Below are 57671 nucleotides of genomic sequence, written 5' to 3'. Positions count from 1 at the left end.
CGACCACAATTATCTGCCGCGCGCCGAGGCGACCGGCAACGTCACCGTGGTGCCGCTGCACGAGGCGGTCCGCATCCGGGAACGGGGCGACCGCAAGGGCTTCGAGGTCACCGCCCGTGAGATCGACGTCGACGGCAACGAACTCGCCACCCACACCTTCACCGCGGACGTCCTGTTCCTAGCCGCCGGCTCGTACCACACCACGGAACTGCTGGTCACCGCCCGCGCGACCGGGACGCTGCCGCGACTGAGTCCCGAGGTCGGGCAGGGCTTCGGCAACAACGGCGACTTCCTCACCACCCGCGTGCTCAACCGCCACGACTACGGCCCGGTGCAGGCCGGTCCCGGTATCGCGCTGATGTACGACGACGAGGATCCCGCGGGCTCGGTGTCGATGTCGTGGCAGGCGGCGCCGCTTCCGGCGCTCGCGAGCGGCAGCACCACCACGCACCTCATCCAGGCGTTCACGAATGAGCGTGGCTCGATCGACTGGAACCCGGCGACCGGGCGGGTGGAGTTGAACTACCCGCACCCGGAGGGCGGCGAGCTCGACCAGCAGGGCATGCGCTTCGCCGGGAAGTTCCACGACCGGGCGAGCGTCCGGCACGGGTTTCCGGCCAACGGCACCCCGGTCTACTCGCGGGCCATCGGGTTCGGCAGTGCGTCGACGTACCACGGTCTGGGCGGCGTCGTCATGGGCAAGGCGGCCACCGACGACGGCCGCGTGCACGGCTACGACAACTTGTACGTCGTCGACGGTGCGCTGATCCCGGGCGCGGTCGGTCTGGTCAATCCGTCGCTGACCATCACCGCCGTCGCGGAACGCTGCATGGACCGCTTCCTCGCGCGAAACTAGCCCGTCCCGCCCACCGGCTGAACGTGGCGTTCGTGCGGACCAGCGAGATGAATGTGGCTTTCAGCCGATACGGGCCGTGGCTGAAAGTGGCTTTCACGCGGATCAGCGAGATGAAGGTGGCGTTCAGCCATTGGGTTGGGTGACCCGAGAGCTGGTATCCGACAGGACCCCGTGACCCGGACTCGGGTCACGGGGTCCTGTCGGCTGTCCGTCAGTGCGCGGCGACGAGCACTTCGCCCTCGGACTCGGGCAGCTTTCCGGCGGGGAGCAGGAACACCGAGACGATCGCGCCGCCGACGAAGATGGCGGCCGCCCACCAGAAGGTGGTGGTGTAGCTCGCGACCGCGGCCAGTGCCGGGGTCTGCGGTCCCGCCGCGTGGCCCGCGACGTAGTCCGCGGCGGCGGTCGCGGCGACGGTGCTGAGCAGTGCGGTGCCGATGGATCCGCCGACCTGCTGCATCGTGTTCACCGTGGCGGAGGCGACGCCGGCGTCGTCGGGGTCGACTCCGGTGATCGCACCCTGCATGCCGGGTGCGAACACCATCCCCATGCCGAGGCCGAGCAGGACCAGTCCGGGGAGGATGTGCGGTGCGTAGCTGCTGTCGATCTCCAACTGTGCCAGGACGGCGAGACCGGCCGCGCCGAGCAGCAGACCACCGGTGATCAGCGGACGCGGACCGAACCGCGGCAGCAGCACCCCCGTCGAGGTGGTCGCCGAGATCACCATGCCCGCGACCATCGGCAGGAACGCGACGCCCGTGACGATCGGGGAGTACATCAGGATCGTCTGCAGGTAGAAGGTCAGGAACAGGAACACCGCGAACATGCCGGACCCGGTGAGGAACATCGCCAGGTACGAGCCGCCGCGGATGCGGTCGAGGACGATGCGCAGCGGCAGCAGCGGGTGTGCGACGCGGGTCTCGATCACGACGAACACCGCGAGCAGCACGCCGCCGGCGACGAGCCAGGCGATGGTGGCGGGGTTCGACCAGCCGTGCGACTCGGCGTGCGAGAACCCGTAGACGATGCTGAACAGCGCCGCGGAGACGCTGACGGTGCCGGGGATGTCGAGCTTCGGCCGATGCTCGGCGCGGTGCGCGGCCATCAAGGTCAGGGCGCCGACGAGCGCAACTGCCGCGAAGGCCAGGTTCACGAAGAACGTCCAGCGCCACGACGTCCACTCGGTGAGCGCGCCGCCGAGCAGTAGGCCGATCGCGCCGCCGGCGCCTGCGACGGCACCGAAGATGCCGAACGCCCGGGCTCGTTCCTCGGGTCGCGTGAAGGTGGTCGCGAGCAGCGACAGTGCCGCGGGTGCGAGCAGCGCGGCGAAAACGCCCTGGCCGGCGCGAGCGGCGACCAGCATCGGGAAGTTGACGGCGGCGCCGCCGATCGCGGACATCGCGGCGAAGCCGACGAGGCCGATGACGAAGGTGTTGCGACGGCCGAAGAGGTCGCTGAGCCGGCCGCCGAGCAGCAGCAGACTGCCGAACGCGAGCGCGTAGGCGGTGACCACCCACTGCCGGTCGGCGTCGGAGAACTCGAGCGCGCGCTGTGCGGCGGGGAGCGCGATGTTCACGATGGTCGCGTCGAGGACGACCATGAGCTGCGCCAGGGCGATGACCGCGAGGACGAGCCAGCGCAGCCGGTGCTCCCTCTCGGACGAGTCGTGACCGGCGTCGGGCCGGTCGAGTGTGGTGGTTGTCATGGAAGTGCCCCCTCGATGTGGCATGACGTGACGGGCTTCGAAAGAACTGGAGGAGTAAGCTCCACTTAGGTAACCGTACGCCTATGTGGAGGAGTTGTCTCCGCTTAGTTTTCAGCGTCGTGTCGGATCCATCCGGATTTGTCCGTTTTCCGGTCCGGATTCGCCGCGAAACGGGAGATGCGAGAATGAGTTTCGTGAGCACTGTCACAGGGGGACGCCCGCTGCGCGCCGACGCCGAGCGCAACCGGCGCAAGATCCTCGCCGCCGCCGCCGAGCTGTTCGCCCTGCGGGGCATCGACATCACCCTCGACGACGTCGCCAAGCAGGCGAAGGTCGGTGTCGGCACCGTCTACCGGCGGTTCTCCTGCAAGCAGGAACTCGTCGACGGCGTCTTCGAGCAGCACATGGCCGACATGGAGGCCGGTGCAGCTGACGCACTCGAGGTCGACGATCCGTGGCAGGGCCTCGCGAACTTCATCGCATTCACCTGCGAGGAGATGGCCAAGAACCGCGGGCTCGGTGAGGTGTTCTTCGGCTGCGACGAGGGCCGCGAGCAGATCGCCTGCGTCCGCGAACGCGTCGAACCGCTCGTCGGCAAGCTCCTCGCCCGCGCCCAGGACGCCGGGGTGGTGCGTCCCGACGTCGACGCGAACGACCTGCTCGCCGTCGGCAAGATGGTCGAGGCGTTCGCCGAGTTCGCCGCCCCTGTCGCGCAGGACGCGTGGCGCCGCTACCTCGAACTGGTCCTCGACGGACTACGGGCCGAAGGCACGGCGCGCACGCCGCTCACCGTGCCGCCGCTGACGGCCGAGCAGATCGCGGCCGCGAAGATCGCCGCCCGCGGCTGAGTCGCAGACCGGCAGCTGCCGTCGGCGGTGCCGGCCGTCAGCTGTCGTCGCGCTGACGCAGCACCCCGGCCGCGGCGATCGTGACCAGGCCCACCGCGGTCATCGCGACGGTCAGCCACTGCGGGTCCGGCGGAAGCGACGCCGTCATCCCCCGGGACAGCGATCGAAACGGCGACGGCCACAGGTCGGCGAACACCCCGGGTGCCGCCTGCCCCGCGACGGTCAGCGCGCTCGGCACGAACAGCACCGACAGCCCGGCAACCAGTGAGCCCGAGCGCACCGGGTCGCACGAGCCCACCGCATAACCGGCGATGGGGGCGAGGATCAGCCAACGCGCGGCGTCGTTCATCCCGTCGGTGAGATCGGGCAGGAACCCGGCGACCGACACGGTGGCGAGCAGCGTCAGTCCGACGACGACGCTCGGCCACCGGGCCCCGACCGCCACGCCGACCGCCAGCCCGGCGGCAAGGATGGCGACGCCGATCCAGCTGGTGTCCGACCAACCGGACAGCGGCGCCGCGGCCGCGACAACGGCCGTCGTCGTCAGGAGCAGTGTGCCGTCCTGCCCGTCGAGCGCGAACGCCGAGGCTATCGTGACCGCGACGAACACTGCCAGCAGGACCGCGGCAAGCGGCCGATTGTCCAGGGTCGCACCGATTGCCGCGTTCGTCGCCAGCGCCGTCGCCACCACCGCCGCGGTGACCGCGAGACCGCGGGTGGATCGGCCCGCCGTCCGGGTGCCGCCGAGCGCGACCGCGAACGCAGTCGCGACGACGGCGGGCAGCAGCAGCCACCAGATCGGTGCCGCGGCGACGGTGACGACATCGGTCAGTGGGTTGTAGGCGGTCCATCCCCGCTCCGGTGACGTGCCGAGAAGTTCGGTGGCGAGGGGGACCACCACGAAGGCGGCGACCGCGGAACCGGTGAGGAGGACGGTGCCGATCCTGTCGGAGGCGGCTGCAGCCGCGCCGCCGAGGGCGACACCGGCGGCGATGCCCCACACCCACGTCGCGGCAAGCAGCCATTCGAACTGCAGCGCACCGTCGTTCGCGTACTGCACCGCGACGAGCAGGCCCAACCCCACCAGCGTCGTCAGTCCGGCGCCGCGAGCGGACCTGCGACCCGACAACCGGCCGGCGACCGCGGCGGCGGCCAGCACCCCGACCGCCGCCGCTACCTGGCCGCTCGTGACGAGCGCCTTCATCTGCCCTTCCGAACCGGCGATCCCGGACGCGGGTGGGGTGACGAGCGCCCAGCCTGCGACCGTGCCGACGAGCAGCGCGGTCAGCAGTTCGACGGTCCGGCGCACGGTGCTCATCGGGACGCCCGCAGTCCGCGCACACCCCACGCGCAGAACACGACGGCCAGCGCGAGCGCGATGCCCGCGACGCGGTCGTCGTAGATCGGGATTCCGAGGAACGAATCGAGGTACTCGTCGAGTTGGTTCGAGTACTCGCGCGACATCTCGACGCCCTCCAGAGGCTCGTACGCACCGTTGTAGATCACCTGCGCGGCGGGCATGACCACCGTCGCCGCAGCGTGGAAGACCGTCGAGACAAAAGGGATCACCAACGCGGCCGCGGCGACGGCCGCGAGCGAGGAGAGGGTGCCGCCGATCGCCAAGCCGGCCCCGACCCCGACGACGGCGAGCCTCGCCAGCAGCCACGCGCCGTCCGATCCGAAGTCCGGCCAGATCGCGCCTACGACCGGGACCAGTGCCGCGACACCGAGACCCACCAAGGGAAGCGGCCGCCGCGCTGCGATCGCCAACCCGGCGGCGACCGCAACGCCGGCAACCGCGACCGCCGACCAGGCGGGGAAGTCCCGGAGCGGGCTGCGCAGGTCGACGAGCACCGGCATGGCTGCGGCCGCGATGCCGGTGACCGCCAGCAGGATCGCGCCGTCCCCGACACGGGTGTCCACGAGGCGCGCGCACACCTCCGTCGCCACCAGAACCACGACGATCGACACCGCGATCGCGATCCACTGCCTGGTTCGGCCTTCCGTGTCGCCGCTCGAGATCCAGGCGGTGAGAAGACGATTCGCGACGGCGACAACAACGACGGTCAGCAGCGCGACTCGTGCCTGCTCGCCCGTGACTGGCTGTGGCGCGGGACCGGGCGCGGCCACCGCAACCAGGGCGAGAACGACGGTCGCAGCGAGCAGCCACACCGCGGGTTCGCCGAGCGACGACGTGCTCCTCTGGGTCTCGACCGACGCCCACGCGGACACCGACAGGAAGCCACCGACGGCACCGAGCGCCACCGCGAGCCGGGCGAGCCGGTGCTCCCATGCGGCGGCGACGGCGGCGCCGAGCAGGACGCCCGCCGCGACGGCCTTGAGGACGTGCAGGGCGATGAGACCGTCGATTCCGGCGACCTCCGGCACCCAGGATCGCACCGCCCACACGATCACCGTCGCGACCGCAGCCGCGCCCCACGCCGCCCGGGCGGAACCCGCCCGTTGCAGGAGCACACACGCGGCAACCGCGACCACCGCACCGACCGCGATGCCGGTGGGCTGGGCGCTCAGCCAGCGGTCGAGCTCGCGTTCAGACGTGTACACCGCCCAGGTGCCGCCAGGCGGATCGGTCAGCGTGAACGCCGCGAGAACGGCAGCGGCGAGGGCGGCGAGCACCGTCGGGGAGTCGCGAAACGAAACGGGCATTGCCCGAAACTAGTGGACATCACATGCCGAACCGCCGAGCCACGGCGGCCCGGCGGTTCGGTGGGGAGTGGGCTCAGGAGTTGGCGGCCTCGACGATCACGGCGGTCACCTCGTCGGGGCGGGACACCAGGGAGGCGTGCGAGGCGTCGATCTCCGTGGTGTGTGCGAGTGCCCGCTTCGCCATCATGCGCTGCGCGTCCGGCGGGATCACCTGGTCCTGCGACGACACCAGGTACCAGTTGGGGCGCGTCGTCCACGTCGGCGTCGCGCTCGGCTCCAGGTTCGCCACCAGCGCCGCCGACTTCTGGTGCGCGAACATGTCCGCGGCGACGGCCGGGGTCACGTCCTGCGCGAAGATGTCGTGGAAGTACTCCTCGGCGATGAATCCGTCGAGGTTCTTGCCACCGATACCCTGCGGGTCGTCCACGATCTTCAGTTGCAGTGCCGGCGGGAGCAGCTTGCTGCCGGGGAACACCAGGGGATTCAGGATGCCCTGCACGAACTCTCCGCGGTCGGGGGCGAACGCCGCGATGTAGACGTTGGCCTTGACGTTCGGGTTGTCGGCGTTGGTGATGACCACGCCGCCGTACGAGTGGCCGACGAGGACGATCGGGCCGTCGATCGTGGCGAGTTGCTGTTCGAGCAGTCCGGAGTCGTACGCCGGGCCTCGCAGCGGATTGTCGAAAGTCTGTACGGGGTATCCCTGCGCGGTGAGGTTCGCGGCGACGTCCTTCCATCCGGAGGAGTCCGCGAACGCGCCGTGCACCAGGACGACGGTTGGCTTGGTCTGCGCCGATGCCGGCGCCGCCGTCAGCCCGAGCGCGCTCAACGCGAGCAGAGCCACTGCGAACAACCGGGAGGCTCGGGACAGGATGGGTTTCGGGAAGGGCATGGCTGGCTCCCGTTCTGTGGTGGGCACAGGACTGTCGGTGGCGCCCGGGGGCCGCTGTCGGGGGACGCCCCCGGGCTGGGTTGACGGTAGGTCGGTTGAGTGCGTGGAGAATCGGCCGGCTGCGCGCGGTGTTGTCCTCAGGGTGCACGTTGTGACGGGGCGCGGCGCAGGCGCCCCGGCGTGACGCCGTAGGCCTCGCGGAAGCGGCGGGTGAAGTGCGTGGGGTCGACGAATCCGTGGCGCTGCGCGATGGTCAGGATCGTCAGGTGTCGACTCCTGCTGTCCAGCAGCATCTTCCGTGCCTCCTGCAGGCGACGTGCCGCGATGTGGTCGCCGAGGGTGGTGCCCGTCGTCGACCACACGGAATGCAGGTGTCGAACGGAGATGTGGTGCGCCGCAGCGATGGTGGAGGGTCGTAGGTCCGGGTCGCCGAGGTTGGCGTCCACGTGTCGCCGGATGCGGGTGAGCAGCTCGGCGCGCGGGTCCTCGGGTCGAGTGCGGGCCGCTCCCAGGATCAGGGCTCGCACCAGATCGACCGTGGGATCGACCAGTTCGGCGAGCACGGACGGTGTCCGGGTGGCGACGTCGACGAGGTCGTCGAGGCTGCGCCGGATCAGGTCGTGCAGCGCGGGGTCGTCGCGCAGATGCAGTGCGGCGTCGGTCAGGCAGTCGGGTGGTACCCCGACCGCGGCGTGGTCGAGCGTGATGCTGACGGCGGTCCCCGCGTCGCGCCGCCGGAAGTCGTGCGGTGCGGTGTGGTCGATCAGGATCAGGGTGGGTCCCGGACGGACCGCGGTAACGGTGTGCCCGTACTGGGTGAACGTCCAGTCGCCGGGGCTGACCGCAGCGACAGTCAATCGGTGTACGGCACCGCCGCGGCCACGTCCGACGGAGACACCGGTTCCGGCCCCGTCGACGAGCACCACGGCGCACCCCAGGTCCCACGTCCGGACCCGCGCCCACCGCTCGGCGGTGGGCAGCGGCCGGATCGACACCGGGACACCGTCCGGAGGCAGCGACGTGCGCTGCGGGTTCGGGGTCGGCTCACGAGGCACTTCGATGTCACATCCGCTCGATCGAGTGCGCCCATGGTATCGCCGCGTCCCGGGGCGCGCCGGGCGAGCGATCCGGCTGTCAAGCGGTGGGTTCACCGGCAGGTTCGCCCGCGTGCGCGAGGGCCCATTCCAGTGCCATGTCCGCGACGGCCTCCCAACCGGGTTCCGCGCACGTCCAGTGCGACCGGCCCTCGAACACGTGGAACTCCGTGAGCGCCGGGGACTTCCGGTAGTGATGGGCATTCGACTTGTTCACAGACGCGGGCATGATGTGGTCCTCCCCGCCCGCGATGAACAGCAGGGGTGCCCGGTCCGCGGCGTAGTCCACCCACGTCTCCTGATGCCCGGGCTTGAAGTTGGCGATCAGCCCGTACGCCCAGATCCAGTTACCCGGAGCCGGGATGTGGTACCGCTCCCACACGGCGTCGGAGTCCTCGCGGCTGAGGGTGTTCGCGAAGGCGTAGTGGAACTCCTCGGGCGTGAACCCGACCGCGCGGTGCAGGTTCGCCGGGTTCTTCAGCGCCGGAAACAGCGACTTGACCTGAGAGAGCGGCGTGACGTGGACGCCCTCCGTCGGGGCCGAGTCGATCACGACGCCGGACGCACCGAGCCCGCGGGCGAGCAGCAACTGCGTCAGGGTGCCGCCGAACGAGTGGCCCATGATGATCGGCGGGTGATCGAGACCCTCGATCACCCCGGCCAGATGGTCCACGGTCTCCGGAACCGTCAACTGCGCAATGACGTCGGGATTCTCCCGCAGCGCCTCGACCTCGATGTCGAAGCCCGGATACCCGGGAGTGATCACGCGGAGGCCCTTGGCCTCGTAGTACGCGACCCAGCCCTCCCAGCTGCGTGGCGTCATCCACAGGCCGTGGACGAGAACGACGGTGTCCGGGGACGTGGGAGAGGGCATGGCGGGGGCCTTTCGTGTGGGTACCACTGCCTGGTTCGGCTGGACGGTAGTGCGATCACCCGGTCCGGAACCGGCTGCGACGGCACGGCGCTGTTCTCACAGCGAAGCGATCAGTCGTCCGGCGCCCGTGCCGCGGTGGTGTCGTCGTGCCGCTGCGCGGCGGCCGCGTCGCGCCACTGTGAGGGGGTCACCCCGTACGCGGCCCGGAACCGGCGGGTGAAGTGGGCGTGTCCGGAGAACCCGAACCGCCGGGCGATCACCGCGATCGGGACCGCGGCGGCGCGGGCGGTCCCCAGTTCCTCGTACGCGCGTCGCAGTCGTTGCTCGATGATCCACTGCTCGAGGCTGAAACCCGCAGCCGCGCACAGGGTGTACAGGTGTCGCGTCGAGATCCCGTGTGCTGCGGCGATCGACTCCGCCGACAGCGACGGGTCGAACAGGTGGGCTCGCACGTGACTGCGGATCCGGGTGGTCAGGGTGTCGTTCATCGCGGTGCGGACGTACGCGCCGCCGTGCGCCGTCGCGAACAGCGCCCGGGCGAGGTCGATCGCGGCCTCGCCCAGTGCGGTAGCGCCCGGGGTAGCGCTCAGGGCGTCGCCCTCGACGGTCAGGGTGGAGATGTGGTTGGAGATCATCCGGGCGATCGGACTGCGCTCCGGATGGGCCGCGCCGCCGAGGATCACGTCGGACGGCAGGTCGAGCCGGTCCAGGGGCACGTGCAGGCACCGCGAACTGCCGAAGGTGTCCCAGGCGTAGTCGTAGCGCGCGTTCAGGTCCACCACCATCAGTTCACCGGGTGCGACGAGTCGCTGGACCCCGCCCTGTTCGTAGCGGGCGGTGGCGACCTCCTGCACCGCGATGGAGATCAAGGGCGACGGTGTCCGGACGGCCTGCTTGCCGGTGCGCAGCAGCGTCATCCCCGACATCCGGGACCGGAAGATGCTGGCGTCCCCGTAGGACCAGACCTCCATCAGTGAGGAGACCACCGACGGGTCCTCGAGCGTCACGTTCGAGGGCGCAGAGTTCTCCTGCATGGCGGTACACGTCGCGTCGGCGCGGTCCCCGGCCTCGAACTCGGCGGTGTCGAAGACAACGGTCATCCTGTGTCGGGCTCCTCGCTCGCACTGTGACGAGCGCGCCGGGGCCAACTTGCCGGGACCCGGTGCGCTGCAGGACAATCTCTGTCGACGCTAGTGCGATCGTCCGCGTCGTGCACGGTCGAGCGACGACTGTTCACACATCCGTGACATCGTGCGCCGCGGATCGGCCGAGACACGGGCGTCGCAGCACCGGATCGCACGTCCAGGCATGCCACGATTGCCGCACCACCACACGAGGCGAGGACACCCGACAATGGTTTCGATCACCGAGAAGGCCACGACGCTGCTCGCTCTGCACCGGCCCGGCGATCCCGTGATCCTGCCGACCGTGTGGGACGCCTGGTCCGCGAACCTTGCGGCACAGGCCGGTTTCGCCGCGCTGACGGTTGGTTCGCATCCCGTCGCCGACTCGATCGGCCGCCCGGACAACGAGGGCATGACCTTCGGAGAGCTGCTCACCCGCGTCACCCAGATCACCGCGGCCGTCGACCTCCCGGTCTCGGTCGACATCGAGTCCGGGTACGGCCAGACCCCGCAGGCCCTCATCGACGGGCTGGTCGAGGTCGGAGCGGTCGGGCTCAACATCGAGGACACCGTGCACGGCGAGGGCGGTCGGCTCCGCGAAGCCCAGGAGCACGCGGACTTCGTCGGTGCCCTGCGCCGCGCCGCCGACGCGGTCGGCGTGCACGTCGTCATCAACGCCCGCACCGACATCTTCCTGCGGCAGATCGGGGACGAGTCGGACCGCTCCGCCCGTGCCGTCGCCCGCCTCGCCCTCTGCGCGGAGGCAGGCGCCGACTCGCTGTACCCGGTCGGGTTCCACAGCGACGAGGTCTACCGCGAACTCGTCGAGGCGCTGCCGCTGCCCGTCAACGCGATCGCCGATCCGGCCGCAGGCAACCGTGCCCACCTCGCGTCCCTCGGCGTCGGCCGGGTCAGCTTCGGCCCCCTGCTGCAGGCGAACCTCGCCGCCCGCGCCACCGAACTGCTCGCCACCTGGCGCTAGCGCAGGTAGGACTCGGCCTGGGTGCGGACCAGGTCGACGAGGTCGCCCTGCGCGACGTTGACGTCGAGCAGGTGCAGTCCCCACGACTCGTTCGGGACGGCAGGCAACAGCTGCGCGCCGGGGCCCTCTATCAGCAGCACGTTCGCGGCGCCACCGGTGCAGCGGCCGGTGAACGACCCGGTGTCACTGCTCCCGACCGTGCCCCGAAGCGGCGCGGTCGCGGAATTCTCGTGCAGCGATGCCGGATTGGTGCACAGCACCTCCAGACCCGGGGACGGCGCCACCCCGTAGCGGATGTCCGCGGGCAGCCGCGAGTACGCCGAGTACGCGACGACGCAGCCCGTCTGCGCGGCATCGGTGCAGGCGGGCACCGAGTCGAAGTCGCCACCGACGACGTCACCGGCCCGGACGGTCACGTTGCCGCCGAGCAGCAGCGCCGACACCAGCTGCGCCTGCACCGGGGTGCCCTCGATGCGCTCCTGGATCAGGGTGCGCAGCATCCGGGTGCCCTGGGAGTGCCCGATCAGGACGACGCCGCGACCGTTGTTGTGGTTCGCGAGGTAGTCGTCCCAGGCGCGTTCGACGTCGTCGTAGGCGAGTTCGAGCCCGGCGGCCCGTTCCTCCGCCGAGCCGGCGAACAGGCTGCGCAACGTGACCTGCCGGTACACCGGCGCCCACACGTCGCACCTCTCGCCGAACGCCTCCGCCTGCAGACGCGCGATGCCGTGCAGTTCCGGCGACCGGTCGAAGTTCGCGTTCGTCGTCAGCTGCGCCGAAATGGTGGGGTAGACGTAGAAGCAGTCGACCGGGTTGCCCGACCGTCCGCCGCACGGGTCGTCCGGCAGTCCCGGGCGGCACAGCCACGTCGTCCCGGGATCGGCGGTCGCCGGTGGCGCCACCGCCAGCGCGGCGCCGAGAAGCGCAGTCCAGATCAGAACGACCAGCGTGCGTGCCCCGCGCGAGATCACCATGGCGTGACCATAGTGCGCGTCAGCTCCGGCGGTCGGCGTATTCCTGCAGATGCGCGACCTGCGCCGGATCGAGGGAGGGACGCACCGACTCGCGGGCCGTCGCGACGTCGGCCGCGGTGACGTCGGCGGCGTCGACGTCCCGGCGCATCGCGGCGAGCGCCGCCTCCCGCAGCAGCGCCGAGCAGTCCGCCGCCGAGTAGCCGTCGAGATCGTCGGCCAGCGCGGCCAGGTCGACGTCCTCGGCGAGCGGGACCGACCGGCCCGCGGTCCGCAGGATCTCGCGCCTCGCGTCGGCGTCCGGCGGCGGCACGAACACCAGCTTCTCCAACCGGCCCGGGCGCAGCAGCGCCGGGTCGATGAGGTCCGGGCGGTTCGTCGCCCCCACCACCACGACGTCACGCAGCGGCTCGACGCCGTCGAGTTCGGTGAGCAGCGAGGCGACCACCCGATCGGTGACGCCCGAGTCCGACGACTGCCCGCGGCGCGGTGCCAGCGCGTCCACCTCGTCGAGGAAGATCATCGACGGCGCCGAGTCCCGGGCCCGCTGGAACAGTTCACGCACGGCCTTCTCGGACGAGCCGACCCACTTGTCCATCAGCTCCGCACCCTTGACCGCGTGCACCGACAGCTGGCCGGAACTGGCAAGGGCCCGAACCAGGAACGTCTTGCCGCATCCGGGCGGCCCGTACAGCAGGACACCGCGCGGCGGGTCGACACCGAGCCGGGCGAACGAGTCGGGATGCTGCAGCGGCCACAGCACCGCCTCGGTCAGCGCCTGCTTGGTCTCCACCATGTCCCCGACGTCGTCGAGGGTCACCGACCCGACGGCCAGTTCCTCGGTGCCCGAACGGGACAGCGGCCGGATGACGTCCAGGGCGCCCAGCAGGTCCGACTGCTCCAGGCGTGGCTCGCTGCCCTCGGCGCTCGCCCGTGAGGCCGCGCGGATGGCCGCCTCGCGCACCAGCGCGGCGAGATCCGCCGCGACGAAACCAGGTGCTCGGGAAGCGATCTCGGTCAGGTCGAGCGTGTCGGTGGGGACGCGGCGCAGCATCAGTTCGAGCAGGCCGCGTCGCGTGGCGCCGTCCGGGAGCGGGATCGTCAGCTCGCGGTCGCAGACGTCCTGGCCGCGGGCGCGGTCGTCGAGGGCGTCGGGATGCGCGGTTGTCGCGACGAACGCGACACCCGGGGTGTCCACCGCCCGGCGGAGCTCGTCGAGGATCAGAGCCGACACCGGTTCCGGTTCGCCGGGCAGCAGTGCGTCGAGGTCGGTGACCAGCAGGACGCCGCGGTCGTGCCGGATCCGGGTGACGGCCCCGGTGACCCGCTGCAGTCGCGCCGCCGACTCCAGGGCGCCGACGGCGGGACCGTCGAGTTCGATGACGTTGCGGCCGGCGAGGACCGAGCGGGCGAGCGTGGCCTTGCCGACGCCGGCGGGTCCGGTGACGAGGACACCGAGATGCGCGGACGCGCCCAGGGTGTGCAGCAGGGCCGGCTCGTCGAGTGCGAGCTTGAGCCATTCGCCCAGTCGGGCGGCCTGGGTCGCGACCCCGACGAGGTCGTGCACGGCGACCGGTTCCGGCCGGGGCGGGGACTGTTCGTCGGGCGACGGGACCGCTCCGGTCGTCCCCGACGCGACAGGTGCGGGGGTCGTGGCCGGTGCCGTCGCGGTGGCCGAGCCGTCCCAGCCGACCGCCGAGTTCGGCTGCACGCTGACCGGGCCCTGGGGGTCCACCGCCGCGACCGTCAGCAGTTCCGACGTCCAGGCGACACCGAAGGTGCGGGACAGCGACTGTGTCGCGGCGACGGTGGAGACGCCGGGGCCGAGGTCGCGGGGGAGCAGTGACACCGTGTCACCGACGGTGAGGACCTTGCCGAGCAGTGCCTGGCGCAGCGTGGTCTCGGAGATCGATCGCATCGCCAGCGTCGACCCGCTCAGCGTCGCGCTACGGGCTCCGTACACGGTGACCGGTGAAACGACCACGCGCGCATCCTCTTTGATCCCCGCGTTGGACAGGGTGACGTCGTCGAGGAGGGCGGTGCCGGTGGGGGTGCCCGCCGGGGCGAGCGCGACCACGGCGGCGGTCCGCCGCGCCCCGATCACGGCGATACCGTCCCACTCGCGCAGCCCGAGCGCGGCGAGCGCCTCGGGATGCAGGCGCACGACGCCTCGGCGGGCATCGGCGGCGGACGTGTTGAGCCGGGCGGTGAGCGCGAGTTCCGGTGTGGTCACGCGCACCACAGTAGTGATCCCGCCGGCGGTGCCGGCCGATCAGCGCTGCGGGTGGACCTGACGGTCAGCCGGTCAGGCCCAGTGCCCACTCGTGCAGGACACCTGCGAACTCCGTCGATTCCGGCAGCGGCACCAGCGGGTCGATGCGACTCGGCGGGAACGGCCCGAGTTCGTCGAGGAGATGGCTGGCGTTCGCCAGGTGCGCGAATCGGAGTTCGGTGTGATCGAGTGCGTCGCGCAGTGCGCCCACCTGATCGCAGCTGATGTTCAGATCCTTGTCCGAGCACGTCACCAGAACGTGCGTGCCGTCACCGATTGCGGCGGCGAGTGCCGGTGGGTCGAGCGCATCCGCCTCGGCGAGGAAACGGGCGTTCGCGTGGACGAGCCCGATGCTCGCGAGGAGAGGGTCCGGATTCGCGGGCAGTCGGCCCGTCTGGCGCAGGCTCTCGATGCTCTCCCGCAACGTCGTGCGTGCGGCGTCGGCGTCGGAGATCGGCAACTGCCCTGACCGGACCGCCGCGTCGAGCTGGGTGTTCAGCTGGGCGGTGAGCAGGTCGAGGTACCGAATCGGAAGCGGAGCGAGTAGTGCGAGACCGCCGTGCGCGATGCCGCGGGCGGTCAGTTCGAGTGCGGTGAGCGCGCCCTCGCTGTGCCCGACCACGGCCAGACGGTCGACGGGTACCCCGGTCCGGTCGGCGAGCAGCTCCGCGGCGGCCTGAGCGTGGTCGGCCTGGGAGGTGAACCCGTACTCGGGGAGCCGGTCCGGCGACAGTCCGGCGAGGCCGGTGGCGCCGCTGCCGAGTTTGTCGAATCGGAGGCTGGTGATGCCCTGCGCGGCGAGGTCGTCGGCGATGCGTCGCATCGTGTCGGCCTTCAGTCCGGTCTGGCTGCCGTTGCGGTCGGTGGGTCCGCTACCGGGCAGGAGAAGTACCGCGACTCCCGGCCGCGAGTGGACCGGTGTGCGCAGGCTGGCGTGGAAGGTCAGTCCGTCCGAGTCGAACGTCACCTCCGTGTCGGTGCCCGACTGCGCGGCGCTCGATCCGACGAACGGAAGCGGCATGCGGGTCACCGCTGCCGCGGGAGCCACCCCGGTGGAGGTCGACAGGAGTGCTGCGAGGGCAGCGCCCGTCAACCATCGTCCGATCGTGTGCATTGCTACCGACTATAGGTGGGGTTACGGCCGGCGCCCGAATCCACCCGCGTCACCGCGGCCTGGGCCGGCGGAGGCCGAGCCGCGAGTACGAGCGCTTGTCGCTCGTCGTCACCCGCCGGATCGCGCGGCGTTCGGCGGGCTTGACGTCCCACACCTCGGGGCGGGCGGCGACCCAGCGCTTCGACCGCACCGCGAACGGAATGTGCGCGAGGTACGCGACCACCAGGACGATCAGCAGCACGTACGGGTACGTGATGAGCGCTGCGCCGGTGAGGGCGACGCCGACGAGCAGTGCCGCCGCCATGCGCCGCGGCACCGAGAACGACTTCATGGCGAGCGTGGGGATGCGGCTGACGATCAGTGCCGCGGAGAACACGGTCCACGCGGACACCGCCCAGAACGAGGACCACCAACCGTCGCCCCACTGCTCGTACGCCGCGAGCGGGGTCAGCGCGATGAGCGCGCCCGCGGGTGCGGGGACGCCGACGAAGAACTCGGTCGTGTACGACGGTGCGGTGTCGTCGTCGAGGAGGGTGTTGAACCGAGCCAGCCGGAGCACGATGCTCACCGCGTAGACCAGGGCGACGATCCAGCCGGCGTTGCTGCCGTCGAGGAGCGTCACATACAGCACCAGTGCGGGCGCGACGCCGAACGAGATCGCGTCCGCCAGTGAGTCGAGCTCGGCGCCGATCTTGCTGGTCGCGTCGAGGAGCCGGGCGATTCGTCCGTCGAGGGAGTCGAGGACCGCCGCGACACCGATCATGGCGAGCGCGATCCCCAGTTCGCCGCCGAGGGCGAACTTCACGGCGGACAGTCCGCTGCACAGGGCGAGGATCGTCAGGGTGCTCGGCAGCAGCAGCAGGCCGCTCGACGCCACGCGTCGCGGCCTGCTCGTGACCACCTCGCGTGGGCTCACGGCAGTTGCGCCAGGACGGTTTCGGCGCCGACGGCCCGCTGTCCGCGCTCCACCAGGAGAGTGCTGCCTGCCGGGAAGTACGTGTCGACCCGGGACCCGAACCGGATCAGCCCGTAGGTGTCGCCGATCGGCAGCCGGTCACCGACGCCTGCGTCGCACACGATGCGGCGCGCGAGCAGGCCGGCGATCTGCACGACTGCGACCTCGTGGCCGTTGTCGGTGCGCAGCAGCATCGAGTTGCGCTCGTTGGCCTCGCTCGCCTCCGCGAGATCCGCGGACAGGAACTGGCCGGACCTGTGGACGACCTGCAGCACCTCGCCCGCCACGGGGCTGCGCTGGACGTGGACGTCGAGGACGGACAGGAAGATGCTGACCCGCGGCACCGGCTGGTCACCCATGTTCAGCTCGGCGGGCGGTACCGCGGAGTCGACGAGCGCGACCTCGCCGTCGGCGGGGGAGACCGCCACGTTCACACGGTTCGGCGGGACGCGGTGCGGGTGCCGGAAGAAGGCGGCACAGGCGCCGGACGCGAGCAGCGCGGTGTTGCGGATCCAGGGGCGGCGCCTGCCGAGCGCCGCGACGCCGAGTGGCGCGAGAACGAAGGGTAGCCCGGCGGGGTGCAGCGGTGGGATCGTCGTCTTGACCAGGTCGATCACGTGTGCAAGGCCGGTCGGCTGCGGAGTGCCGATGGGGGTGGGGCGGCGGGCCACTGGTTCCTCATCTGATTCGGTGACGGTGGGGGCGCCCGCACGCGGTGGTGCCGTTCGCGGGCACTGCAAGGTTAGGCCACATCGGAAGGTTCCCGCTCCGCCGTCCTCGCCCGCCCCGCGGCACCACCGCCAGCGGTGCTGCTCGCCGTCAGCGGGCCGAGCTGGTCGCCGCCTCGGTCTCGCTCTTGATCCGGGACAGGGTGAGGTTCATGCCCGCGATCATGTCGACCTCGAAGCCCGGGGTGCCGCCCATGAACTTGTCGACGAGGAACGAGGAGACCTTCGTGGTGCCGGTGGGGGCCTCACGCCGCTCGGTCACTCGGGTGCCGGTGCCGGTCGCGGTGAGCTCGTAGGTCCAGATGGTGTGGTTCTCCGTCACGCGCCACGCGATGGCCCGGTTCGGTTCGAATCGGACGACCTTCGACGTGGTGGGCCACACGAGCAGGCCCTTCTTGTTCACGTTGACGGTCCGGCTGCCCTGCCGGACGGGTCCGCCGAGTACCTTCATCACCTTGCACTGCGGGCTCCACTTGCCCATGCGCTCGAGGTCGGACACGACCTTCCACACCGCCTCGGGGGTGGCGTCGATCTCGATGCTGGCTTCGAGGGTGTTCGTCACAGAAGACTCCGGTTCACTGAATGTATACGGTACCGACGGTCACACATGGTTTCCCGGCCGCGACCGTACGTCAAGAGGGAGGCTCGGCGGTGTAATGGCGTGAGTGTGCCGGGCGATGAACAGGGTAGCCATGCCGTGGTCGGCCCAGAGCCGACAACCATCCCCGGAGCTCATCGTGAAACTTTCCGTCGCACTTCGATCCGCGCACCACGCCGACGCTGTTCCGATGCTGCCCACCGCCCGGACCTGGCGGCGTCGCGAGACCTGGCCCGCGGAGGGGCTCGAACGGCTGCTCACGCCCCGGGAAGTCGACGACCTCGTACACGGACACTTCATCCGATGACTCGTCGCCGCCGGGTCCTGCGCTCCGCGGGCATACTGATGTCGTGACCGTCGGCATCCTGTTCGACATCGACGGGGTTCTCGTCACCTCGTGGCAGGAGATCCCCGGTGCCGCGGCTGCGCTCGAGGCGGTCCGCCGCCGCGCCCACCCGCTGGCCTTCCTCACCAACACCACCTCGCGGACCCGCGCCGAGATCGCCGCGGCGCTGCGTGACGGCGGCATGGACGTCACCCCAGACGAGATCGTCACCGCGGCCGCGCTGACCGCCGAGTACCTGCGTGCGGCGTACCCCGGCGCCCGGTGCCTGCTGGTCAACCACGGCGACATCACCGAGGACCTGTCCGGCGTCCGCCTCGACGCCGACGATCCCGAGGTCGTCGTCCTCGGTGGTGCGGGGCCGGAGTTCGACCACGCCACCCTCAGTCGCGTCGTCGGTCTCATGCAGCGCGGGGTGCCCGTGGTCGCGATGCAGGGCGGGCTGTCCTGGGCGACCGCCGACGGCGTCAAGATCGACACCGGCGCCTATCTCCCCGGGCTGGAGGCCGCGGGCGGCGGCCGCGTGACCGTAATCGGCAAGCCCGCGCCGACCGGCTTCACCGCCGCGGCGGCGCTGGTCGGCGTCGATCCGGAGAACGCGATCATGGTCGGAGACGACGTCGTCAACGACGTGCTGGCCGCGCAGTACGTTGGGTTCACCGGGGTGCTGGTGCGGACCGGGAAGTTCCGGCAGGCGGCCCTCGACGCCGCCCCGGGGACCCCGGATCACGTCGTCGACTCGGTCGCCGATCTGCCCGCGTTGCTCGACGCGCTCGCCGGCGAACCGGGCGCGGTCGGCTGAAGCGGGCGAAGCCCGCGCTCGCGGTGCCCGTCATTGGGTACGGTCGACGGCACCGTCGTTCACCGTTGCCTTCGTCACGGTCCTGTCGGTCACCGTCCAGTCTCACTCTGTCCTGAGGAGTTTCGTGCGCACCGTGTTCCGTTCCCGTTCTGTTTCCTCTTCCCCCCGCCGCCTCGCGCGCACCGGCATGTCGATCGCGGCAGGGCTCGCGGTCGTCGGCGGGCTCGCCGTCGCCGGGACGGGCGTCGCATCGGCGACCCGCGTCGACTGCGTCTCGCCGCCGATCGCGAACGACATCCGCGTCGACGGCCAGGCCAGTTGCGGCGCGACCGCCACGCTCGGCGGTGTCGCGAACTCGGGTGCGATCGACAGCGGCACCGCGGTGAGCGTCGCCAACGGCGGCACCGCGAACACCTTCGCCACCGGTTTCGGGGTCGCGCTCAGCACGTCGAAGGTCGCGGGTCAGGCGAACGCGTTCGCGATCGGCGGCGGCATCGCGCACGCCCGCACCGACAACGGCAACGTCACGCTCGCGCTGGCGGGCTGGGGCTCGGGCGCGACCGCCGAGTCGGGCGGCGTCAACTGCGTCGGACCGCTGTCCTTCGCGGTCAACGTCAACACCGGAGCCTTCTGCCTGATCCGCTGACGACGTGCTGGTCGCGTGAAGGTCGGGTGCCCGCGGCGGACCGCCGAAACCTTGCACTCACCCCGGGTGAGTGCTAAAAATGCACTTGGCACTCGCAACTCGTGAGTGCCAGGTCGGGACGGTGAGACCGGGAACCATCGACACCCCTGGTCGTCCGTCGCGGGCACCGAGCCTGGCCATGTGAACGGGGCGTCCTCGCGGTCGCCCTGCGAGCAACTGAGGCGACCCGACGAGCGGTCGCCTTGCGTGTCACCCCCAATCCGGAGGATCACTTCGCAATGGCCAAGATCATCGCGTTCGACGAAGAGGCCCGCCGCGGCCTCGAGCGTGGCCTGAACAGCCTCGCCGACGCCGTCAAGGTGACGCTGGGACCCAAGGGTCGCAACGTCGTGCTCGAGAAGAAGTGGGGCGCCCCCACGATCACCAACGACGGCGTGTCCATCGCCAAGGAGATCGAGCTCGAGGACCCCTACGAGAAGATCGGCGCCGAGCTGGTCAAGGAGGTCGCCAAGAAGACCGACGACGTCGCTGGCGACGGCACCACCACCGCCACCGTCCTCGCTCAGGCGCTCGTCCGTGAGGGTCTGCGCAACGTCGCTGCCGGCGCCAACCCGCTGGGTCTGAAGCGCGGCATCGAGAAGGCCGTCGAGGCCGTCACCGCCAAGCTGCTCGACACTGCCAAGGAGGTCGAGACCAAGGAGCAGATCGCTGCCACCGCCGGTATCTCCGCAGGCGACGCGTCCATCGGTGAGCTGATCGCCGAGGCCATGGACAAGGTCGGCAAGGAAGGCGTCATCACCGTCGAGGAGTCCAACTCCTTCGGCCTGCAGCTCGAGCTCACCGAGGGCATGCGCTTCGACAAGGGCTACATCTCCCTCTACTTCGCCACCGACGCCGAGCGTCAGGAAGCGGTCCTCGAGGATCCGTACATCCTGCTCGTCAGCTCCAAGATCTCCACGGTCAAGGACCTGCTGCCGCTGCTCGAGAAGGTCATCCAGGCCGGCAAGCCGCTGCTGATCATCGCCGAGGACGTCGAGGGCGAGGCCCTGTCGACCCTGGTCGTCAACAAGATCCGTGGCACCTTCAAGTCCGTCGCCGTCAAGGCTCCGGGCTTCGGTGACCGCCGCAAGGCGCAGCTCGCCGACATCGCCATCCTCACCGGTGGCGAGGTCGTCAGCGAAGAGGTCGGCCTCTCCCTGGAGACCGCAGGCATCGAGCTGCTCGGCCAGGCCCGCAAGGTCGTCGTCACCAAGGACGAGACCACCATCGTCGAGGGTGCAGGCGACGCCGAGGCCATCGCCGGTCGCGTCAGCCAGATCCGTGCCGAGATCGAGGCGTCGGACTCCGACTACGACCGCGAGAAGCTGCAGGAGCGCCTCGCGAAGCTGGCCGGCGGCGTCGCCGTCATCAAGGCCGGCGCTGCGACCGAGGTCGAGCTCAAGGAGCGCAAGCACCGCATCGAGGACGCCGTCCGCAACGCGAAGGCTGCCGTCGAGGAGGGCATCGTCGCCGGTGGTGGCGTGGCCCTGCTGCAGTCCGCTCCGGTCCTGGACGACCTGAAGCTCGAGGGCGACGAGGCCACCGGTGCCAACATCGTCAAGGTTGCCCTCGAGGCGCCGCTCAAGCAGATCGCGTTCAACGCCGGCCTCGAGCCCGGCGTCGTCGCGGAGAAGGTTCGCAACCTGCCCGCAGGCAGCGGCCTGAACGCCGCCACCGGTGAGTACGAGGACCTGCTCGCCGCCGGCATCAACGACCCGGTCAAGGTCACCCGCTCGGCGCTGCAGAACGCTGCGTCCATCGCGGCTCTGTTCCTCACCACCGAGGCCGTCGTCGCCGACAAGCCGGAGAAGGCCGCCCCCGTGGGCGACCCGACCGGCGGCATGGGCGGCATGGACTTCTGAGTCCGGCCCCCGGGGCCTGATCGGCCCCACCCGGTTCCAGCGAGGCCGGCCCACCTTCGGGTGGGTCGGCCTCGTGCCGCAGGTGCGCCGGGTCCGCGATGTGCGCAGTTCGTGCGATGTCGGACATTCGTCCACAACTTCGGCGAAACTTTGGACAACCGGCCCGGTCTCGGACACACTGTGAGCGCGCACCCGATCGTCGCGACCCCACGAGATCACAGTGGGGTCGCAGTTCTGTAACGGACGCGCATCGAGCACCGACACACCACACAGCGCAACACGACACATCACACAAGGTGGGGATATGCCCAAGTTCCGTGGATCCGGCCGCCGGTTCGGTCGCATCGCGGCCGTGACCGCCGCACTGACCGTCCTGCCCCTGCTCGGCGTCAGCGGTGTCGCGAACGCCGCGCCGAGCGCGGTCGCCCCGAACGGCTCCTCCCTCGAGCGTGTGGACGGCACCGGCCGACAGGTCACGGCGTACGTGTACTCGGTGTCGATGGACAAGACCATCCCGGTCAAGATCCAGATGCCCGCCGACCTGAACGCCGAGCGGCCGACCCTGTACCTGCTCAACGGCGCGGGCGGCGGCGAGGACTCCGCCACCTGGCAGCGCCGTACCGACATGGCATCGTTCTTCTCCGACAAGAACGTCAACGTCGTCACCCCGATCGGTGGCGCGTTCAGCTACTACACCGACTGGCAGAAGGACGACCCGGAGCTCGGCCGCAACAAGTGGACGACCTTCCTGACCCAGGAGCTCCCGCCGATCATCGACTCGGCGTTCAAGGGCAACGGCACCAACTCGCTCGCCGCGATCTCCATGACCGGCACGAGCGTCCTGAACCTCGCGATCTCGGCCCCGGGCCTGTACAAGAGCGTCGCCGGCTACAGCGGCTGTGCCGAGACCAGCACCCCCGCCGGCCAGGCGTACATCAAGGTGGTCGTCGAGTCCCGTGGCGGCGGCGACACCGAGAACATGTGGGGTCCGACCGACGGCCCCGGCTGGGTCGAGAACGACCCGGTCGTCAACGCGGAGAAGCTGCGCGGCACCGAGATCTACATGTCCACCGGCAACGGCCTGCCCGGCCCGCACGACACCGTCCAGAAGGCCGGCAGCGTGAACTCCCTCGCCAACCAGGTCCTGCTCGGTGGCGCCATCGAGGGTGCGACCCTGCTGTGCACCAACAACCTGTTCAAGCGTCTGAACGAGCTGAACATCCCGTCGACCTTCGACTTCCGTCCGAACGGCACCCACTCGTGGGGCTACTGGCAGGACGATCTCCACAAGTCGTGGCCGTGGATCGCCAACACCATCGGCCTGTGACACCCGGCCCGGTGAACCGGGCCAACTGAACAAAGGCACCCACGACGGCGCCGGTACCGCACTCGCGGGGCCGGCGCCGTCGCGCTGTGTCAGGCACTGCACGCGGGACCGTACCTGCGGGAGAATGTCCCCGTGCACGCGAACGGGGCGTTCGACGCCGCGGCCGGACCGCGACGAGCCGAGGTGCTGGCGGCGCTGTCGCTGGCCGTCGACCTCGGTCTCGGTCAGCCGATGGAGCACATGCTGCGGTCGTCGCTGATCGCCTGCCGGCTCGCGGAGCGCGTCGGGGTCCCCGAGTCGGATCGGCCCGCCGTCTACTACGGCACCCTCGTCGGCTGGATCGGGTGCCACGCGGACTCCCACGAACTCGCCGCGCTCGTCGGCGACGACATTGCGTTCCGTGCGGACACCTACGGGATCGAGATGGTCGGCTGGCCGATGCTGCGGCTCATCCTGCGTCACGCGGGCGAGGACCAGGGCGCCTTCCGGCGGGGGCTGACCGCGGTGACGGTGGGGTGGACGGCCCGCTCCCGGGTCACCGCGCTGATCACCTCGCACTGCACGTCGGCGCGGGTGCTCGCGGCCCGCGCGGGACTCGGCGACGGCGTCGTGGACACCCTCTCCTACGCCTTCGAACGGTGGGACGGACGCGGACTGCCCGCCGGCGCGTCCGGTGACGCGATCCCGATGGCGTCGCGTGTGGTCGCCGTCGCCGACGTCGCCGAGGTGCACCTGCGGACCGCGGGACTCGGCCGGGCCGTCGAGGTCGTCACGGCACGCAGCGGGCGGCAGTTCTGTCCACAGGTGGTGGACGCGTTCGTCGCCGACGCCGCCGCGATCACCGACGGGTTGCTCGAGTGCGACGTCTGGTCGGAGGCGGTGGACCGGGCCCCGGACCGGGATCGGCGCCTCACGCCGGACGAACTCGACACCCTGCTCGCCGCGATGGGGGAGTTCGTCGACTTCAAGTGCCCGCACCTGCTCGGCCACTCCCGCGCCGTCGCGGAGCTGGCGCGGGGTGCGGCCCGTCGTCGCGGGATGTCCGAGGCCGATCAGCGCCTGCTGTTCCGGGCCGGTCTCGTGCACGGACTCGGCCGGATGGGGGTGTCGAACCGGATCTGGGACAAGGCCGGGACGCTGACCGCCGCCGACTGGGAACGGGTCCGGCTCTACCCGTACCTGACCGGACGAATCCTCAGCCGGGTCACCGGCCTCGAGGACGTGGTGGCCGTCGCGGCGGCCCATCGGGAGCGGCTCGACGGCAGTGGGTTCCCACGCGGCACCACCGCAGCCGATCTCGGTCCTGCGGCCCGGATCCTCGGGGCGGCGGATGGCTACCAGCGGCGGCTCGAACCGCGACCGGCACGGCCCGCGATGTCGGCAGACGAGGCGGCGGAGTCGTTGCGGCGGGAAGCTCGGTCGGGCCGGCTCGATCCCGAGTCTGTGGACGCGGTCCTCGCCGCCGCGGGACATCGACCGACGCGTCGCACCCCGTGGCCCGCCGGGCTCACCGATCGCGAGGTGCAGGTGCTGCGGATGGTCGCGCAGGGCAGCGCGAACCGCGACATCGCCGCGGAGTTGTACATCTCGGAGAAGACGGTGCGCAACCACGTGGAACGCGTGTACGGCAAGCTCGGCGTCCGCAACCGCATCCAGGCCTCGCTCGCCGCCATCGACCACGGACTCGCCGGGCACCCGGCCGGAGTCGGCCACTGAAAATTGGGGCCGATGCCCCATGACACCCACTGCGGTGCGGAGCAGGCTCGACGGTATGAACGAGAACACGAGCAACCCACACAAGGCCGTGATCAGTCTGACCACCGGGCTCGAGGACCCCGAGAAGGTGACCGTGGCGTTCCTCGTCGCGGTCGGTGCCGCGGAGGAGGGCCGTCCGACGCTGATGTTCCTGACCAAGGAGGCGGTCCGGCTCGCCGTCGAGGGCGTCATGCAGGGCGTCGCATGCGACGGTTGCCCGTCGCTCCCGGATCTCGCGAAGCGGTTCGAGGTCGCGGGCGGACGCCTGCTGGTCTGTTCGATCTGCTTCGACGCCAAGCGCCTCGACCAGGGCACGCTGGTGTCGAACGCGGAGATCGGAGGAACGATCCCGATGTGGCGCTGGATCGGTGACGGCTGCGCGACGACGTTCAGTTACTGACGCGCGACGAACCCCGTCGGCCCCGAACCCTGTCGACTCGGCCGCGGAGAGGCGACTATTGAGGTGTGGAGACGATTCCGATTCAGATGCCGGACGGGACCGAGCTGCCGGTCCGGTTGTTCGAGGGCCGTGCCGGGATGCCGGTCGTGGTGATGTTTCCGGGACTCGGCGTCCCCGGGGGGTACTACGAGAAGTTCGCGGAGGCGCTGGTCGAGCACGGTTTCAACGCCGCGATCGGGGAGCTGCGCGGGCAGGGTGACAGTCGCCCGCGGCCCGGCCCCGACAGCACCTACGGCTATCAGGAGCTGGCATCGGTGGACTACCCGGCCGTGTTCGAGGTGGTGCGGGAGCGGTTCGACGAGAGCACTCCGTACCTGCTCGGGCACAGTATGGGCGGCCAGATCGGGGTGATGTACGCGGCGCGGATCCACGGGCATCTCGGCGGGCTGATCCTGGTGGCGTCCGGGTCACCGTTCCACCGCGGGCACGGCGTCGTGCGCGGGGCGGGCCTGTTCGTCGGATCGGCGGCGATGTCGGTGACCGCGAACATGGCGGGGTTCTGGCCGGGGGACCGGGTGGGGGGATTCGGCAGGCAGTCCAAGGTGTTGATCTCGGACTGGTCGAGGTTCGCCCGGACCGGCCGGATCGAGCCGGTGGGCGCGGACGTCGACTACGAGAAGGAGATCGGCGAGCTGACGCTGCCGGTCCTGTCCATCTCGGTCCAGGCCGACGACCTCGCCCCGAAATCGGCGATCCGGTACATGGTCCGCAAGTTCCCGAAGGCGGACGTGACCACCTGGCATCAGGATCAGCCGCTCGGCCACAACGGATGGATCCGCAACTGCGACAGCACGGTGGACCGCGTCGTGGAGTGGCTGCGGGACCGGGAGTGACGTGAGGCCCGATGCCCCCGGATCCCGAGTTCCCCGACGACGCAGCGCCCACTGCGCGCGGAGACGCTGCCGCTGATGCGGACGGCCCGCCCACGGAAGTCGGGGTGGCGGCCCTGATCGGGCCGGGTGGAACGGGATCGGACGGGACCACCCGGTCGGGCGGCGGACCCAGCTCCGGGGTCGTCGTCGACACCGGCGTGGCCCGGCTGGTCGCGGAGTGGGAGGAGGGCGACGGCCCGCCCGCCGACCTGCGCGACTACCTGCCCGACACCGACGCGATCCGGCGCGCAGCGCTGATCGAACTGGTCATGGTCGATCTCGCCTACCGCTGGATCCGGGTGCGCACGCCGAAGCGGATCTCCGACTACTGCCTCGACTTCGGGGAACTCCTCGCGGGACCGATACCGCCGGAGCTGATCTACGAGGAGTTCCGGGTCCGCCGGCTCGCCGGCGAGAAGGTGAGCGCCGAGGACTACGTCGCCGAGTTCCCGGAGCAGGCGGAGCGCTTCGTCTGGCTGCTCGAGCACGACCCGCGTTCCGGCGCCGCCTCCCCGTCGGCCCTGCCCGACGGCGAGGATCTACGGGTCGGGGGACGGCTCGACGACTTCGACCTGGTCGCCGAGCTCGGGCACGGCGCGTTCGCCCGGGTGTTCCTGGCTCGGCAGACCGCGATGCGGCGGTGGGTCGCACTGAAGCTGTCCCGCAACGTCGGGGTCGAGCCGCAGACGCTCGCCCAGCTCGACCATCCGGGCATCGTCCGGGTGTACGACCAGCGGGTGCTCGAGGACCGCAGGCTGCGGGCGCTGTTCATGGAGTTCGTGCCCGGGGGTACGTTGCTCGACGTGGCCCGACTGGCGCGGGTCACGCCACCGGAAGGTCGGAGCGGGCAGCTGGTGCTGGACTCGATCGACCGCGAACTGGCCCGCAAGGGGGTCGCCGGGCCGGGGGAATCCAGCATTCGTGACGAGCTGTCGACGCTGACCTGGCCGGAGACAGTCGCCTGGATCGGGTTGCGGCTCGCGGAGGCGTTGGAGCACGCCCGTGAGCAGGGAGTGCTGCACCGCGACGTCAAGCCGGCGAACGTACTGCTGACCGCGGAGGGAAGCCCGAAGCTCGCCGATTTCAACGTCAGTTCCGGCGACACCGTCGCGGTCCCGGGCTCGACGGGTGTGGTTGCGGGGTCGCTGGCGTACATGTCACCGGAGCAGCTGGCGGTGTCGGCCTCGGGGACGTCCGGAGTTGCGGTGGACACCCGGATCGACACCCGCAGCGACATCTACTCGCTCGGCGTGATGCTGTGGGAGCTGCTGACAGGGGAGCGCCCCTTCCCGGACGAGGAGACACCGGCGGCGGCTCTCGCGCGGCGCCGCGCGGGGGTGCCGGAGTCGGTCGCGGCGCGGCTGCCGGACGACTGCCCGGTCGCATTGCGGCGGGTCCTGCTGACCGCGCTGGAGCCGCAGCCGGAACGCCGCTGGTCGACCGGACGCAAGCTGGCGCGGCAGTTCGCCCTGTGCCTCGATCCCCGCGCCCGCGAACTCGTCGACCCGCGGCCCGGCAGCAGACGGTCGACGGCGGTGCGATGGGCGCTCCCGATCGTCCTCGCGTCGATCGGCATCCCCAACCTGCTGGCCACCGGGTACAACTACTACTACAACAGGGAGACGATCGTCGCCCGGCTGGCACCGGCCGCGCAGCAGAGCCTCGATCAAGTGCACCTGGTGATCGGGCTGATCGCCTTCCCGCTGGCGGCGCTGCTGATCGTGTGGTGGTGCCGGCCCGCGATCACGGTGCCGCGGCGCGTGCAGGCCGGTGGCGTGGTGGACGCGCGGACGCTCGCGAACGCCCGGCGCGCCACCCTCGACCTCGGCCACCGCTCGGTGATCGTCGCCTTCGCGATGTGGCTGGTCGCCGGCATCGTCTACCCGATCACCCTGCATGTCGTCGCGGGCGGCATCCAGGGGGCCACCTTCTCGCAGTTGGTCGCGTCCCTGGCGGTGTGCGGCGCGGTCGCCGTCGCGTATCCGTACTTCATCCTGACCTACTTCGCCGTCCGCAGCCTGTACCCAGTCCTGCTTGCGCACGGGGAGATCGGCAGCGGTGACGGCCGCGACCTGCGGGTTCTCGCCGTGCTGTGTACCCGGTATCTCGCGGTCGCGGCCTCGGTTCCGCTGGTGGGCGTCGCGGGGCTCAGCTTCGCGCGGGCGGGCAGCGGGCACGTCGAGGTGACGGTCCGCCTGCTGTGCCTCGGCGGCATCGTCGGGTTCATCCTCGTGTACCAACTGTTCCGGCGGATCGAGGCGGACCTGCGGGCACTGCAGCGCGTCGTCATCCTTGGCTGACACCCCTGGAGCAGAGCACCGCGCTGGGCCGCGACTGTTTCGAGAGCAGGCGGATGACCGCCCGCTCGATCACCGCTCGCTCGGCGTCCTCGGAGCGCGAACGTCTCGCCCTCGTCAGTGCGGGCACGATCGTGCGGTCCGACTCGTAGGCGGCGACGACTCGCGGATCGACGTACGACGCCCGAGCAACCGCCGGAGTGTTCCCGAGGACCTCACCAACCTCGCGCATCACCTGCGCCGCCGTGCGTGCTCGGCGCGCAGCAGGGAACGGATGGCCGTCGCCACGGCGTCGTCTTCGATCGCGAGTACGCGCTGGACTCCGCTCTTGGCCGGGAAGTCGAGCCGGATCTCGTCGCCCGCGACTCTCACGTGCTCCCGCAGCAGGGTGGCCACGCCACGAGACCCGTGCTCCTCGACGTACTGCTCACCCCCGATGCGTAGGACTTCGCGGTCCAGGAGGCGCAGCGCGACGCGGTCCCGGCCGCGCCCCCGCCGTCGCAGGTCGTCGTCCACCCGCTCGCGCCATTCCGGTAGCCGCGCTGCGAGTATCAGCACACGGTCGAACTTCTCCTCATCGCGTTCCTGCCGTCACTGCTCGTGGTACAGGTACTGCCGCCGCCCGGCAGCATCGATCCCACCGCCTGAATGTGGCCGTTGGCATGAGGGCCGATCCACACCTTTCGTCACGCAGGCGGAACGGCGAGCGCCTCGATGCGTGCCCGGTCTTCGTCGGAGATCGACGTGGTTCCGTCCGCTGCCTCATACGAGAACCCGTTACCGCGCCGGCGTCGTCGGATGCCTGCCGCGTTCGGATCGCTTCGCCGCATCCGCATCGTCACGAACCTCCCGGGTGTTCTGCACGACACTCGCTCGGGGGCGGCGAAGAACTTCCTCCCACCACGGTGTCAGCGGGCTGGGGTCGGGCCAGACAGCAGCAATCCAATCGTCGTCGGCGGGCCGCAGCGCTCGGTGACTCGGCGGGATGCCCGGGCCGGCATCCTCCGGCAGGACTCGGTGCCGCCGGCCCCGGCCGTCACGGTTCGGGTCGCTCGACATTCCCGCGCCATCCGCCGGTCTCGCTCCCCCGCGTTTCGATGAAGTCCTTGAACCTGCGCATGTCGCCCTTGACGCGATGGGACAGAACCCCGAGCTTGTCGGCGACGTTCTCGACGAAGCCGTCCGGATCTATCTCCATCTGCGCGGTCACCCGTGTGTGGGCTTCGTCGAGTCGATGAAAGGTGATGACACCGGCATGATCCGGCCCGGCGTCGGAATGCCAGGCCACCCTCTCGTCGGGGTGCTGTTCGGAGATCGTGGCGTCGAACTCCCTGCGTTGGCCGGCTATCTCGACCACCCAATGGGTGTGGGTGTCGTCGAATTGCCTGATCTCGCTGACTCCCTCCATGAACTGCGGGAACATCTCGAACTGTGTCCACTGGTCGTAGGCGGTGCTCACGGGAACGTCGACGTCGATGGTTTCGGTGATTGTGCTCATGGATCGGCGGGTACCCGGGCGCCGCGAGTCTTACACCTTCGGCGTTCAAGCCGGCCCTGCGACCGCTTTCCCCGCACCGATGCATGAATCGTCCCGAAGTGGGCACCCCACCGCTATGGAGATCATCGGAATTCTCATCCTCGTCGGCGTCGTCGCCTTCGTGCTGATCACGAAGCGAGACAAGAAGCGGAAGGTCTGAGCATGACCGCACCACCTCCCGATCCGGATCCGGATCGCACTCCGGACCTCGACAGCGGCGGGGGAGTCCGGCCGGGTTCCACGCCACCCGACTCCGCGCAGACGTCAGGGCTGTCCGCGCCGGAGCCCCGCACCAGCAAACGCTTCCCGCCCACGGGCTCGGCCACCTTGCTCGTGATCGCAGCGATCGTCGTCGTGTTCGTGGCCGTGATCGTCGCCGTCATCGTGTGAGCGGCGACTTCGACGACGTCAGTTCAGGGTCTGCCACAGGAACTCGTACGCCAGCGCCGACTTGAACGCGAGCTGCGCGTTGTCGGCGGCGCCGCCGTGCCCGCCCTCGATGTTCTCGTAGTAGTGGACCTCGTGGCCGAGTTCCTCGAGACGCGCCGCCATCTTGCGGGCGTGACCGGGGTGCACCCGGTCGTCGCGGGTGGAGGTGGTGATCAGGACCGGCGGATACGTCCGGTCCGCGTCGACGTTCTGGTACGGCGAGTACTCGCCGATGTACGCCCACTGGGCGGGGTCGTCGGGATCCCCGTACTCAGCCATCCACGAGGCGCCCGCGAGCAGCAGGTGGTAGCGGCGCATGTCGAGCAGCGGCACCTGGCAGACGACGGCGCCGAACAGCTCCGGGTACCGGGTCAGCATCACGCCCATCAGGAGCCCGCCGTTGCTGCCACCCTGCGCGCCGAGCTGCGCGGCGGTGGTCACGCCCCGCTCGACGAGGTCGCGGGCGACGGCCGCGAAGTCCTCGAACGCCAGGTGCCGCCCGGCCTTGAGGGCCTGGGTGTGCCAGCGCGGGCCGTACTCGCCGCCTCCGCGGATGTTCGCGACGACGTAGGTGCCGCCGCGTTCGAGCCAGCCCCGGCCGAGGCCTCCGCTGTACGCGGGCAGCATCGAGTTCTCGAAGCCGCCGTAGCCGTAGAGCAGCGTCGGCCCCGGCGCGGCAGGAGCGGAGCCCGCGGAGCAATCCGTGTGGCCGTCGCGCCGGACCACGAAGTAGGGGACCCGCGTTCCGTCGTCGGATGTCGCGAAGTGTTGTGCGACGGTCAGCTCGGCCGTGTCGAAGAAGGAGGGCGCCTGCTTGAGCGCCTCGACCGGTTCACCGACGTAGCCGTGCAGCAGGGTGGACGGGGTGAGGTAGCCGCTGGAGTTGAGGAAGAACTCGTCGGAGGCGATCGCGTCGACGTCGATCACGTCGGTCGACGTCAGGTCGGGGACGCCGTCGACCGCGGACTCGGTCCAGCCACCGGGGCCGGGGGTGAGCACGTGCATCCGGGTCTGGACGTCCGAGAGTGTCACCAGCAGAAGGTGATTGCGGGTCCACACGTACTGTTCGAGCGAGGTGTGCTCGTCCGGGGCGAACAGCACGGTCAGCTCACGGGTGCCGGCGAGGAAGTCGGCGTAGCGCGCGGCGAGCAGCGCGCCCGCGGGATGGGTGGTGCCGCCGACCGCCCACGGTGACCGGGTGCGGATCAGCAGCCACTCGCGGTGCGCGGAGACGCGGGCGTCGCCGGGGGCGTCGATCAGTGTCAGTGCGCCGTCGTGCGTGAGTTCGTAGCGGATCGAGGTGAAGAAGTCGACGGCGCGTTCGGCGAACGAGCGCTCGAATCCCGGGGTGCGGTCGTACCAGACCGAGGCCGCGACGTCGGCGTGGTCGCCTTCGAAGACGGTGACGGCGTCGTCCAGCGCGGTGCCGCGCCGCCACCGGGCTGCGGTGCGCGGGTAGCCGGAGTCGGTGAGCGATCCGGGGCCGGTGTCGGTGCCGACGTAGACGGTGTCGGCGTCGATCCAGCCGATGTCCGACTTGGCCTCGGGGAGGAAGAACCCACCGTTCTCGGGGGTGAGGAACTCGCGACGTGCCAGGTCGAATTCTCGGACCACCACGGCGTCGGCGCCGCCGCGGGAGAGGCTGACCAGGGCTCGCGTCTGGTCGGCGTCGTCCTCGGTGCGCAACACCTGCGCGCTCGACCACACCCAGTTCTCGTCCTCGCTGCGCGCGATCTCGTCGAGGTCGGCGAGGATCTCCCAGTCGGGGGAGTCGGTGCGGTACGAGTCCATCGTGGTGCGCCGCCACAGGCCGCGCACGTGCTCCGCGTCGCGCCAGAAGTTGTACAGCCACGCCCCGCGGCGGCGGACGTAGGGGATCCGGGCATCGGTGTCGAGGACCTCGCGGATGCGGTCCCTCAGGCCGGTGAACTCGGCCGACTCCGCGTACTCGGCGACGGTGTCGGCGTTGCGGGCGCGCACCCAGTCCAGAGCGGCGTCGCCGGTGACGTCTTCGAGCCAGAGATGGGGATCCTGCGGGTCGGTAGCCATTGTCCATTCATACCCCTGACGTGCGGATCCGGAAGTCGCGGGCCCCGGTGTGCCCCGGAGGGTTCCCATCTCGGCCCGGAGGTGTTACAAATTCAGAACAGCTGTTGAAAATTTGTAGCACTCAGTCGGAGGAGTGACATGCCGATCCGCACGCTCACCGAGCTCGCGCCGCCGATGACGGCCCGGTCGGTGGTGCTCAGTCTGCTGCTCGGTGCGCGCCCCGCCCGGCTGCCGGGACGGGAGATCACCCGCACCGGCGAACTGTTCGGGATCGCGCCGTCGACGATGCGGGCAGCGCTCTCCCGGATGGTCGCGGCCGAAGACCTCGTGTCCGAGGATGCGACGTACCTGCTCGGCGCACGGCACCTGGAACGGCAGGCGCTGCAGGAGGTGCTGGTCAATCCGAGGCGCACCCCGTTCGACGGTCGGTGGGACATGGTGGTCGTGGTGGTGTCCGGGCGCGACGCCGCCGCCCGTGGCGCCTTGCGCGGCACCCTTGCCGAGCACCGCTACGCCGAGCTGCGGGAAGGGGTGTGGATGCGCCCGGCGAACCTCGCCGGACACGACCTGCCACCGCTGGCCGAGGTGCACCGCTTCGTCACCGCCCCGGCCGACTCGGTGGCGCTGGTGCGTCAGTTGTGGGACCTCGACACCTGGGCTGCCGAGGCGCGGACGATCCTCGGCGCCCTGGTCGTCCCGGGGCAGTCGAAGGAGCGGTTCATGGCCGCTGCCGCCGCGGTCCGGCACCTGCGCACCGACCCCGCGCTCCCCGACGACCTACTCCCCGAGAACTGGCCTGCCGACGAATTGCGTTGGGCCTACGACGATTACCGCGCACAGTTCGCCGAACTGAGCATGCGCGAGAAAGTGAGAGACAGCCGTGAAGACGCATGAGGTGACCAATCAGCCTCCGCTGCTGGTCGACTACGACACCGCCGGACACCCGCTGTTCGACGAGATCCTGACCGCGGCCGGTGCCGCCGACGCGCTCGCCGAGGTTCACGAGGTGGGCACCCTGGCGGGCAGTGCGTACGCGAAGGAACTCGGCGACCGCGCGGAAGCGCACCCGCCGATCCTGCGCACCCACGACCGCTTCGGCAACAGGGTGGACCGCGTCGACTACGACCCCGCCTACCACGACCTGATGCGGCACGCCGTCGGCTTCGGTCTGCACGGTGCACCGTGGCGGGACCGACGCGACCACGCGCATCTGATCCGGGCCGCGAAGTTCACCGCCTGGCAGGTCACCGACGCCGGCCACGGCTGCCCGATCTCGATGACCTACGCCGCCGTGCCTGCGCTGCGCGTGGACGAGAAGCTGTCCACCGAGTTCGAACCGCTCCTCGGCAACGACCGCTACGACCCCTCCGTCGCGCCGACCGCGCTCAAGGGCGGACTGATCGCAGGCATGTCGATGACCGAGAAGCAGGGCGGGTCCGACGTACGGGCCAACACCACCACTGCGACCCCGCAGCCGGACGGCAGCTACCGGATCGTCGGGCACAAGTGGTTCACGTCGGCGCCGATGTCGGACATCCTGCTCACCCTCGCGCAGGCGCCGGGTGGGCTCACCTGCTTCGTCCTGCCGCGGGTGCTGCCCGACGGCACGATGAACTCCATTGCCCTGCAACGACTCAAGGACAAGCTCGGCAACAGGTCCAACGCGAGCAGCGAGATCGAGTACGACGACGCCGTCGGCTGGCGGCTCGGCGACGAGGGACGCGGCGTCCGGACCATCATCGAGATGGTCAACATGACCCGGCTGGACTGCACCCTCGGTGCATCGGCGCTGATGCGGGAGGCTGTCGGCCACGCTGCCCACCACGCTGCGCACCGCTCGGCGTTCGGGGGCCCGCTCATCGACAAGCCGTTGATGCGCAACGTGATCGCCGACCTCGCGGTCGAGGCGGAGGCGTCGACGACCGTGGCGCTGTGGCTCGCGTCGCAGACGGATGCCGCGCTGCGCGGTGACGAACGGGCAGCGCTGCTGCGTCGTCTCGGCCTGGCCGTGTCCAAGTACTACGTCTGCAAGCGTGGACCGGGTCACGCCGCGGAGGCGTTGGAATGTCTCGGTGGAAACGGGTTCATCGAGGAATCCGGGATGCCACGGATCTATCGTGAGGCGCCACTCGGGTCGATCTGGGAGGGCAGCGGCAACGTTGCCGCCCTGGACACGTTGCGCGCGTTGGGCAAGCAGCCCGAGGTACTCGGTGTGTTCTTCGACGAACTCGATGCTGCCACCGGCGTCGACGCCCGTTACGACGCCTACGTCGCCGGGCTCAAGGCACAGTTCACCGACCTCACCGACCTCGAGTACCGGTCCCGCGTGGTCGTCGGTCGGCTGGCGTTGGCGCTGCAGGGGTCGCTGCTGGTGCGGTCCGGGAACCCGGCGATCGCCGACGCGTTCGTCGCGACCCGGCTCGCCGGTGACTGGGGCACCGTCTACGGCACCCTCCCGACCGGCCTGGACCTGGCGCCGATCATCGACCGCACCGTCCCCGTTCCGGTTTCCTGACCGCGCGGACACGAGAAACTCGGAGCACCATGCAACGCACACTCGGACAGTTGCTGTCCCACCGCGCCCATCTGACCCCCGACAAGGAGGCGTGGGTCGGGGCGGACCACCGGTACACGTTCGGCGAGGTGAACCGGCGCGTCGACCTCCTGGCCGCCCACCTGCACGCCACGGGGGTCGGAGCGGGGGACCGGATCGCGCTGCTCGCCAGGAACGGGGAGTTCCACGCCACCACCGTGTTCGCCGCGGCCCGGCTCGGGGCGATCGCGGTGGTGCTGAACTGGCGGCTGCCGGTGCCGGAACTGCAGTACGTCCTCGGCGACGCCACACCGGGGGCCTTCGTGTACGAGGAGGAGTTCGCATCGGTCGTCGCGGCACTCGACGGAGTCCCGGCCGTGCGCGTGTCGTCGGCGCCGGACGGCGGTGAGGACACGGTCGCGGACTACCGCCAGGTGACGACCCGGCCGTGGCAGCCGCTCGCGACGGCGACCGAACCGGAACCGACCGATCCGGTCGTCGTCATGTACACCTCGGGCACCACCGGGAAACCCAAGGGCGCCATGATCTCCCACGACAACCTGCTGTGGTCCGCGCAGGGTTGCGCGGCGACGCTGGAGTGGCACGGACGGCACAGGTTCCTGCTGGTGGCGCCGATGTTCCACATCGGCGGATTCAATCCCGTGGTCACCAACATCCTGCAGGGCACGCCGTGCGTGTTCCTCCCCGACTTCGACCCGGTCGCGGTGTGGGACGTCATCGCGGCCGAGCGGATCACCACGATGATGGTGGTACCGGTGATGCTTCAGGCGCTGCTCGCCGTCGCCGCCGCCACCGACGTGGACACCTCCAGCCTGGTCAACGTCACGTGCGGCGGGTCCCCGGTGTCGGTCGACCTGATCGAGGCGGCCGGTCGCGCCGGGATCACGGTGCAGGCGGTCTACGGGATCACCGAGTACTCGGGGGCCCTGACCTACTGGACCCCGGAGATGGGGATGGACGCGGCGACGACGCAGGGCCGCGCCCTGATGTTCGGAGAGATCAGGATCGTCGACCCCGACACCGGCCGGGAGGTGCCCACCGGTACCGCAGGCGAGGTGTGGTGCCGTGGCCCGATGGTGTTCGTCGGCTACTGGAACAACCCGGACGCCACGGCCGCCGTCACGGTCGACGGCTGGTACCGCAGCGGCGACATCGGACTCGTCGACGAGCGGAACCTCCTGCACCTCAAGGACCGGCTCAAGGACATGATCATCAGCGGTGGGGAGAACATTTATCCGGTCGAGCTCGAACGGGTCCTCGCCCGGCACCCCGCCGTGCACGAGGTCGCCGTGGTCGCGCGGCCGGACGCCAGGTGGGGTGAGGTCCCCGTCGCGCATGTCGTGGTTGCGCCGGGGTCGACGGCGACGGCATCGGAGCTGATCGCACACTGCCGGGAGCACCTGGCGTCCTACAAGGCGATCAAGGACGTCGTGTTCACCGACGCCCTCCCGAAGAACGCCGTAGGCAAGATCCTCAAGCGGCAACTGCGCGCCGCCTGACGCACGAACGGGCCCCTGCACCGTCAGGTGCTGGGGCCCGTTCGTGCGGGTGTCAGGCGCCGATCGACGCCGCGAGCATCGGCCACGACTCGTGCAGGTCGTCCTGCCAGTAGCCCCACGAGTGGGTGCCTGCGGGGCGGAAGTCGAAGGTCGCCGGGATCTGCAGCTGGTTCAGCCGGTCCTGCAGGTGGATGGTGCACTGGTTGACGGCGGCCTCGATCAGGCCGCCGACGACCACCTGGTTGGCCCACACGTTCGGCCGGCCGTCGATGCCGGGGGAGGTCAGGGTGTCGTGCTCGCCGGGGAGCCCCGAGGACGCGGACACGAACAGTTGCACGCCGCGCAGCTTCTCCGCGTTGACGACCGGGTCGTTCGCGCGCCAGCCCGGGCCGTCGAACGGGCCCCACATGTTGGTGGCGTCGGCGCCGCCCCGGGACTCGACGACGGTCCGGACGTACGCCTGACCGACCTCGGTGGACGTCTCGGCGCAGCCGCTGTACGCGCCGACACTGCGGTAGAGCCCGGGCGCCGCGATCGCCAGGTTCAGCACGGAGGTGCCCGCCATGGAGATGCCGGCGAGGGAGTTGGCTCCGGTGGTGCCGAAGGTGTCGTCGATGATCGGCGGCAGCTCCTGGGTGATGAACGTCTGCCACTTGTTGCGGCCGAGTTCCGGGTCGTCCTTCTCCCAGTCGGTGTAGTAGCTGAACGCTCCGCCGATCGGAGTGACGACATTCACGTTCTTGTCCGCGAAGAAGTCCATGATGTCCGTGCGTCGCTGCCAGGTCGCGGAGTCCTCGCCGCCGCCCGCACCGTTGAGCAGGTAGAGGGTGGGGCGGGGTGCGCTGGTGTCGGCCGGGCGGATGACCTCGACGGGGATGACCCGGTCCATCGCCGCCGAGTACACGTTCGCGGTGACCAGGCGGCTGCCGGTGTCCTCGACGCTGTCCAGGTAGGGCGAGTCGCCGGTCACGACCGCGGGCGTGGTGCCGGTCTGGGCGTACGCCGGTGCGGCCAGCAGGGGGAGCATGACGAACGCTGCTGCTGCAGCGCACACGCGGCGTGAGGAGGTCCGGACGCGCATCGGCGAACCCTTCGTTCGTGGGCGGGCGGGAACGTGCCGGAACATTCCCCGGCAACCATGGTCGTTTCCCTTTCTACCGAACTGTTGGTTCGACGGCCATTGTCGCGACGGCCACAGTCCCCTCGATCGGCGCCCGCCGGTCCGGTTTGCCTGGTGTTCACGCGACCCCGGATCGCGCTGACGGGGTGTGGTCGTGGACCCGGTCCTGACGGGCCCACGACCACACGGTCGATTGTCGTCGCCTTCGCTCCGTGGGGCCAGGTTCTGGGGGCGATTTACCCCGTTCGGATGACATGCGCAATGCCTGTCCGTCGTTCGCACGACGGGAAGTGGCCTGGACCGGGACGTCTACCGGATGGTAACCGGACCCACCCGCGGGACATCGAAACGGTGCAGGACTAGGCTGATGGCTCGTGACCTCACACTATGACGTCGTTGTCCTCGGTGCCGGTCCCGGTGGGTACGTCGCAGCCATCCGCGCGGCGCAGCTGGGCCTGAAAACCGCCATCATCGAAGAGAAGTACTGGGGCGGTGTCTGCCTCAACGTCGGCTGCATCCCGTCCAAGGCGCTGCTGCGGAACGCGGAACTCGCCCACATCTTCACGAAGGAAGCGAAGACCTTCGGCATCTCGGGGGAGGCGACGTTCGACTTCGGCGCCGCCTTCGATCGCAGCCGTCAGGTCGCGGACGGACGCGTCAAGGGCGTCCACTTCCTGATGAAGAAGAACAAGATCACCGAGTACGACGGTCGCGGCACCTTCACCGGTCCGAACTCGATCGACGTCGCGCTCACCAAGGGCGGCTCCGACTCGGTCACCTTCGACAACGTCATCATCGCCACCGGCAGCACCACGAAGCTGCTGCCCGGCACCTCGCTCAGCCAGAACGTCGTCACCTACGAGGAGCAGATCCTCACCCGCGATCTCCCGGGCTCGATCCTCATCGTCGGCGCCGGTGCGATCGGCATGGAGTTCGGCTACGTCCTGAAGAACTACGGGGTCGACGTCACCATCGTCGAGTTCCTCGACCGTGCGCTGCCCAACGAGGACGCGGACGTCTCCAAGGAGATCGCCAAGCAGTACAAGAAGCTCGGCGTCACCATCAAGACCGGCGCTGCCGTCCAGACCATCGAGGACGACGGCACCAAGGTCACCGTCGCGATCAAGGACAACAAGTCCGGCTCGGTCGAGACCGTGGTCGTCGACAAGGTCCTGCAGTCCGTCGGCTTCGCGCCGAACGTGACCGGCTACGGACTGGAGAACACCGGTGTCGCTCTCACCGACCGCGGCGCGATCGCGATCGACGAGCGGATGCGCACCAACGTCGCCGGCATCTACGCGATCGGTGACGTCACCGCCAAGCTGCAGCTCGCGCACGTCGCCGAGGCGCAGGGCGTCGTGGCTGCCGAGACCATCGGCGGCGCCGAGACCCTCGAGCTCGGCGACTACCGGATGATGCCGCGTGCCACGTTCTGCCAGCCGCAGGTCGCCAGCTTCGGTCTCACCGAGGAGCAGGCGAAGGCGGAGGGCTACGACGTGAAGGTCGCGACCTTCCCGTTCATGGCGAACGGCAAGGCGCACGGTCTCGGCGATCCGACCGGCTTCGTGAAGCTGATCGCGGACAAGACCCACGGCGAGCTCATCGGCGGCCACCTCATCGGCCCCGACGTCTCCGAGCTGCTGCCCGAGCTGACCCTCGCACAGAAGTGGGACCTCACGGTCAACGAGCTGGCCCGCAACGTGCACACGCACCCGACGCTGTCGGAGGCGCTGCAGGAGGCCATCCACGGCCTCGCCGGCCACATGATCAACTTCTAGGCGGCTCTGCCGCTCGTGCGCGGTTGACGGGTCTCTGGACCCGCACAGCGCGCACGAGCGCGAAGCGTCTCAGGGCGCCCGACCATTGCGGTCGGGCGCCCTTTTTCGTGCCCGCACTCGGCATCGTCCGGGTGCGTGAGCGCATGTTCACACGGTCGAAATATGCGAAATCAACTGGTGACCAACAGACATTCTGGCGCAATACAGGCCGCCTACTGTCTGCACTCGTCGCGAATACCCCGCTGTATACGCGGTTCGGATACAGGGTTCACCAGCACGTCCACCCCTTCGCACGTTCTCGACCGAAAGGCCCGTACATGCGTCACATCTCGAAGCGCGCGCTCGCCGCGCCCGCCGCCGTCGCCGCGCTCGGCCTCGTGCTGACCGGTTGCGGTAGCAAGGCATCCGACACCGCGTCCGGCGACTCGGCCGCCGCGTCCTGCGTGGACACCTCCGGTGACACCATCAAGGTCGGCTCGCTCAACTCCCTGTCCGGCACGATGGCCATCTCCGAGGTCACGGTCCGCGACTCCATCGCCCTCGCCGTCGAGGAGATCAACGCCGCAGGCGGCGTCCTCGGCAAGCAGATCGAACTGGTCGGCGAGGACGGCGCCTCCGAGCCCACCGTCTTCGCCGAGAAGGCGGAGAAGCTGATCAGCAGCGACTGCGTCGCCGCCGTCTTCGGTGGCTGGACGTCCTCGTCCCGCAAGGCCATGCTGCCGGTGTTCGAGGACCGGAACTCGCTGCTGTACTACCCCGTTCAGTACGAGGGCCTCGAGGACTCGCCGAACATCTTCTACACCGGCGCCACCACGAACCAGCAGATCATCCCGGCGCTGGACTACCTCAAGGAGAAGGGCGTCAAGTCCCTCTACCTGGTCGGTTCCGACTACGTCTTCCCGCAGACCGCGAACCGCATCATCAAGGCGTACGCCGCGGCCAACGGCATCGAGATCAAGGGCGAGGACTACACCCCGCTCGGCTCCACCGACTTCTCGACCATCGTCAACAAGGTCCGCACCGCCGACGCCGACGCCGTGTTCAACACACTCAACGGCGACTCCAACGTCGCGTTCTTCCGCGAGTACAAGAACGTCGGCCTGACCCCGCAGGACATGCCGGTCGTCTCGGTCTCCATCGCCGAGGAGGAGGTCGGCGGTATCGGCGTCCAGAACATCGAGGGGCAGCTGACCGCGTGGAACTACTACCAGACCATCGACACCCCGGTGAACAAGACGTTCGTCGAGGCGTACAAGGCGAAGTTCGGCCAGAACAAGCCGACGTCCGACCCGATGGAAGCCGCCTACACCTCGGTGTACCTGTGGAAGAACACCGTCGAGAAGGCGGATTCCTTCGCGGTCGCGGACATTCAGGCTAACGCTGACGGCGTCACCTTCGAGGCCCCTGAAGGTCTGGTCACCATCGACGGCGACAACCACCACATCACCAAGACCGCCCGCATCGGCGAGATCCGCAGCGACGGCCTGATCTACACGGTGTGGGATTCCGGCCAGCCGATCGAGCCCGACCCGTACCTCGAGACCTACCCGTGGGCCGAGGGCCTGAGCAAGCAGTAGCAGCAGTACTCGACGACGAAGCCGACCAGTAGAGAGGCAGTGCATCTTTCATGGATGTCGTGATCGGACAGCTCTTCACCGGATTGAGCATCGGCTCCATCCTGTTGCTCGCCGCGTTGGGACTCTCCCTGACCTTCGGTCAGATGGGCGTGATCAACATGGCCCACGGCGAGTTCATCATGGCCGGCAGCTACACGGCCTACGTGGTGCAGCAGGTGATCTCGAGCGCAACCGGGTCACTGTTCGTCTCGCTGGTGGTCGGCTTCGTCGTCGGCGGCGTGATGGGTGTCGCCCTCGAAACCCTTCTCGTCAAGCGGATGTACCACCGTCCGCTCGACACGCTGCTGGTGACGTTCGGTGTCGGACTGATCCTGCAGCAGCTCGCCCGGGACATCTTCGGCGCGCCGGCGGTGAACGTCGTTGCACCGTCGTGGCTCTCGGGTGGCGTCGAGATCTTCGGTGCCGTGGTGCCGAAGACCCGCATCTTCATCATGGTGCTCGCGGTGGTCGCGGTGACGGTCCTGGCGACCGCGCTCAAGCGGTCGTCGATGGGCCGGCGGATCCGCGCCGTTGTGCAGAACCGCGACCTCGCCGAGACCAGTGGAATCTCCTCCCGCCGTACCGATGTCACCACGTTCTTCATCGGCTCCGGTCTCGCCGGTGTCGCCGGCGTCGCGCTGACACTGATCGGATCGACCAGCCCGACCATCGGGCAGAGTTACCTGATCGACGCGTTCCTGGTGGTCGTGGTCGGCGGACTCGGCCAGATGAAGGGCGCGGTGATCGCCGCGTTCGCGCTGGGCATCCTCAATTCCTTCATCGAGTACTCGACCACCGCGTCGATCGCGAAGGTGATCGTGTTCGTGATCATCGTGGTCTTCCTGCAGATCCGTCCCCAGGGCCTGTTCGCCGTCAAGACGAGGAGTTTGGTGTGAGCGTCCTGACCAATCCCAAAGTCCGTGTGTGGGGCGGGTTCGCGCTCGCCGCAGTCATCCTCTTCGGGGTGGCACCCGCCGTCCTGTCCGACTTCCGGCTCGGCCTGCTCGGCAAGTTCCTCTGCTTCGCCATCGTCGCCGCCGGCATCGGACTCGCCTGGGGCCGAGGCGGAATGCTGACCCTCGGCCAGGGTGTCTTCTTCGGCATCGGCGCCTACGCGATGGCCATGCACCTCAAGATCGCCGACGCGGAACTGCGCGGCGACGACGTCCCCGACTTCATGCAGATCGCGGGCATCCGTGAACTGCCCGGCTACTGGCAGCCGTTCGCGTCGCCGATCGTCGCGATCCTCGCGGTCCTGACGCTTCCCGCGCTGGTGGCGTTCCTGCTCGGGCTCGGCGTGTTCAAGCGTCGCGTCAAGGGCGCGTACTTCGCGATCCTGTCCCAGGCACTGGCCGCGGCCTTCGCGATCCTGCTCGTCGGTCAGCAGACCATCGGTGGCAGCAACGGCCTCAACAGGTTCCGCACGTTCTTCGGCTTCAACCTCGCCGACCCCGCCAACAAGCGGATGCTGTTCTTCATCGCGGCGGCGGTGCTGCTGCTGTCCGTCGCCGGGATCCGGCAGCTGATGAACTCCCGCTACGGCGAACTGCTCGTCGCGGTCCGGGACCAGGAGGAACGCGTCCGGTTCCTCGGCTACGACCCTGCCAACATCAAGCTGGTGGCCTACGTGGCCGCCGCGTTCCTCGCCGGTATCGCCGGGGCGCTGTTCGTGCCGATCGTCGGGATCATCTCCCCGGCGGACGTGGGAATCGTTCCGTCCCTTGCCTTCCTGATCGGTGTCGCCATCGGCGGCCGCGCCACCCTGCTCGGCCCGGTCCTCGGTGCGATCGGCGTCGCCTGGGCACAGTCCGCCTTCTCCGAGTCGTTCCCCTCCGGCTGGATCTACGCACAGGGCCTGCTGTTCATCGTGGTCGTCGGCTTCTTCCCGGCCGGTGTCGCCGGGCTGGTGGCACTGCTGCGGAGGCGCAAGACCAAGCCCGAATCAGAGCCCGACGCACCCGCGCCCACCGCGGCGCCCGAACCCGTGAAGGTGTCCTGATGACCGGATCGACGCACGCAGCAGCAACACAGGACACGGTCAAGGCGCCCGAGCTCGGCGGCAACGCGGGCATGTCCAGCGAGTACCTGGAGGTGCGGGGCCTGTCGGTCAGCTTCGACGGCTTCAAGGCCGTCGACAACGTCGACCTGACCCTCCTGCAGGGTGACCTGCGATTCCTCATCGGTCCCAACGGCGCAGGCAAGACCACCCTCGTCGACGCGATCACCGGACTGGTCCCGGCCACCGGCTCCGCTACCAAGTCCGGAGTCGAACTCGTCGGCAAGAAGGTTCACCACATCGCCCGGCTCGGTGTCGGCCGGACCTTCCAGACGGCCAGCGTCTTCGAGGACCTGTCGGTGCTGCAGAACCTCGACATCGCCGCGGGCGCGGGCCGATCGGCCCTGACGCTGCTGCGCCGCCGCAAGGAGGTGCTGCCGCAGATCGAGGAGGCCCTCGAGACCATCGGCCTGACCCGGCAGCGGGACACCCCCGCGGGGATCCTCGCGCACGGGCAGAAGCAGTGGCTCGAGATCGGCATGCTCCTGGTGCAGAACGCCGACGTGCTGCTCCTCGACGAGCCGGTCGCGGGCATGAGCCTCGAGGAACGCGAGGAGACCGGAAACCTGCTGCGCCGCATCGGCGGTGAACGCACGGTCGTCGTCGTCGAACACGACATGGACTTCATGCGTGCGTTCGCCACCTCGGTCACCGTCCTCGCCGCCGGGAAGGTGCTCTCCGAGGGCACCGTCGCCCAGGTGCAGGCCGATCCGAAGGTGCAGGCCGTCTATCTCGGCACCGGCCAGGTGGACGAGTCCGCCGCAGGACCCGGTACCGATCACGCGAAGGAGGGATGACGATGCTCGAACTCGTTGACATTCACGCCGGCTACGGCCGCACCGAGGTCGTGCACGGGGTCTCGCTCACCGTGCCCGAGGGCGGCGTCGCCGCCGTCATGGGACACAACGGCGCGGGCAAGACAACGCTGCTGCGCGCCGCGGTCGGGCTGATCAAGGCGACGTCGGGGACGATCCTGCTCGGCGGTGAGGACATCACCTCGATGCGGCCCAGTGCCCGCGTCGCCAGGGGGCTCGCGTACGTGCCACAGGGGCAGCAGTCGTTCGGTCAGCTGACCACTTCGGAGAACCTGCAGGTGGTTGCCGACGGACGCAAGCGCGGCAAGGCGCTGATCGCCGAGGCGCTGGACCTGTTCCCGGCGCTGAAGGACCTGCTCGACCGTCGCGCCGGCCTGCTGTCGGGTGGCCAGCGGCAGCAGCTCGCGATCGCGCGCGCCCTCATCACCGAACCGAAGGTGCTGATCCTCGACGAGCCGACCGAGGGCATCCAGCCGAACGTCGTCGCCGAGATCGAGCGCACGATCATCGATCTCACCAGGCGGGGCGACCTCAGCGTCCTGCTCGTCGAGCAGCACATCGGCTTCGCGCTGCAGGCCGCAGAGCATTACAGCGTGCTCGCCGCAGGTCACGTCACCTCCACGGGAACCGGAGGCGCCGACTCGGCCGACGCCGTCCGCGCGGCGATGGCCATCTGACCATGACGGCGAACGGACACGAGGACGCCGGCGGCCCGGGCCGGGCCGCCCGCGGATCGCTACGCGAGCAGGTGTACCTGCGACTGCGCCGCGATCTGATGACCGGGAGCATCGGCCCCGGCGACCGGCTCGGCGAGGAGCGACTCGCCGAACTGTACGGGGTGTCGCGGACCCCGGTCCGGGAGGCGCTGGCGCGGTTGCAGGCGGACGGACTCGTCGAGCGCGACGAGAACGGACTCTTCCCGTACCGGCCGCGACTCGCGGAGCTCGCCGACCTCTACGAGCTGCGGATCACTCTGGAGATGCGGGGGATCCTGCGGATCCTGCAGGGCAGCGGCGAACTGCACGACCCGCAGATCCTCGGCCCCGAGGTGCAGCGATGGTACGGGTTTCGCAGCGAAATGCCCGACCCGGACGCCGGATTCGTCGTCCTCGACGAGCAGTTCCACACCGCACTGCTCGCGTCGTCCGGCAATCGCGCCCTCGTCGACGCGCTCGCAAGCGTCAACGCGAAGGTCCGGCCGGTCCGGATGTTCGACTACCTCACCCCCGACCGGATGCGTGCGACCGTCGACGAACACATCGCGGTCGCCGAACTCGTCCTCGACGGACACCTCCAGCGGGCCCACGACGCGCTCCTCGCGCACATCGACGAATCCCGAGCGGTCGTGATCGAACGCGCCCAGCAGGCACTGGCGATGGCGCGGATGGCCAACGCCGTCCGCGACTGACGACCCGGTCGCTCCGCACGACAGCACCGACCCTCTTCACTGAAAGGCCGTGACATGAACGCCCTCTCGTTCGACACCCTGCTCGTCGCCAATCGAGGTGAGATCGCCTGCCGGATCATGCGTTCCGCCCACATACTCGGGCTCAAGACGGTGGCGGTGTACTCCGATGCCGACGCGGCCGCGGCGCACGTCGAACTCGCGGACGTGGCGGTCCGGCTCGGTCCGGCGCCGGCCCAGGAGTCGTACCTGCGTGCGGACGCGGTGATCGAGGCGGCGCTCGCGTCGGGTGCGGGCGCGATTCACCCCGGCTACGGCTTCCTGTCGGAGAACGACGCGTTCGCGTCCGCCGCCGAAGCCGCCGGGATCGCCTTCGTCGGACCGACCCCCGAGCAGTTGCGGGTGTTCGGCAACAAGCACTCGGCCCGGGAGGCGGCCCGCGCGGTCGGGGTTCCGCTGGTCGCGGGCAGCGGGATGCTCGAGAGCGTCGAGGCTGCCCTGGCCGCCGCGGCGGAGGTCGGGTACCCGGTGATGCTCAAGGCGGTCGGTGGCGGTGGCGGCATCGGCATGCAGGCGTGCTTCGACGAGGCGGACCTGCGCGGTGCCTACGACCGTGTGCTGCGACTTGCCGCGGCGAACTTCTCGTCCTCGGGTGTCTTCCTGGAACGGTTCGTCGCCCATGCCCGGCACGTGGAGGTCCAGGTGTTCGGTGACGGCGCGGGCCGCACCCTCAGCCTCGGCACCCGCGACTGCTCGCTGCAGCGTCGCAACCAGAAGGTCGTCGAGGAGGCGCCGGCCTTCGGACTCTCGGATTCCGTTGTCGAACAGATCCTCTCGTCCTCGCGCGCGCTCGCGTCCTCGGTCGACTACCGGTCCGCAGGCACCGTCGAGTTCGTGTACGACGTCGATCGCGGCGAGGCGTCCTTCCTGGAGATGAACACCCGCCTGCAGGTCGAGCACCCCGTCACAGAGGAGGTCACGGGCGTCGACCTGGTCGCGTGGATGCTGCGCCTCGCCGGCGGGGACCGGTCGATGCTGGACGAGCTTCCCGACAGCGGACCGGAGATCACCGGGCACGCCGTCGAGGCCCGCGTCTACGCGGAGGATCCCGGGCGCGACTACCGCCCGTCCGCCGGCCTGCTCACCAGCGTCGAGTTCCCCGCACACACCCGGGTGGAGACCTGGGTGGACACCGGAACCACCGTCAGCGAGCACTACGACCCGATGATCGCGAAGATCGTCACCGCGAGCACCACCCGCGTCGGCGCGTTCGCCGCGCTCGGTGCCGCGCTCGACGAGACCGCGATCTACGGCATCGCCACGAATCTGCCTCAGCTGCGGGCGATCACGGCCCTCCCGGTGGTGCTCGACGGCGGGCAGACCACCGGCACCCTCGCCGACCTGGTGGTCGGGGGACCGCGGGTGGACGTGCTGCGGGCGGGAACGATGACCACACTCCAGGACCACCCCGGTCGCCTCGGGTACTGGGAGGTCGGCATTCCGCCGTCGGGCCCGATGGACGATCTGTCCTTCACCCTGGTGAACACGGCCGTCGGCAACGCGCCCGACGCCGTCGGGCTCGAATGCACCCTGCAGGGGCCGCAGCTGGAGTTCGCCGAGGCAACCGTCGTCTGTGTCGGCGGGGCGCCCGCCCCGGTCACCGTCAACGGTGACGCGGTCCCGATGTGGGAGCCCGTCGAGGTGCCCGCGGGCGGCGTCCTCGACGTCGGGAGCCCCGTCGGTGAAGGGTTGCGTACCTACGTCGCGGTCCGCGGCGGCGTCGACGCCCCCCGCTACCTCGGCAGCGCGTCCACGTTCACGCTCGGCGGCTTCGGCGGCGTCACCGGCCGTGCGCTCGCGACCGGCGACGTCCTCGCCCTCGCCCAGGGCGACGGGCTCACCGAACCTGCAACCGTTCCGGCGCAGGACCGTCCGGTGTTCGGACACACCTGGCACCTCGCCGTCGGCGAGGGACCGCAGCCGGCGCCGTCGTACTTCACCGACTCCGACATGGTGCAGTTCTACGACACCACCTGGACTGCGGCCGCACACGCCAACCGGACCGGCATCCGGCTCGACGGCCCGAAGCCGACGTGGTCGCGGAGCGACGGCGGCGAGGCCGGCCTGCACCCGTCCAATCTGCACGACAACCCGTACAGCGTCGGCGCACTGAACGTCTCGGGCGACACCCCGATCCTGCTCGGCCCGGACGGCCCGAGCCTCGGCGGTTTCGCCTGCCCGTTGACCGTCACCAGCGCGCACCGCTGGAAGCTCGGCCAGATCCGGCCCGGCGACCAGGTGCGGTTCGTGCCCGTCACCGAGGACGGCGCCGACATGCTCCGCGCGTCGAATTCCGTTCGCGCCGCGCACCTGCCGCCGTCGGCGGCACACGCGACGAGCTCCGACGGCGGCGTCCTCGCACGCCGCGACGAGATTCTCGGTCGTCCGGCCGTGGTCTACCTGCGTGGCGGTGACGACAACCTGCTCGTCGAGTACGGCGAGATGGAGCTCGACCTCGGCCTGCGCATGCGGGTGCACGCCCTGTCGGTCGCGCTGGCCGAGCGGGCACTGCCCGGACTGATCGACGTCACCCCCGGTGTGCGTTCCCTGCACCTGCACTTCGACCCCGACGTGCTGCCCGCGCGGGCGCTGCTCGACGTCCTCCAGGACATCGAGGACCTGCTCCCCGCGACCAGCGACCTCGTCGTGCCGAGCCGCACCATCCGACTGCCCCTCTCGTTCGACGACCCGTCGATCGCCGAGGCCATCGACCGCTACCGGGCGGGCGTCCGCGACGCCGCGCCGTGGCTGCCGTCGAACACCGAGTTCATCCGTCGTATCAACGGCCTCGACTCCGTCGACCAGGTTCGGGACGCCGTCTTCGACGCCGAGTACCTGGTTCTCGGCCTCGGGGACGTGTATCTCGGTGCGCCACTGGCCGTTCCGCTCGATCCGCGGCACCGTCTGGTGACGACCAAGTACAACCCGGCCCGTACCTGGACACCGTCGGACGCCGTCGGCATCGGCGGAAAGTACCTCTGTGTCTACGGAATGGAGTCGCCGGGCGGCTACCAGCTGATCGGCCGGACGGTCCCGATCTGGTCCGGCTACCGTCAGCAGGGGCCGTTCGAGGACGGCAAGCCGTGGCTGTTCCGGTTCTTCGACCGCATCGTCTGGGAACCCGTCACCCCCGAACAGCTGGCCGAGTTCCGGGCCGAGGCCGCTGCGGGCCGGTTCAACGCGGAGATCACCGAGGGCACCTTCGCACTTGCCGACCACCTGCGTTTCCTCGAGGACAACGCCGAGTCGATCGCCGAGTTCAACACCAAGCAGGGCGCCGCGTTCGAGACGGAGAAGGAGGCGTGGCGCGCCGCGGGCGAGTTCGACCGCGTCGAGGCCGCCCCGCCGGAGCCGGAGACCACCGACCTGGTGGTGCCGCCGGGTGCCGTCGTCGTCGAGGCGCCGATGGTCGGGACGGTGTGGCGGGTCGCGGTCGAACCGGGTGACATCGTCGAGGCCGGCGGTGACGCCGTGATCCTCGAGGCGATGAAACTGGAGATGTCGGTACCGTTCAACTCTGCGGGAACCGTGCTCGAAGTGCTCGTCGAACCGGGTGCAAAGGTGCAGCCGGGAACCCCGCTCGTGGTGATGGGAGTCGCTTGATCATGAATGCAGTCAGCAACGTCGCTGAACTGGACGCCGCGCTGTCGCCGACCGACCGTGTCGCGCGGGCCTACCGTCGCATCGCCGAGGCCGACCGGCCCGAGGTGTGGATCCTGCTGCGCAGCGAAGCCGACGTCCTCGCCGACGCGCGCGCCGTCGAGGACCGCCTCGCGGCAGGCGAGAACCTGCCGCTGGCGGGCCTGCTCCTCGCGGTGAAGGACAACGTCGACGTCGCCGGCCTCCCGACGACCGCGGGGTGTCCCGAGTTCGCGTACCCGGCGACGGAGACGGCGAGCGGTGTGGCCCGGCTGATCGAGCAGGGCGCGGTCGTGTTGGGCAAGACCAACCTCGACCAGTTCGCGACCGGTCTGGTCGGCACCCGCAGCCCGTACGGCGCAGTCCGCGGATCCTGGGATCCCGAGCGGGTGTCCGGGGGCTCGAGCTCCGGCTCCGCGGTCGCCGTCGCGCTCGGCATCGCCGACATCGGCATCGGCACCGACACCGCCGGGTCGGGCCGGGTGCCCGCCGCGTTCGCGGGCATCGTCGGGCTCAAGCTGTCGCTCGGCGTGATCCCCACCCACGGTGTCGTCCCGGCGTGCGTCGACTACGACTGCCTCACCGTGTTCGCCGACGACCTCGACGCCGCCGTCGCGGCGGCGCGGGTGATGACCGGACCGGACCCGCGGGACCCGCGCAGCCGTCCGTGGCCGACCGACGTCCGGCTCGCCGCGCCGGCCGCGCCGGTGGTCGCGGTGCCACGCCCCGAGGACCTTGAGGACGTGTGCCCCGAGTACCGGGCCGCGTTCGACGCGACCGTCGCCGACTTGGAGGCCACCGGCGTCACGACCCGGATCGTCGACATCTCCGGCCTGCTCGACGCGGCCAAGCTGCTGTACGACGGCGCCGTCGTCGCCGAGCGGTACGCCGCGGTCGGGGAGTTCCTCGAATCCTCTCCCGCCGGAGCGGATCCCACCGTCGCGGCGATCGTCGCCGGGGCGAAGGCGCCGCTCGCTCACGAGCTGGTGTCGAACCTCGACGCGCTGGCTCGGGCGAAGTCCGCGGCGGCGATCACCCTCGACGGCTGCGACGCACTGTTGCTGCCGACCACCACCGAGCACCCGACGATCGCGGCGGTGCAGGCGGACCCGATCGGCATCAACCGGCGGATGGGCACCTTCACCAACTTCTGCAACCTGCTGGACATGGCGTCGGTCGCGGTCCCGGGCAGCCCGACGTCGGATGGCCACCCGTTCGGCGTCATGTTCGTGGTCCCCGCGTTCGCGGACCAGGTCGCGGTCGATCTCGGTGCCCGGCTCGGCGGCGTGGACGCCCCGCTGCTGGTCGACGCGGGGGTGGACCTGGCGGTGTTCGGTGCGCACCTGCGTGGTCAGGCGCTGAACTTCCAGCTGCAGGACCTCGGCGCCCGCTACGTGGAGACCGTCCACACCACCGACGCCTACCGGCTGTACGCGCTGGACACCGTCCCGCCGAAGCCGGGCCTGGTGCGTCGCGGTCCCGGGCGCGGGGCGCCGATCGTCGGTGAGGTGTTCCGGGTCTCCGCCGCGGGACTGGGGTTGTTCCTCGCGGCGCTGCCCGCGCCGATGGCGCTGACGAGCGTTGAACTGTCGGACGGGCGCACCGTCGTCGGGTTCGGCTGCACCCACGACGCCGTCGACGGCGCCACCGACATCACCGAACACGGCGGCTGGCTGGCCTACCTCAACCCCTGACCCGCCGCACCCTCCCATTGGCTGAAGGTGGTGTTCGTGCGCTCAGATCGCACGAACGCCACCTTCAGCCGCTCCGGGGTGGAGCCCCCGTTCCGGCTGAAAGTGGCGTTCGCCTCGTTCAGCGGCATGAACGGCGCTTTCAGCCGCACCGCTGTCAGTGCATGCCGACGGCGCCCTCGGCCGGCATGTCGGCCTTCCGTGCCCGGACGAGGGCGAGGACGATCGGGCAGACGACGGCCAGGAGCGCCGCCGCCCAGAGGAACACGTCCGTGTAGCCGGCGACCTCGACGGCGAACGGGTGCGCGTCCGGGTTCGTGCCGGCGAACGACGACTTCGCGGACACGTAGATCGTCGTGAACAGCGCAGTACCCAGGGCTCCGCCGATCTGCATCGTCGCGTTGACGAGCGCGCTTGCGGCACCGGCATCGTGGTCCTCGACCCCGACGAGTGCGATGTTCTGCGCGGGGACGAGCACCAGGCCCAGGCCCAGGCCCAGGACGATCAGACCGGGTAGGACCGCCGCCACGTAGGAGCTGCCGACGTCGATCCGGGTGAGGAGGATCAGACCCAGCGCCGCGACGACCGGACCGATCGTCATCGGTACCTTCGGCCCGACGCGGGTCATCAGCTGGGCGGCGATGCCGGCGGCGACGGTGATCGCGGCCGTCAGCGGTAGCGACGCCGCTCCGGAGACGAACGGGCTCATGCCGAGCACGATCTGCAGGTAGAAGGTCAGGTACAGCGTTCCGCCGATCAGTGCGGCGCCGACCATCATCGAGCCGACGAGTCCCGGTGCGCGGTTGCGGTCCCACGGGACGTACAGCGGCAGCAGCGGATGCGACGACCGCTGCTCGACGACGACGAAGGCGGCCAGCGCAAGAAGCCCGACGACGATGAACGAGATCGTCTCCGTCGATGCCCAGCCGTGCTTCTCGGCCTGGGTGAACCCGAACACGAGCCCGCCGAGTCCGATCGCGACGAGGATCGTGCCGGGCACGTCGTAGCGAGTATCGCCGTGCGCCTTGCTCTCTCGCACGATCGGTGCCGTCACCGCGAGCGCGAACAGCGCGACGGGGATGTTCACGAGCAGACACCACCGCCAGTCCACGTACTGCGTCAGGAAGCCGCCGAGCAACAGGCCCACGGCCGCGCCGCCACCGGAGATGGCGCCGTACACCGCGAATGCCCTTGCCCGCTCGGCGCCTTCGCGGAACGTCGTGGTCAGGATCGCGAGTGCGGCGGGGGCGAGCAGCGCGGCGAACACACCCTGACCGGCGCGAGCGGCGAACAGTTGGAGGCCGTTCTGGGCGAGACCGCCGACGGCGGACGCGACCGCGAACCCGACCATGCCGACCATGAAGGAGCGCTTGCGGCCCCAGAAGTCGGCGATGCGCCCGCCGAGCAGGAGCAGGGCGCCGAACGCGAGCGCGTAGGCGGTGACGGCCCAGTGGCGGTCGCCGTCGCTGATGCCGAGGGTCGCCTGGGCCTGGGGGAGGGCGATCGAGACGATCGTCGCGTCGAGGACGACGGTCAGCTGCGCCAGCGCGACGATGCACAGCACCAGCCAGCGGCGCTCGTGGTTGGGATTGTCGCTCGACGTGTACGGGCGTGAGGTGTCCTGAACCTCAACGGTCATGGTGGGATTTCCTGCCGATCGGGGGCACGGACGAGTGTCGCGGCCGAAAGAGGCCACGCTAGCCGGATCGCGGTCCCCTTCGTAAGCGGAGGACGGATCGTCGTCGGCAACCTCACACCGGCTTGATTTACCCGGTACGGCGTGAGCACTGTGTGTCTCGTCGTCCGAGTATCTCGCGGTACAGGTCGCTGCCCCGACGAATCCGGGTCGACATCAACGCACCGCGGTTCCGGCGCGGTTTCTGCATGTCGTCCCAACCGGATGTGGTGATCCGACTCTGCGGTGACGGCACGCTCAGGACGGGACGTCGATCCGCGCACGCAGTCCCTCGGCGAAGGCCTGCGCCGCGCGCAGATCGCCGGCGTCCGGGCGACCCTTCCTGATGCCCCCGACGACCTTGAACGGCAGGTAGGTGTCGAACGCACGGCACGAGAAGGTGTCGATGACGGTCCGGCCACGCTCCTCGAGCAGTCGTGTGAGGGCGCGGGTGTATCCGGGGAACTGCGGTTCGGGAAGACCACTGGTGGAGAACACGAACGCCGATCCCGCGGGCTGCTGCGGTAGCATCCGCACGAATTCGCGCAGGTCAGGATGGAACGACATGCGGAATATGCCGGAGCCGAAACCTACGAGATCATGGCCGGACACGGCGGCGGGATCGACCTGGTCGGGTGTCAGGACTGGTGCCGCGAGCACCTCGCCCATGGCTTCCGCGATCTTCCTGGTGTTTCCGTGCGAGACGGAAGTGCACACGATGAGCGCTTTCATGGTGCTCCTGTTCGGGTCAGGGTCTTCACGTTCGTGATGTGACCGAGTTTGTCGGGATTGCGAACGGCGTAGAGAGAGCGGATGAGGCCGCCGTCGATGTCGAACACAAGTACGGAGTCGACACGCCCGTCGTTCGTGAACAACACGGCAGGAAGTGCATTGCACGTCGTCAGGCTGACGCCGAATCCGGCCATCGACTTACGGGCCAGGCCGATGACGTACGTCGCGACGCGTTCGGCGCCGACGACAGGTATTCGTGCCGCGGTGACCTTGCCTCCGCCGTCGGTGATCTCGACGACGCCCGGAGCCATCAGGCTCATCAGCTGCCTCACGTCGCCGGTCGCGGCAGCGTGGAGGAACTGCACGACGATCGCCGAGCTCGTCTCGGGGTCGGGCACGAAGCGTGGACGCCGGGCATGGACGTGGTTGCGGGCACGGTGCGCGATCTGTCGGACGGCACCTGCGCTCTTGCCGACCATCTCGGCGATTTCCCGGTGGGAGTAGCCGAACACCTCGTCGAGCACGAAGACGGCCCGCTCGTGGGGTTTGAGGGTTTCGAGCACGAGCAACATCGCGATCGACACGGACTCGGCGAGGACGGCGTCGTCCGCAGCATCGGGTGCGGTGGACACGGGTTCGGGCAGCCAGTTGCCGATGTAGTCCTCGCGCCGTCGCTGCGCGCCGCGCAGGTGGTTGAGGGCCAGTCGGGTGACGACCTGGACAAGGTAGGCGCGCGGATGTTCGACGGTGGTCGGATCGACGTCCTGCCAGCGCAGGTAGCTGTCCTGGACGACGTCCTCGGCGTCGGCGGCGCTCCCGAGGATCTCGTACGCGACGGTGAACAGCAGCGCCCGGTTCTCGGCGAAGACCTGTGCCGTCGTCACGGCGTCACCCGGTGTTCCTCGGCCGTGAGACGTGGTGGTCCCGGCATCCACCGGTAGTGGCGCGGTGCCCGGCTGATCAGCATGACGGTCGAGCGGCACACAGCCTCCTTGATCGTCGCGGCGGCGCGGCCGCGGATCGCGGGCAGGCATGGACGGTCGTCGCGGCCGGTGGGCTGGATCAGGCCGTGACTCCGGCCCAGACTCACAGCCTGCCCGACGTAACCGACCGACAACGCCCGCGGAGTTCTGTCGTCCAGCAGTGCGATCAGCGTATCCGCGCCGTGCGCTCCTGTCGGGATTGCGGACTGGCAGCTCATCCGAACGTGCCCGGCCACCGTTGCAGGTGGTGCGGTGGCGTCGCCGACGCCCACGATGCGCGGATTCCCGACGCACACGAGGGTTTCGTCGGTGAGCAACCTGCCCTGGACGTCGACGGGGAGTTCGCTGCGGCGGGCGAGATCGGGAACGGTGAACGAGCCCGCCCAGATCGTGCAGTCCGCTCCGATCGCACTTGCGCCCGCCACAGAAACGCCGTCGGAATGGACCTCGGTCACCGTCAGTCCGTCGTGCACCGCGACGTCGAGGCTGGTGAGCGTGCGTTCGACGACGCGACGGCCTGCGGCAGGAACGGTGGCCGCCAATCTGTTTGTCACCAGATGTGTCCGCAGGTAGGGGAACCGTTCGGCGATCTCCGCAGTCGTCTCGATTCCGGTGAGGCCGCCGCCGACGACGAGCACTCGCGCACCGGCCGGCAATGCGCGCAGGCGTGTGGCGAGCCGCGCGGCGGCGTCGAGTCGGCCCACGGCGTCCGCCCCGACGCCGGTGGGCGCTGCTCCACTACCCGCCGCGTACACCAGGAAGTCGAACGACATCGAGCTGCCGTCGTCCAGGGCTACGGACCTCTCCCCGATCGACTCCACGGCCGCGACGCGGAGCCGGACGCTGGGGTGCAGGACCTCGGTCAACGGGCGCGTGGCGGTACCGGTTCCTGCCAGGTGCTGATGCAGGCGGATCCGTTCGACGAACTCGCGGTGCGGGTTGATCACCGTCACCACGACACCGTCGATTCCGGCTGCCGCGACGCGGTTGGACGCCATCGCACCGGCATATCCCGCACCAACCACGACAACGTGCGTCATCTCGATCACCTTTCGCTCGGCCCGTGTACCTGTGGACACCGACCGGCTCGAAGATGTGACACACGGGTCCGGGTGGCCTGCCTCGGGTGTCCGGTGTGGAGATGCTGGATCACCATGGGCACACGCATCGGCGCACGGTGCGTTCCCTGGTCTGCCGGGCGAAGACCACTGGCCAGGTAGAGTCAGCCACCTGTGGACCGGCGTAGATGCTGCGTAGAAGGTGTGGCGCGGCTCAGCCACGGTCGGGGTGGAACTGCTGTGGCCGGCGGGTGGATCAGCGAGTGGAGTCGTACTTCTTCTGGTCGCTGCGGATTTCCGCGATCTGGTTCTCGATCGTCTCGGCGATCGCGCGCATGTGTCCGGCGACCTCCTCACCGCGCGCGGTGAGGCTGTACTCGACCTTCGGTGGGATGGTCGCCTGGACGTCGCGGTGCACGAATCCGTCCCGCTCGAGTTGGTGCAGGGTCTGCGACAGCATCCGTTCGCTGACGCCGTCGACGCGCCTGCGCAGCGCGGCGAACCGGTGCGGTTCGTCGAGGAGAGCGACGAGCGCGAGCGTTCCCCAGCGGCTCATCACCGACTGCAGCACCGGGCGGGACAGACAGTCGCGAGCGAACACGTCGGCCGCCAACGTCTCGACGTTGTCGGATTCCTGCTGGTCAGCCGTGCTCATGACATCCAGGGTACTACCGTCTCTGCCGTAAGCGCTGACTGGATAGTTGGCACTTACGAAAAGTAAGTGCATGATGGATCGTGATGCGGCGAACCGTCGCGCTCCATCCGATCGAGGAGAAATCATGACCATCGCCGTCACCGGAGCCACCGGACAGCTCGGCCGGCTCACCGTCGATGCGCTGCTCGCGCGCGGCGCACAGCCCGCCGAGGTCGTCGCGATCGTCCGCGATGCCGACAAGGCAGCCGACATCGCCGCGCGCGGGGTGCAGGTCCGCGTCGCCGACTACGGCGACCGGGCCGCTCTCGACGCCGCGCTCGCCGGAGTCGACCGGCTGCTGCTGATCTCGAGCAGCGAGGTCGGGCAGCGTCTCCCACAGCACACGAACGTCATCGCCGCCGCCACTACTGCCGGCGTCGGATTCGTCGCGTACACGTCCCTGCTCGACGCGCAGTCCAGCCCGCTGTCGCTGGCTCCCGAGCATCGGGAGACCGAGAACCTGCTCGCCGGGTCCGGTCTCGCGCACGCGTTCCTGCGCAACGGCTGGTACTGGGAGAACTACACCACCGACCTGGCCGGAACGGTCCAGCGTGGCGTCCTCGCCGGTGCCGCCGGTGACGGACGGGTCGCGGGCGCCTCCCGGCGCGACTTCGCCGAGGCCGCGGCCGAGGTCCTGCTCGGTGATGGACACGAGGGCCGGGTGTACGAACTCGGCGGCGACGAGCGCCTCACGCTCACCGAACTCGCAGCCCGGATCTCTGATGCGAGCGGCAAGACCGTTGTCTACCAGAACCTCTCGGTCGAGCAGTATGCGGCGGCGCTCGAATCGGCGGGGATGCCTGCCGTTTACGTGCAGATGCTCGCGAGTTCCGACGCGGGTATCGAGATCGGAGCCCTCGACACGGACAGCGGCCACCTGCAGAAGCTGATCGGTCGTCCGTCCACCCCCGTCGTCGACGTCCTCCGCGCTGCCCTGTAGCCCGCGCCCACTGGCTGAACGTGGCGTTCGTGCCGTCAGACCGAACGAACGCCACGTTCAGCCGGGGGCGGCGGCAGCGGGGCCGGTGTGGCTGAACGGCACATTCGTCTCGTCAGGCCGAACGAACGCCACGTTCAGCCGGGGGCGGCGGGGGTCAGGCGAAGGTGTCGCGCTCGATGCGGAGGGTGCCGATGGTGGTGGCGAGCATGTCGTACTGGCCGACCAGGAGGACGAACTCGATCATCCCGCGGTCGTTCAGGTGCTTCGCCAGCGCGGACCAGGCGGCGTCGCTCAGGTCCTTGCCGGTGATCAGTTCGTCGACCGCTGCCAGCATGGCGCGGTGTCGGTCGCTCCAGCCGTCGGCCTCCGCGCCGATGAGGGCCCTGGCCAGGATCTCCGGCGTGACGCCCGCGCGGCGGCTGAGCCGGATGTGGTGGTCCATCTCGTAGTCGCAGCCGCGCAGGTGCGCGACCCGGAGGATCACGAGTTCGGTCTCGTGACGGGAGATCCGGCCGCCCGGCATGAGCACGGTCGCCGCGAAGTGCAGCCAGCCGCGGTACGTGCCACCGGCCCGCCCGAGGGTGCTGAACAACTGGGCGTCGGGGGTGCGCGACACCAGCGAGACCACCCGCCACACCGTCCAGTTCACGGGGCCGAGTCGCCGTAGCCGGCCGGGCGGGATGCGGGGTGTCATGAGGTCGGTTCCTTTCGGCCGGTCAGGGTTGTGGTGAACCGGGCCCTCTCGGTCCGCGCGATCGCGAGGGCCGCGGCCATCGTCGGCTGTGGGCGCAGGTCGACGATCCGTTGCGCGGGCGCGCGCAGGTGCATCACGCCACCCACCCAGGCCGGTGCGTAGATCCTCCTGCGGCGCAACGCGATCCCCTTCTCCAGCGCCGCGACTGCGGTCTCGGTGGGCGAGAGCGACGTGAACATGCCCGACCACCGGATCTTGTCCGCGGCGGCGCTGTCGAACCCGATGCTCACCATCTCGGTGTCGATCTCGCCGAGGTATCCGACGCCGACGCGGGTGCCGAGGTGCCGCATCTCCACCCGTAGCGTGTTGGCGAGGGCCTCGGTCGCCGCGGAGGTGGCACTGTACGCGCCGAGCAGCGGCAGCGACACACCCGCCGCGCCGGACGCGACCACGAGCGCATACCCGTTCGAATGCCCCAGGTGCTCACCGGCGATCCGCAGCGTGTGATAGGTGCCCATGAGGTTCACCTCGACCGTCTGCCGCATGACCTCCGGATCTCCCCCGACC

Annotated in this window: 49 protein-coding genes and 1 pseudogene (2 of these 50 running past the window's edge); 26 read left to right on the top strand and 24 right to left on the bottom strand. The window is 69.9% G+C overall.

All coding sequences use genetic code 11. The annotated features are described in order from the left end of the window. Nucleotides 1-856 carry the 3' portion of a GMC oxidoreductase gene (locus ACFSJG_RS23435; RefSeq protein WP_465270030.1) on the top strand. The gene continues 752 nt to the left of window position 1, outside the view, so 856 of the gene's 1608 nt are visible here — the last part of the coding sequence; its start codon lies off the left edge, out of view; the stop codon is at nucleotides 854-856. 211 nt (nucleotides 857-1067) lie between these two features. Here the strand turns inward: ACFSJG_RS23435 and ACFSJG_RS23430 are convergent, their stop codons facing one another. After that, on the bottom strand, nucleotides 1068-2561 hold the full coding sequence (locus ACFSJG_RS23430) for a DHA2 family efflux MFS transporter permease subunit (RefSeq protein ID WP_378487624.1): 1494 nt from the start codon (nucleotides 2559-2561) through the stop codon (nucleotides 1068-1070). Nucleotides 2562-2746: 185 nt separating this feature from the next. Here ACFSJG_RS23430 and ACFSJG_RS23425 point away from each other — a divergent pair, with 185 nt between their 5' ends. Further along, nucleotides 2747-3409: a TetR/AcrR family transcriptional regulator gene (locus tag ACFSJG_RS23425; protein WP_378487623.1), complete on the top strand. Its 663-nt coding sequence runs from the start codon at nucleotides 2747-2749 to the stop codon at nucleotides 3407-3409. A gap of 37 nt (nucleotides 3410-3446) precedes the next feature. On the opposite strand, the gene ACFSJG_RS23420 is transcribed toward ACFSJG_RS23425, so the two are convergent. The 6 genes from ACFSJG_RS23420 to ACFSJG_RS23395 form a co-directional block, all read right to left on the bottom strand. Further along, entirely contained in the window at nucleotides 3447-4727 is a 1281-nt protein-coding gene (locus ACFSJG_RS23420) for a hypothetical protein (RefSeq protein ID WP_378487622.1), read from the bottom strand. Beyond that, nucleotides 4724-6076 (bottom strand): hypothetical protein, encoded by a 1353-nt coding sequence (locus ACFSJG_RS23415; RefSeq protein WP_378487621.1) that lies wholly within the window; start codon nucleotides 6074-6076, stop codon nucleotides 4724-4726. The genes ACFSJG_RS23420 and ACFSJG_RS23415 overlap by 4 nt, the downstream gene beginning before the upstream one ends. 73 nt (nucleotides 6077-6149) lie before the next feature. Further along, a complete protein-coding gene (locus ACFSJG_RS23410; protein WP_378487620.1) occupies nucleotides 6150-6968 on the bottom strand; it encodes an alpha/beta hydrolase in 819 nt (272 codons plus the stop codon). 137 nt (nucleotides 6969-7105) lie between these two features. Then, a complete protein-coding gene (locus ACFSJG_RS23405; RefSeq protein ID WP_378487619.1) occupies nucleotides 7106-8023 on the bottom strand; it encodes a helix-turn-helix transcriptional regulator in 918 nt (305 codons plus the stop codon). Nucleotides 8024-8102: 79 nt separating this feature from the next. Continuing rightward, nucleotides 8103-8936 (bottom strand): alpha/beta hydrolase, encoded by an 834-nt coding sequence (locus tag ACFSJG_RS23400; protein ID WP_378487618.1) that lies wholly within the window; start codon nucleotides 8934-8936, stop codon nucleotides 8103-8105. Nucleotides 8937-9046: 110 nt separating this feature from the next. Next, on the bottom strand, nucleotides 9047-10036 hold the full coding sequence (locus tag ACFSJG_RS23395) for a helix-turn-helix domain-containing protein (protein WP_378487617.1): 990 nt from the start codon (nucleotides 10034-10036) through the stop codon (nucleotides 9047-9049). 253 nt (nucleotides 10037-10289) lie between these two features. Between ACFSJG_RS23395 and ACFSJG_RS23390 the strand changes: the two genes are divergently transcribed. Continuing rightward, the gene (locus tag ACFSJG_RS23390; RefSeq protein ID WP_378487616.1) at nucleotides 10290-11042 is read left to right on the top strand and encodes an isocitrate lyase/PEP mutase family protein; all 753 of its coding nucleotides are present in this window, start codon (nucleotides 10290-10292) and stop codon (nucleotides 11040-11042) included. Here ACFSJG_RS23390 and ACFSJG_RS23385 read toward each other — a convergent pair. From ACFSJG_RS23385 to ACFSJG_RS23360, 6 genes are all read right to left on the bottom strand, one after another. After that, nucleotides 11039-12013 carry a DUF3089 domain-containing protein gene (locus ACFSJG_RS23385; RefSeq protein ID WP_378487615.1) on the bottom strand — a complete coding sequence of 325 codons (975 nt, stop codon included), beginning with the start codon at nucleotides 12011-12013 and terminating at the stop codon, nucleotides 11039-11041. The two genes, ACFSJG_RS23390 and ACFSJG_RS23385, sit on opposite strands and share 4 nt — an antisense overlap. Before the next feature lie 19 nt (nucleotides 12014-12032). Further along, on the bottom strand, nucleotides 12033-14243 hold the full coding sequence (locus ACFSJG_RS23380; protein ID WP_378487614.1) for an AAA family ATPase: 2211 nt from the start codon (nucleotides 14241-14243) through the stop codon (nucleotides 12033-12035). A gap of 64 nt (nucleotides 14244-14307) precedes the next feature. Then, nucleotides 14308-15396 carry an alpha/beta hydrolase gene (locus tag ACFSJG_RS23375; protein ID WP_378487613.1) on the bottom strand — a complete coding sequence of 363 codons (1089 nt, stop codon included), beginning with the start codon at nucleotides 15394-15396 and terminating at the stop codon, nucleotides 14308-14310. 49 nt (nucleotides 15397-15445) lie between these two features. After that, a complete protein-coding gene (locus tag ACFSJG_RS23370) occupies nucleotides 15446-16312 on the bottom strand; it encodes a CDP-alcohol phosphatidyltransferase family protein (RefSeq protein ID WP_378487612.1) in 867 nt (288 codons plus the stop codon). Then, nucleotides 16309-17022 carry a phosphatidylserine decarboxylase gene (locus ACFSJG_RS23365; RefSeq protein WP_378487611.1) on the bottom strand — a complete coding sequence of 238 codons (714 nt, stop codon included), beginning with the start codon at nucleotides 17020-17022 and terminating at the stop codon, nucleotides 16309-16311. Before ACFSJG_RS23365 ends, ACFSJG_RS23370 begins: the two co-directional genes overlap by 4 nt. A 148-nt stretch (nucleotides 17023-17170) precedes the next feature. Then, nucleotides 17171-17641 carry an SRPBCC family protein gene (locus ACFSJG_RS23360; RefSeq protein ID WP_378487610.1) on the bottom strand — a complete coding sequence of 157 codons (471 nt, stop codon included), beginning with the start codon at nucleotides 17639-17641 and terminating at the stop codon, nucleotides 17171-17173. A gap of 175 nt (nucleotides 17642-17816) precedes the next feature. Here ACFSJG_RS23360 and ACFSJG_RS23355 point away from each other — a divergent pair, with 175 nt between their 5' ends. The 9 genes from ACFSJG_RS23355 to ACFSJG_RS23315 all read left to right on the top strand — a co-directional run bounded on the left by ACFSJG_RS23355 (nucleotide 17817) and on the right by ACFSJG_RS23315 (nucleotide 28083). Next, nucleotides 17817-17984: a hypothetical protein gene (locus ACFSJG_RS23355; protein WP_378487609.1), complete on the top strand. Its 168-nt coding sequence runs from the start codon at nucleotides 17817-17819 to the stop codon at nucleotides 17982-17984. A gap of 43 nt (nucleotides 17985-18027) precedes the next feature. Further along, nucleotides 18028-18822: an HAD-IIA family hydrolase gene (locus tag ACFSJG_RS23350; protein WP_378487608.1), complete on the top strand. Its 795-nt coding sequence runs from the start codon at nucleotides 18028-18030 to the stop codon at nucleotides 18820-18822. Between the two features lie 133 nt (nucleotides 18823-18955). Beyond that, on the top strand, nucleotides 18956-19468 hold the full coding sequence (locus ACFSJG_RS23345) for a DUF6764 family protein (protein ID WP_378487929.1): 513 nt from the start codon (nucleotides 18956-18958) through the stop codon (nucleotides 19466-19468). Nucleotides 19469-19746: 278 nt separating this feature from the next. Continuing rightward, nucleotides 19747-21369 carry a chaperonin GroEL gene (gene groL, locus ACFSJG_RS23340; RefSeq protein ID WP_378487607.1) on the top strand — a complete coding sequence of 541 codons (1623 nt, stop codon included), beginning with the start codon at nucleotides 19747-19749 and terminating at the stop codon, nucleotides 21367-21369. Nucleotides 21370-21673: 304 nt separating this feature from the next. Then, nucleotides 21674-22696, top strand: a complete 1023-nt coding sequence (locus tag ACFSJG_RS23335) for an alpha/beta hydrolase (RefSeq protein WP_378487606.1) — start codon at nucleotides 21674-21676, stop codon at nucleotides 22694-22696. Between the two features lie 132 nt (nucleotides 22697-22828). Then, nucleotides 22829-24412, top strand: a complete 1584-nt coding sequence (locus ACFSJG_RS23330) for an HD domain-containing phosphohydrolase (protein ID WP_378487605.1) — start codon at nucleotides 22829-22831, stop codon at nucleotides 24410-24412. Nucleotides 24413-24467: 55 nt separating this feature from the next. Continuing rightward, on the top strand, nucleotides 24468-24851 hold the full coding sequence (locus tag ACFSJG_RS23325) for a DsrE family protein (protein ID WP_378487604.1): 384 nt from the start codon (nucleotides 24468-24470) through the stop codon (nucleotides 24849-24851). Nucleotides 24852-24916: 65 nt separating this feature from the next. Beyond that, nucleotides 24917-25744, top strand: coding sequence for an alpha/beta hydrolase family protein (locus ACFSJG_RS23320; protein ID WP_378487603.1), 828 nt, complete (start codon nucleotides 24917-24919; stop codon nucleotides 25742-25744). 11 nt (nucleotides 25745-25755) lie between these two features. Beyond that, a complete protein-coding gene (locus ACFSJG_RS23315) occupies nucleotides 25756-28083 on the top strand; it encodes a serine/threonine-protein kinase (RefSeq protein WP_378487602.1) in 2328 nt (775 codons plus the stop codon). Here ACFSJG_RS23315 and ACFSJG_RS23310 read toward each other — a convergent pair. Together ACFSJG_RS23310 and ACFSJG_RS23305 are read right to left on the bottom strand one after the other, a co-directional pair. After that, a pseudogene (locus tag ACFSJG_RS23310) lies at nucleotides 28070-28916 on the bottom strand (DNA topoisomerase IB). The gene ACFSJG_RS23315 and the pseudogene ACFSJG_RS23310 overlap by 14 nt on opposite strands. Before the next feature lie 200 nt (nucleotides 28917-29116). Continuing rightward, the gene (locus ACFSJG_RS23305; RefSeq protein ID WP_378487601.1) at nucleotides 29117-29578 is read right to left on the bottom strand and encodes an SRPBCC family protein; all 462 of its coding nucleotides are present in this window, start codon (nucleotides 29576-29578) and stop codon (nucleotides 29117-29119) included. Nucleotides 29579-29779: 201 nt separating this feature from the next. On the opposite strand from ACFSJG_RS23305, the gene ACFSJG_RS23300 reads away from it, so the two are divergent. Next, nucleotides 29780-30007 carry a DUF6480 family protein gene (locus ACFSJG_RS23300; RefSeq protein ID WP_378487600.1) on the top strand — a complete coding sequence of 76 codons (228 nt, stop codon included), beginning with the start codon at nucleotides 29780-29782 and terminating at the stop codon, nucleotides 30005-30007. A gap of 18 nt (nucleotides 30008-30025) precedes the next feature. On the opposite strand, the gene ACFSJG_RS23295 is transcribed toward ACFSJG_RS23300, so the two are convergent. Further along, entirely contained in the window at nucleotides 30026-32095 is a 2070-nt protein-coding gene (locus tag ACFSJG_RS23295) for a prolyl oligopeptidase family serine peptidase (protein ID WP_378487599.1), read from the bottom strand. A gap of 138 nt (nucleotides 32096-32233) precedes the next feature. Between ACFSJG_RS23295 and ACFSJG_RS23290 the strand changes: the two genes are divergently transcribed. From ACFSJG_RS23290 to ACFSJG_RS23280, 3 genes are read left to right on the top strand one after another with little or no spacing between them, the layout of a single operon-like run. Continuing rightward, nucleotides 32234-32989, top strand: a complete 756-nt coding sequence (locus ACFSJG_RS23290; protein WP_378487598.1) for a PaaX family transcriptional regulator C-terminal domain-containing protein — start codon at nucleotides 32234-32236, stop codon at nucleotides 32987-32989. Further along, nucleotides 32976-34610: an acyl-CoA dehydrogenase family protein gene (locus ACFSJG_RS23285; protein WP_378487597.1), complete on the top strand. Its 1635-nt coding sequence runs from the start codon at nucleotides 32976-32978 to the stop codon at nucleotides 34608-34610. Before ACFSJG_RS23290 ends, ACFSJG_RS23285 begins: the two co-directional genes overlap by 14 nt. Nucleotides 34611-34639: 29 nt before the next feature. Then, nucleotides 34640-36148 (top strand): class I adenylate-forming enzyme family protein, encoded by a 1509-nt coding sequence (locus tag ACFSJG_RS23280; protein ID WP_378487596.1) that lies wholly within the window; start codon nucleotides 34640-34642, stop codon nucleotides 36146-36148. 52 nt (nucleotides 36149-36200) lie between these two features. Here ACFSJG_RS23280 and ACFSJG_RS23275 read toward each other — a convergent pair whose 3' ends face one another. Next, nucleotides 36201-37229, bottom strand: a complete 1029-nt coding sequence (locus ACFSJG_RS23275; RefSeq protein WP_378487595.1) for an alpha/beta hydrolase — start codon at nucleotides 37227-37229, stop codon at nucleotides 36201-36203. 413 nt (nucleotides 37230-37642) lie between these two features. On the opposite strand from ACFSJG_RS23275, the gene lpdA reads away from it, so the two are divergent. From lpdA to atzF, 9 genes are all read left to right on the top strand, one after another. After that, a complete protein-coding gene (gene lpdA, locus ACFSJG_RS23270; RefSeq protein ID WP_378487594.1) occupies nucleotides 37643-39046 on the top strand; it encodes a dihydrolipoyl dehydrogenase in 1404 nt (467 codons plus the stop codon). A 317-nt stretch (nucleotides 39047-39363) separates the two neighbouring features. Next, entirely contained in the window at nucleotides 39364-40623 is a 1260-nt protein-coding gene (gene urtA / locus ACFSJG_RS23265; protein ID WP_378487593.1) for an urea ABC transporter substrate-binding protein, read from the top strand. Nucleotides 40624-40673: 50 nt separating this feature from the next. After that, the gene (gene urtB / locus ACFSJG_RS23260; RefSeq protein ID WP_378487592.1) at nucleotides 40674-41558 is read left to right on the top strand and encodes an urea ABC transporter permease subunit UrtB; all 885 of its coding nucleotides are present in this window, start codon (nucleotides 40674-40676) and stop codon (nucleotides 41556-41558) included. Next, nucleotides 41555-42661, top strand: coding sequence for an urea ABC transporter permease subunit UrtC (urtC, locus tag ACFSJG_RS23255; RefSeq protein WP_378487591.1), 1107 nt, complete (start codon nucleotides 41555-41557; stop codon nucleotides 42659-42661). Before urtB ends, urtC begins: the two co-directional genes overlap by 4 nt. Further along, entirely contained in the window at nucleotides 42661-43515 is an 855-nt protein-coding gene (gene urtD, locus ACFSJG_RS23250; RefSeq protein WP_378487590.1) for an urea ABC transporter ATP-binding protein UrtD, read from the top strand. The genes urtC and urtD overlap by 1 nt, the downstream gene beginning before the upstream one ends. A 2-nt stretch (nucleotides 43516-43517) precedes the next feature. After that, nucleotides 43518-44210, top strand: a complete 693-nt coding sequence (gene urtE / locus ACFSJG_RS23245; protein WP_378487589.1) for an urea ABC transporter ATP-binding subunit UrtE — start codon at nucleotides 43518-43520, stop codon at nucleotides 44208-44210. 2 nt (nucleotides 44211-44212) lie between these two features. After that, nucleotides 44213-44941, top strand: a complete 729-nt coding sequence (locus ACFSJG_RS23240; RefSeq protein WP_378487588.1) for a GntR family transcriptional regulator — start codon at nucleotides 44213-44215, stop codon at nucleotides 44939-44941. Between the two features lie 54 nt (nucleotides 44942-44995). After that, nucleotides 44996-48601 (top strand): urea carboxylase, encoded by a 3606-nt coding sequence (uca, locus tag ACFSJG_RS23235; protein WP_378487587.1) that lies wholly within the window; start codon nucleotides 44996-44998, stop codon nucleotides 48599-48601. Nucleotides 48602-48603: 2 nt separating this feature from the next. Beyond that, nucleotides 48604-50331 carry an allophanate hydrolase gene (gene atzF / locus ACFSJG_RS23230; RefSeq protein ID WP_378487586.1) on the top strand — a complete coding sequence of 576 codons (1728 nt, stop codon included), beginning with the start codon at nucleotides 48604-48606 and terminating at the stop codon, nucleotides 50329-50331. Nucleotides 50332-50485: 154 nt separating this feature from the next. On the opposite strand, the gene ACFSJG_RS23225 is transcribed toward atzF, so the two are convergent. The 5 genes from ACFSJG_RS23225 to ACFSJG_RS23205 form a co-directional block, all read right to left on the bottom strand. Continuing rightward, entirely contained in the window at nucleotides 50486-51967 is a 1482-nt protein-coding gene (locus ACFSJG_RS23225) for an MFS transporter (RefSeq protein WP_378487585.1), read from the bottom strand. A 294-nt stretch (nucleotides 51968-52261) separates the two neighbouring features. Further along, nucleotides 52262-52735, bottom strand: a complete 474-nt coding sequence (locus ACFSJG_RS23220; protein ID WP_378487584.1) for a flavodoxin family protein — start codon at nucleotides 52733-52735, stop codon at nucleotides 52262-52264. Beyond that, on the bottom strand, nucleotides 52732-53619 hold the full coding sequence (locus tag ACFSJG_RS23215) for an RNA polymerase sigma-70 factor (RefSeq protein ID WP_378487583.1): 888 nt from the start codon (nucleotides 53617-53619) through the stop codon (nucleotides 52732-52734). Before ACFSJG_RS23215 ends, ACFSJG_RS23220 begins: the two co-directional genes overlap by 4 nt. Further along, entirely contained in the window at nucleotides 53616-54758 is a 1143-nt protein-coding gene (locus ACFSJG_RS23210) for an NAD(P)/FAD-dependent oxidoreductase (protein ID WP_378487582.1), read from the bottom strand. Before ACFSJG_RS23210 ends, ACFSJG_RS23215 begins: the two co-directional genes overlap by 4 nt. Nucleotides 54759-55032: 274 nt before the next feature. Beyond that, the gene (locus tag ACFSJG_RS23205) at nucleotides 55033-55431 is read right to left on the bottom strand and encodes a winged helix-turn-helix transcriptional regulator (RefSeq protein WP_378487581.1); all 399 of its coding nucleotides are present in this window, start codon (nucleotides 55429-55431) and stop codon (nucleotides 55033-55035) included. A 124-nt stretch (nucleotides 55432-55555) separates the two neighbouring features. On the opposite strand from ACFSJG_RS23205, the gene ACFSJG_RS23200 reads away from it, so the two are divergent. Continuing rightward, nucleotides 55556-56410, top strand: coding sequence for an SDR family oxidoreductase (locus ACFSJG_RS23200; protein ID WP_378487580.1), 855 nt, complete (start codon nucleotides 55556-55558; stop codon nucleotides 56408-56410). A 154-nt stretch (nucleotides 56411-56564) separates the two neighbouring features. On the opposite strand, the gene ACFSJG_RS23195 is transcribed toward ACFSJG_RS23200, so the two are convergent. Both ACFSJG_RS23195 and ACFSJG_RS23190 read right to left on the bottom strand, forming a co-directional pair. Then, nucleotides 56565-57104 carry a carboxymuconolactone decarboxylase family protein gene (locus ACFSJG_RS23195; RefSeq protein WP_378487579.1) on the bottom strand — a complete coding sequence of 180 codons (540 nt, stop codon included), beginning with the start codon at nucleotides 57102-57104 and terminating at the stop codon, nucleotides 56565-56567. Further along, nucleotides 57101-57671: the 3' portion of an SDR family NAD(P)-dependent oxidoreductase gene (locus ACFSJG_RS23190; protein ID WP_378487578.1), read on the bottom strand. The gene runs 299 nt beyond the window's last position; 571 of the gene's 870 nt are visible here — the last part of the coding sequence; its start codon lies off the right edge, out of view — the gene reads right to left on this strand; its stop codon occupies nucleotides 57101-57103. The genes ACFSJG_RS23195 and ACFSJG_RS23190 overlap by 4 nt, the downstream gene beginning before the upstream one ends.

This window comes from Rhodococcus gannanensis, assembly GCF_042681175.1.
GTDB lineage: Bacteria > Actinomycetota > Actinomycetes > Mycobacteriales > Mycobacteriaceae > Rhodococcus_G > Rhodococcus_G gannanensis.
This window is presented reverse-complemented; position numbering and strand designations above follow the sequence as displayed.

Bases quoted from the DNA above. Each gene is read 5' to 3' on its own strand.
- atzF (WP_378487586.1), top strand. From the start codon at position 48,604: ATGAATGCAGTCAGCAACGTCGCTGAACTGGACGCCGCGCTGTCGCCG.
- ACFSJG_RS23415 (WP_378487621.1), bottom strand. From the start codon at position 6,076: ATGCCCGTTTCGTTTCGCGACTCCCCGACGGTGCTCGCCGCCCTCGCC.
- groL (WP_378487607.1), top strand. From the start codon at position 19,747: ATGGCCAAGATCATCGCGTTCGACGAAGAGGCCCGCCGCGGCCTCGAG.
- ACFSJG_RS23240 (WP_378487588.1), top strand. From the start codon at position 44,213: ATGACGGCGAACGGACACGAGGACGCCGGCGGCCCGGGCCGGGCCGCC.
- ACFSJG_RS23425 (WP_378487623.1), top strand. From the start codon at position 2,747: ATGAGTTTCGTGAGCACTGTCACAGGGGGACGCCCGCTGCGCGCCGAC.
- ACFSJG_RS23390 (WP_378487616.1), top strand. From the start codon at position 10,290: ATGGTTTCGATCACCGAGAAGGCCACGACGCTGCTCGCTCTGCACCGG.
- ACFSJG_RS23375 (WP_378487613.1), bottom strand. From the start codon at position 15,396: ATGCACACGATCGGACGATGGTTGACGGGCGCTGCCCTCGCAGCACTC.
- ACFSJG_RS23420 (WP_378487622.1), bottom strand. From the start codon at position 4,727: ATGAGCACCGTGCGCCGGACCGTCGAACTGCTGACCGCGCTGCTCGTC.
- uca (WP_378487587.1), top strand. From the start codon at position 44,996: ATGAACGCCCTCTCGTTCGACACCCTGCTCGTCGCCAATCGAGGTGAG.
- ACFSJG_RS23385 (WP_378487615.1), bottom strand. From the start codon at position 12,013: ATGGTGATCTCGCGCGGGGCACGCACGCTGGTCGTTCTGATCTGGACT.
- ACFSJG_RS23220 (WP_378487584.1), bottom strand. From the start codon at position 52,735: ATGAAAGCGCTCATCGTGTGCACTTCCGTCTCGCACGGAAACACCAGG.
- ACFSJG_RS23210 (WP_378487582.1), bottom strand. From the start codon at position 54,758: ATGACGCACGTTGTCGTGGTTGGTGCGGGATATGCCGGTGCGATGGCG.
- ACFSJG_RS23205 (WP_378487581.1), bottom strand. From the start codon at position 55,431: ATGAGCACGGCTGACCAGCAGGAATCCGACAACGTCGAGACGTTGGCG.
- ACFSJG_RS23280 (WP_378487596.1), top strand. From the start codon at position 34,640: ATGCAACGCACACTCGGACAGTTGCTGTCCCACCGCGCCCATCTGACC.
- ACFSJG_RS23305 (WP_378487601.1), bottom strand. From the start codon at position 29,578: ATGAGCACAATCACCGAAACCATCGACGTCGACGTTCCCGTGAGCACC.
- urtE (WP_378487589.1), top strand. From the start codon at position 43,518: ATGCTCGAACTCGTTGACATTCACGCCGGCTACGGCCGCACCGAGGTC.
- ACFSJG_RS23410 (WP_378487620.1), bottom strand. From the start codon at position 6,968: ATGCCCTTCCCGAAACCCATCCTGTCCCGAGCCTCCCGGTTGTTCGCA.
- ACFSJG_RS23195 (WP_378487579.1), bottom strand. From the start codon at position 57,104: ATGACACCCCGCATCCCGCCCGGCCGGCTACGGCGACTCGGCCCCGTG.
- ACFSJG_RS23200 (WP_378487580.1), top strand. From the start codon at position 55,556: ATGACCATCGCCGTCACCGGAGCCACCGGACAGCTCGGCCGGCTCACC.
- ACFSJG_RS23430 (WP_378487624.1), bottom strand. From the start codon at position 2,561: ATGACAACCACCACACTCGACCGGCCCGACGCCGGTCACGACTCGTCC.
- ACFSJG_RS23275 (WP_378487595.1), bottom strand. From the start codon at position 37,229: ATGCGCGTCCGGACCTCCTCACGCCGCGTGTGCGCTGCAGCAGCAGCG.
- urtD (WP_378487590.1), top strand. From the start codon at position 42,661: ATGACCGGATCGACGCACGCAGCAGCAACACAGGACACGGTCAAGGCG.
- ACFSJG_RS23325 (WP_378487604.1), top strand. From the start codon at position 24,468: ATGAACGAGAACACGAGCAACCCACACAAGGCCGTGATCAGTCTGACC.
- urtA (WP_378487593.1), top strand. From the start codon at position 39,364: ATGCGTCACATCTCGAAGCGCGCGCTCGCCGCGCCCGCCGCCGTCGCC.
- ACFSJG_RS23315 (WP_378487602.1), top strand. From the start codon at position 25,756: ATGCCCCCGGATCCCGAGTTCCCCGACGACGCAGCGCCCACTGCGCGC.
- ACFSJG_RS23335 (WP_378487606.1), top strand. From the start codon at position 21,674: ATGCCCAAGTTCCGTGGATCCGGCCGCCGGTTCGGTCGCATCGCGGCC.
- ACFSJG_RS23225 (WP_378487585.1), bottom strand. From the start codon at position 51,967: ATGACCGTTGAGGTTCAGGACACCTCACGCCCGTACACGTCGAGCGAC.
- ACFSJG_RS23395 (WP_378487617.1), bottom strand. From the start codon at position 10,036: ATGACCGTTGTCTTCGACACCGCCGAGTTCGAGGCCGGGGACCGCGCC.
- urtB (WP_378487592.1), top strand. From the start codon at position 40,674: ATGGATGTCGTGATCGGACAGCTCTTCACCGGATTGAGCATCGGCTCC.
- ACFSJG_RS23290 (WP_378487598.1), top strand. From the start codon at position 32,234: ATGCCGATCCGCACGCTCACCGAGCTCGCGCCGCCGATGACGGCCCGG.
- ACFSJG_RS23400 (WP_378487618.1), bottom strand. From the start codon at position 8,936: ATGCCCTCTCCCACGTCCCCGGACACCGTCGTTCTCGTCCACGGCCTG.
- ACFSJG_RS23295 (WP_378487599.1), bottom strand. From the start codon at position 32,095: ATGGCTACCGACCCGCAGGATCCCCATCTCTGGCTCGAAGACGTCACC.
- ACFSJG_RS23300 (WP_378487600.1), top strand. From the start codon at position 29,780: ATGACCGCACCACCTCCCGATCCGGATCCGGATCGCACTCCGGACCTC.